At 70.4% G+C, this 57,472-nt stretch carries 47 protein-coding genes; 36 read left to right on the top strand and 11 right to left on the bottom strand.

Translation table 11 applies throughout. The features are described from left to right. The first annotated feature begins 278 nt into the window (after positions 1–278). The 4 genes from VGC13_RS10005 to VGC13_RS09990 all read left to right on the top strand — a co-directional run bounded on the left by VGC13_RS10005 (position 279) and on the right by VGC13_RS09990 (position 3,913). Positions 279–884, top strand: a complete 606-nt coding sequence (locus tag VGC13_RS10005; protein WP_331125105.1) for a DUF4159 domain-containing protein — start codon at positions 279–281, stop codon at positions 882–884. Continuing rightward, entirely contained in the window at positions 881–2,524 is a 1,644-nt protein-coding gene (locus tag VGC13_RS10000) for a hypothetical protein (protein ID WP_331125104.1), read from the top strand. Before VGC13_RS10005 ends, VGC13_RS10000 begins: the two co-directional genes overlap by 4 nt. Positions 2,525–2,885: 361 nt before the next feature. Further along, entirely contained in the window at positions 2,886–3,569 is a 684-nt protein-coding gene (locus VGC13_RS09995) for a hypothetical protein (protein ID WP_331125103.1), read from the top strand. Positions 3,570–3,625: 56 nt separating this feature from the next. Continuing rightward, positions 3,626–3,913, top strand: a complete 288-nt coding sequence (locus tag VGC13_RS09990; protein WP_331125102.1) for a hypothetical protein — start codon at positions 3,626–3,628, stop codon at positions 3,911–3,913. Between the two features lie 306 nt (positions 3,914–4,219). Here the strand turns inward: VGC13_RS09990 and VGC13_RS09985 are convergent, their stop codons facing one another. Next, positions 4,220–4,717 carry a hypothetical protein gene (locus VGC13_RS09985; RefSeq protein ID WP_331125101.1) on the bottom strand — a complete coding sequence of 166 codons (498 nt, stop codon included), beginning with the start codon at positions 4,715–4,717 and terminating at the stop codon, positions 4,220–4,222. A gap of 183 nt (positions 4,718–4,900) precedes the next feature. On the opposite strand from VGC13_RS09985, the gene VGC13_RS09980 reads away from it, so the two are divergent. From VGC13_RS09980 to VGC13_RS09895, 18 genes are all read left to right on the top strand, one after another. Further along, a complete protein-coding gene (locus tag VGC13_RS09980) occupies positions 4,901–5,860 on the top strand; it encodes a hypothetical protein (protein WP_331125100.1) in 960 nt (319 codons plus the stop codon). Between the two features lie 598 nt (positions 5,861–6,458). After that, complete coding sequence (locus VGC13_RS09975) at positions 6,459–7,310, top strand: class I SAM-dependent methyltransferase (RefSeq protein WP_331125099.1); 852 nt, start codon at positions 6,459–6,461, stop codon at positions 7,308–7,310. A gap of 28 nt (positions 7,311–7,338) precedes the next feature. After that, positions 7,339–8,559, top strand: a complete 1,221-nt coding sequence (locus tag VGC13_RS09970) for a Xaa-Pro peptidase family protein (RefSeq protein ID WP_331125098.1) — start codon at positions 7,339–7,341, stop codon at positions 8,557–8,559. Next, on the top strand, positions 8,559–9,206 hold the full coding sequence (locus tag VGC13_RS09965) for a GvpL/GvpF family gas vesicle protein (protein WP_331125097.1): 648 nt from the start codon (positions 8,559–8,561) through the stop codon (positions 9,204–9,206). The genes VGC13_RS09970 and VGC13_RS09965 overlap by 1 nt, the downstream gene beginning before the upstream one ends. Before the next feature lie 510 nt (positions 9,207–9,716). Next, positions 9,717–10,769, top strand: a complete 1,053-nt coding sequence (locus VGC13_RS09960; RefSeq protein WP_331125096.1) for a dipeptide epimerase — start codon at positions 9,717–9,719, stop codon at positions 10,767–10,769. Positions 10,770–11,381: 612 nt separating this feature from the next. Further along, positions 11,382–12,176, top strand: coding sequence for a hypothetical protein (locus tag VGC13_RS09955; RefSeq protein ID WP_331125095.1), 795 nt, complete (start codon positions 11,382–11,384; stop codon positions 12,174–12,176). Beyond that, positions 12,143–13,822: a GH3 auxin-responsive promoter family protein gene (locus VGC13_RS09950; protein WP_331125094.1), complete on the top strand. Its 1,680-nt coding sequence runs from the start codon at positions 12,143–12,145 to the stop codon at positions 13,820–13,822. The genes VGC13_RS09955 and VGC13_RS09950 overlap by 34 nt, the downstream gene beginning before the upstream one ends. Next, complete coding sequence (locus tag VGC13_RS09945) at positions 13,819–14,466, top strand: hypothetical protein (RefSeq protein ID WP_331125093.1); 648 nt, start codon at positions 13,819–13,821, stop codon at positions 14,464–14,466. The genes VGC13_RS09950 and VGC13_RS09945 overlap by 4 nt, the downstream gene beginning before the upstream one ends. Before the next feature lie 397 nt (positions 14,467–14,863). After that, positions 14,864–16,015, top strand: a complete 1,152-nt coding sequence (locus VGC13_RS09940; protein ID WP_331125092.1) for an aromatic ring-hydroxylating dioxygenase subunit alpha — start codon at positions 14,864–14,866, stop codon at positions 16,013–16,015. Beyond that, positions 16,012–17,148, top strand: coding sequence for a GNAT family N-acetyltransferase (locus tag VGC13_RS09935; RefSeq protein WP_331125091.1), 1,137 nt, complete (start codon positions 16,012–16,014; stop codon positions 17,146–17,148). Before VGC13_RS09940 ends, VGC13_RS09935 begins: the two co-directional genes overlap by 4 nt. A 157-nt stretch (positions 17,149–17,305) precedes the next feature. Beyond that, positions 17,306–20,137 (top strand): CRTAC1 family protein, encoded by a 2,832-nt coding sequence (locus VGC13_RS09930; protein ID WP_331125090.1) that lies wholly within the window; start codon positions 17,306–17,308, stop codon positions 20,135–20,137. Positions 20,138–20,199: 62 nt separating this feature from the next. Then, positions 20,200–20,601, top strand: coding sequence for a DUF4259 domain-containing protein (locus VGC13_RS09925; RefSeq protein WP_331125089.1), 402 nt, complete (start codon positions 20,200–20,202; stop codon positions 20,599–20,601). After that, positions 20,492–20,857, top strand: a complete 366-nt coding sequence (locus VGC13_RS09920; RefSeq protein ID WP_331125088.1) for an ASPIC/UnbV domain-containing protein — start codon at positions 20,492–20,494, stop codon at positions 20,855–20,857. Before VGC13_RS09925 ends, VGC13_RS09920 begins: the two co-directional genes overlap by 110 nt. 93 nt (positions 20,858–20,950) lie before the next feature. Continuing rightward, positions 20,951–22,261, top strand: coding sequence for an anti-phage deoxyguanosine triphosphatase (locus VGC13_RS09915; protein WP_331125087.1), 1,311 nt, complete (start codon positions 20,951–20,953; stop codon positions 22,259–22,261). A 161-nt stretch (positions 22,262–22,422) separates the two neighbouring features. Beyond that, positions 22,423–23,277 (top strand): hypothetical protein, encoded by an 855-nt coding sequence (locus tag VGC13_RS09910; protein ID WP_331125086.1) that lies wholly within the window; start codon positions 22,423–22,425, stop codon positions 23,275–23,277. A 98-nt stretch (positions 23,278–23,375) separates the two neighbouring features. Further along, on the top strand, positions 23,376–23,717 hold the full coding sequence (maoP, locus tag VGC13_RS09905; RefSeq protein ID WP_331125085.1) for a DUF413 domain-containing protein: 342 nt from the start codon (positions 23,376–23,378) through the stop codon (positions 23,715–23,717). 64 nt (positions 23,718–23,781) lie between these two features. Then, a complete protein-coding gene (locus VGC13_RS09900) occupies positions 23,782–24,246 on the top strand; it encodes a hypothetical protein (RefSeq protein ID WP_331125084.1) in 465 nt (154 codons plus the stop codon). A 422-nt stretch (positions 24,247–24,668) separates the two neighbouring features. Then, positions 24,669–25,706 carry a Rieske 2Fe-2S domain-containing protein gene (locus tag VGC13_RS09895; protein WP_331125083.1) on the top strand — a complete coding sequence of 346 codons (1,038 nt, stop codon included), beginning with the start codon at positions 24,669–24,671 and terminating at the stop codon, positions 25,704–25,706. A 504-nt stretch (positions 25,707–26,210) separates the two neighbouring features. Here the strand turns inward: VGC13_RS09895 and VGC13_RS09890 are convergent. Continuing rightward, a complete protein-coding gene (locus tag VGC13_RS09890; RefSeq protein ID WP_331125082.1) occupies positions 26,211–28,487 on the bottom strand; it encodes a galactose oxidase-like domain-containing protein in 2,277 nt (758 codons plus the stop codon). A 461-nt stretch (positions 28,488–28,948) separates the two neighbouring features. Between VGC13_RS09890 and priA the strand changes: the two genes are divergently transcribed. Beyond that, entirely contained in the window at positions 28,949–31,708 is a 2,760-nt protein-coding gene (priA, locus tag VGC13_RS09885; protein WP_331125081.1) for a primosomal protein N', read from the top strand. A gap of 138 nt (positions 31,709–31,846) precedes the next feature. Here the strand turns inward: priA and VGC13_RS09880 are convergent, their stop codons facing one another. After that, complete coding sequence (locus tag VGC13_RS09880; protein ID WP_331125080.1) at positions 31,847–32,116, bottom strand: hypothetical protein; 270 nt, start codon at positions 32,114–32,116, stop codon at positions 31,847–31,849. Positions 32,117–32,441: 325 nt separating this feature from the next. Between VGC13_RS09880 and VGC13_RS09875 the strand changes: the two genes are divergently transcribed. The 7 genes from VGC13_RS09875 (at position 32,442) to VGC13_RS09845 (ending at position 39,370) form a co-directional block, all read left to right on the top strand. Further along, positions 32,442–32,786 (top strand): hypothetical protein, encoded by a 345-nt coding sequence (locus VGC13_RS09875; RefSeq protein WP_331125079.1) that lies wholly within the window; start codon positions 32,442–32,444, stop codon positions 32,784–32,786. A 299-nt stretch (positions 32,787–33,085) separates the two neighbouring features. Continuing rightward, a complete protein-coding gene (locus VGC13_RS09870) occupies positions 33,086–34,273 on the top strand; it encodes a glycosyltransferase (protein ID WP_331125078.1) in 1,188 nt (395 codons plus the stop codon). A gap of 1,050 nt (positions 34,274–35,323) precedes the next feature. Next, positions 35,324–35,944 carry an HNH endonuclease gene (locus VGC13_RS09865; protein ID WP_331125077.1) on the top strand — a complete coding sequence of 207 codons (621 nt, stop codon included), beginning with the start codon at positions 35,324–35,326 and terminating at the stop codon, positions 35,942–35,944. Positions 35,945–36,546: 602 nt separating this feature from the next. After that, positions 36,547–37,800 (top strand): M20/M25/M40 family metallo-hydrolase, encoded by a 1,254-nt coding sequence (locus VGC13_RS09860; protein WP_331125076.1) that lies wholly within the window; start codon positions 36,547–36,549, stop codon positions 37,798–37,800. Then, positions 37,797–38,078 (top strand): hypothetical protein, encoded by a 282-nt coding sequence (locus VGC13_RS09855; protein ID WP_331125075.1) that lies wholly within the window; start codon positions 37,797–37,799, stop codon positions 38,076–38,078. Before VGC13_RS09860 ends, VGC13_RS09855 begins: the two co-directional genes overlap by 4 nt. Before the next feature lie 87 nt (positions 38,079–38,165). Beyond that, positions 38,166–38,477, top strand: a complete 312-nt coding sequence (locus VGC13_RS09850) for a non-heme iron oxygenase ferredoxin subunit (protein ID WP_331125074.1) — start codon at positions 38,166–38,168, stop codon at positions 38,475–38,477. Positions 38,478–38,737: 260 nt separating this feature from the next. Then, positions 38,738–39,370 (top strand): SGNH/GDSL hydrolase family protein, encoded by a 633-nt coding sequence (locus VGC13_RS09845; protein ID WP_349264197.1) that lies wholly within the window; start codon positions 38,738–38,740, stop codon positions 39,368–39,370. 207 nt (positions 39,371–39,577) lie between these two features. Here the strand turns inward: VGC13_RS09845 and VGC13_RS09840 are convergent, their stop codons facing one another. Further along, a complete protein-coding gene (locus tag VGC13_RS09840; protein WP_331125072.1) occupies positions 39,578–40,570 on the bottom strand; it encodes a DMT family transporter in 993 nt (330 codons plus the stop codon). 250 nt (positions 40,571–40,820) lie between these two features. Between VGC13_RS09840 and udk the strand changes: the two genes are divergently transcribed. Next, positions 40,821–41,462: a uridine kinase gene (gene udk / locus VGC13_RS09835; protein ID WP_331125071.1), complete on the top strand. Its 642-nt coding sequence runs from the start codon at positions 40,821–40,823 to the stop codon at positions 41,460–41,462. Positions 41,463–41,482: 20 nt separating this feature from the next. Continuing rightward, positions 41,483–41,752: a hypothetical protein gene (locus VGC13_RS09830; protein ID WP_331125070.1), complete on the top strand. Its 270-nt coding sequence runs from the start codon at positions 41,483–41,485 to the stop codon at positions 41,750–41,752. A gap of 551 nt (positions 41,753–42,303) precedes the next feature. Here VGC13_RS09830 and VGC13_RS09825 read toward each other — a convergent pair. The 3 genes from VGC13_RS09825 to kaiC are packed head-to-tail and all read right to left on the bottom strand — an operon-like array spanning position 42,304 to position 48,816. Next, the gene (locus VGC13_RS09825; protein ID WP_331125069.1) at positions 42,304–46,800 is read right to left on the bottom strand and encodes a PAS domain-containing protein; all 4,497 of its coding nucleotides are present in this window, start codon (positions 46,798–46,800) and stop codon (positions 42,304–42,306) included. Next, on the bottom strand, positions 46,797–47,102 hold the full coding sequence (locus tag VGC13_RS09820; RefSeq protein ID WP_331125068.1) for a circadian clock KaiB family protein: 306 nt from the start codon (positions 47,100–47,102) through the stop codon (positions 46,797–46,799). The genes VGC13_RS09825 and VGC13_RS09820 overlap by 4 nt, the downstream gene beginning before the upstream one ends. Before the next feature lie 7 nt (positions 47,103–47,109). Then, on the bottom strand, positions 47,110–48,816 hold the full coding sequence (gene kaiC, locus VGC13_RS09815) for a circadian clock protein KaiC (RefSeq protein WP_331125067.1): 1,707 nt from the start codon (positions 48,814–48,816) through the stop codon (positions 47,110–47,112). 723 nt (positions 48,817–49,539) lie between these two features. On the opposite strand from kaiC, the gene VGC13_RS09810 reads away from it, so the two are divergent. Continuing rightward, positions 49,540–50,007, top strand: a complete 468-nt coding sequence (locus tag VGC13_RS09810; RefSeq protein ID WP_331125066.1) for a GNAT family N-acetyltransferase — start codon at positions 49,540–49,542, stop codon at positions 50,005–50,007. 302 nt (positions 50,008–50,309) lie between these two features. Then, the gene (locus tag VGC13_RS09805) at positions 50,310–51,161 is read left to right on the top strand and encodes a PhzF family phenazine biosynthesis protein (RefSeq protein WP_331125065.1); all 852 of its coding nucleotides are present in this window, start codon (positions 50,310–50,312) and stop codon (positions 51,159–51,161) included. Between the two features lie 230 nt (positions 51,162–51,391). Here VGC13_RS09805 and VGC13_RS09800 read toward each other — a convergent pair whose 3' ends face one another. The 4 genes from VGC13_RS09800 to VGC13_RS09785 all read right to left on the bottom strand — a co-directional run bounded on the left by VGC13_RS09800 (position 51,392) and on the right by VGC13_RS09785 (position 54,560). Next, on the bottom strand, positions 51,392–52,027 hold the full coding sequence (locus tag VGC13_RS09800; RefSeq protein WP_331125064.1) for a hypothetical protein: 636 nt from the start codon (positions 52,025–52,027) through the stop codon (positions 51,392–51,394). 67 nt (positions 52,028–52,094) lie between these two features. After that, entirely contained in the window at positions 52,095–52,736 is a 642-nt protein-coding gene (locus VGC13_RS09795) for a hypothetical protein (RefSeq protein WP_331125063.1), read from the bottom strand. Between the two features lie 373 nt (positions 52,737–53,109). After that, positions 53,110–54,321, bottom strand: coding sequence for a SufS family cysteine desulfurase (locus tag VGC13_RS09790; RefSeq protein WP_331125062.1), 1,212 nt, complete (start codon positions 54,319–54,321; stop codon positions 53,110–53,112). 68 nt (positions 54,322–54,389) lie between these two features. After that, on the bottom strand, positions 54,390–54,560 hold the full coding sequence (locus VGC13_RS09785; protein WP_331125061.1) for a hypothetical protein: 171 nt from the start codon (positions 54,558–54,560) through the stop codon (positions 54,390–54,392). 162 nt (positions 54,561–54,722) lie between these two features. Between VGC13_RS09785 and VGC13_RS09780 the strand changes: the two genes are divergently transcribed. Beyond that, positions 54,723–55,226, top strand: a complete 504-nt coding sequence (locus VGC13_RS09780) for a GNAT family N-acetyltransferase (protein WP_331125060.1) — start codon at positions 54,723–54,725, stop codon at positions 55,224–55,226. 465 nt (positions 55,227–55,691) lie between these two features. After that, a complete protein-coding gene (locus VGC13_RS09775) occupies positions 55,692–56,900 on the top strand; it encodes a hypothetical protein (protein WP_331125059.1) in 1,209 nt (402 codons plus the stop codon). The last annotated feature ends 572 nt before the right edge of the window (positions 56,901–57,472 follow it).

Here is a 57,472-nt window from a genome sequence, read left to right as displayed (position 1 = left end):
GCGAAGGCGGCCGACCCCTCCCCCAACCCCGGGGGAGGGGTGATGAAGACGCGCCCGCGCAAGCGGAAGCGCGATCGAAGTTCAACCTCCCCCAGGGGTTTTGGGGGAGGTGCGAGCCTAAGCGAGCGGAGGGGGCGCGGCGGACGCGCTGGATACCGTCCGTAGCTGTCGCATCCGTCGCGCTCCTTTCCTCCGCCGCGATCCTCTCCTCCTCCCGCGCGCCGCGGCAGGAGCCGGCGGCGCAGGCGGAGGCCGCGCCCGCGGCGGCGGACGCGTTCGTGTTCGCCACGGCGCGGTACGAGAGCGGCGACTGGAACAGCGCGCCGCTGGTGCCCACGAACATCCTGCACTCGCTGGCGCAGTACACGGGCCTGCCCGTCGCCTCCGCCGGCGCGGTGGTGGACCTGGCCAGCCCGGAGCTGTTCCGCTTTCCGTTCGTCTTTCTGACCGGCCACCTGCCGCTCCGCTTCAGCCAGCAGGAGAGCGCCAACCTCAAGGCATACGTGGAGCGCGGCGGCTTCATCTTCATCGACGACCACAACCACGACGTGGACGGGGGATTCCACAAGACGGCGACCGCGGAGATCCGCCGCATCTTCGGCGCGTCGTCGCTCAAGCAGATCCCCAACAACCACGAGCTGTACCGCTCGTTCTTCGTGTTCCCCGAAGGACCGCCCACCACCAGCCACGAGCTGAACGGCTGGGGCGACAACCTGATCCACGAGAACCTGTTCGGTGTGGAGGTCAACGGCCGCATCGGCGTGCTGTACAGCAACAAGGACTACGCGTCGGAGTGGAACTACCACGCGCGCAACAAGCGCTTCAACTCCGTCGACAACACGCGGTTCGGGGTGAACGTGGCCGTGTACGCGCTGACGCGATGAGCGCGTCCGTCCTCCTTCGCGGGCTGGTCCTGCTGCTGCTGGGCGCGGCGCTGGCGCTTCCCGGCCTCTGGCGCGGAAAGGGCGGCCCCGCCGCGCCAGCGTGGATCGAGAACGCCCGTGCGCTGGAGCGGCAGACGGACTCGCTGCTGGTGGGCCGCGCCCCGCCCGCCATCGCCCGCGCCTCCGCCGAGCCGCCGACCGCGGCGGAGCTGGAGGTGCTGGCCGCCGCGTCCCGCCGCGCGCCGCTGTATGCCGTGCTCCCGGCGCGGACGGCGTCGGTGGAGGCGCAGGCGCCCGCGCGTGCCCTCTCCGGCCGCGCCGCGGCGGTCGGCTTTCGCGTGCGCGCCGCGCCCGGGGACAGCGTGTGGGTGCGCCTTTTGGACGAGACGGGCGTGCTGGACAGCCTGCGCGTGCGGGCGGACGACAACGGCGGCTACGCGGGCGCCTTTCGCGTGCGCCCGCCGCGCCCGGGGTGGCGCGAGTGGACTGTGCAGGCGGGGGATGCCAGCGCGCGGACGGGCGCGTGGGTGGATTCCGCCGGGGCGCCGCGGGTGCTGGTGCGCGCCGGATTTCCGCACTGGGAGTCGAAGTTCCTGGTGCGCGCGCTGGAGGAGTCCGGCGCGGCGGTGGAGACGGCGTTCGACCTGGGGCGCGGCCAGTCCGTGGTGCAGGGCGGCTCCGGGCTGTCGCCCGAGCGGCTGGCGCGCGCGGACGCCGTCATCCTGCTGAATGGCGCCCCCGCCGGCGACGGCGACCGGCGGATGCTGCAGGACTGGGCCGCCGCGCGGGGCGGGGGCGTGCTCCTGGTGGGCGGGCAGGCGCGCTCTGGCGCGTTCGGGCTGGTGGAGGGGGTGGGTGCGCGGTCGGTGGACGGACCGTCGCTCACCTGGGCGCTGCCGCCGGAGCTGGCGCCACTCCCGGCGGACCGGGTGCGCTCCGGCGCGGTCGTCTTCGGTGGCGCGCGGCCGGGTGCGTCGATGGCGGCGATGAGCGGCGACGCGGGGCTGCTGGCCATGCGCCCGCTGGGGCGGGGGCGGGCGGCGTCGCTGGGGCTGACGGAGACGTGGCGGTGGCGGATGGAAGCCGGCCGCGTGCGGGAGCACCGCGAGTTCTGGCGCGCGCTGGTGGACTGGCTGGCCTCCGCCCCGCGCGGCCCGTTGACGGTGCGCGTGCCGGAGCCGGTCGGCCCGGCCGGCGCGCGCCGCGAGGTCGTGGTCTACGCCGCGGACGGCGCCGCCGCCTCCGCGCCGCCGCTGCTGGTGACGCGCCCCAACCGCCGCGCCGACACCGTGTCCCTCGTGGCCGATGCGGCGCGTCCCGGCGTGCTGCGCGGCGCCTTTCTGCCGGCGGACAGCGGGCTGTACACCTTTGCGTTCGCCGGTGCCGCGCCCTCCGCCGCCTACCTGGCCACCGCCGCCGCCGGCCCCGCGGACGACGCGTGGGCGCGCCTGTCCATGCTCGCCAGCCAGTCCGGCGGCCGCATGCTCCCCGCGGATTCGCTGCGCCCCCTCATCCGCCGCCTGGCGCCGGAGGGCGCGGACGATGGCGCACGGCTCCCGCTTGGCTGGATGCTGTTCTGGGCCCTGCTCCTTGCCGCCGCCGCCGAATGGGCGATCCGGCGGATGCGGGGGCAGGTGTAGCGATAGACCGGCTGGCCTGAGCCCCGGGCGGGTGAACCCGCGGCTGGAAAAGCGGGAAGCCCCGCAAACCGCGCGGGGCTGTGCGAACGGCGCAGGGCGGGGTGACTCCGCCAGCGGGAGCGAGTAAACTCGCCGCAACCACTGCGGAAAGCCTCGCAAACTGCGCGAGGCTTCACCCGCGGGAACATGCCGAGGAAAGTGGCGACCTTTATACTCTCTCGCACTCGTGGGAGTGGGTGCGAGCCTGAGCGAGAGGGTGAATGTCCCTCTGCTACCGTTGCAGACGCCTTGCGCGGCAACACGTCTTCGTTGAGATTCCCCTGATCACCACACTCTACCCGATCCACACATCAACTCCCGAATGACGAAGCACCTGCTGCGTTTCGCCGCGATGGGCGCGGCCGTGATCGCGCTGCATGCACCTGCTCGCGCGCAGGTGGCAGCACCGGCACCTGTACTCGCGAGTGATTCGCTGCCGGCGCTGCTGCCCTGGGGAATCGACGCCGCGGCGGTGTCGGCGGCGCTGGAGGCCAGGGAGCTGCGCGTGATGCTGACGCGCACCGGCCGCGAGGTGCACGCGGCCTCGCCCAACCGGCACCTGCAGGCCGTCGCCATCCTCAAGAGCGACAGCCTGGTGGGCCTTGTCTACTTTCATCCCGAGAACGCGGCGCTGAACGCGCACGACCTGTTCACGCAGGCCTCGGCGCGGGCGGAGGCGGTGCACGGCCCGCCGTTCTGCCGCCGGTCAGGGCTCGCCGTGTGGACGCTGGAGAACGCGCGGCTGGAGGTGCGCCTGCGCCGCTCGGTCGGCGACGGCGCGCCGGGCGCGGAGGTGCGCTACATCGGCCCCGGCTACGCGGAAGAGATGGCGCGCCGCACCACCGCGCGCCGCAGCACGCCGCGCCCGCCGGTAGCCGCATCGTCCCCATCGGTCCCCCGCCTGCTCGGCTCGCCCGTTCCTCCGCCCCCTGCGCCGGAGTCCGCACCTGCTCCCACGCCGGTCGCGGAGCCTCCCGCGCCGGATGCGTGCGCCGCGACCGCGTAGGAGTCGTCCATCAATGCGATGACGGCGACCTTCACGTTCACCAGGATTACAGACGAATGTCAACTGCTGACGAGCATAGCCTCCACTCTTCTTATCGTGAAGCGTTGCTGGAGCATCTGCTTGCCGGTGAGATCATGCGGAGTTTGTGGCTCAGCGGCGTTCATCGGATGGAGGTTCTCAAGCCGCAAGTAGACGATGGTGGGTACGATCTCTTGATGGAGGCAAATGGGATTGTTCGCCACATTCAGCTAAAAGCATCACACCGTTTCTCCAGCACTGCCCAGGTCAGCGTCAATCTCAGGTTGCTTGAGAAACCTAGTCTAGTGGATGTGTGGTTTGGGTGATCTTCGATCCGTCAACACTGGAGCTTGGTCCTTTTCTCTGGTTCGGCGGGTTGCCTGGCGAACGGCTGCCAGACGTGCGTGACTTGAAAGTCGCCCGCCACACGAAAGGGAACGCGCAGGGGGTCAAGCAGGAGCGTCCAAACATGCGGGTCCTCCCCAAAGGACGGTTCGAGAAGTTGGGGACGATGCCTGACCTGCTTCTTAGACTGTTTGGTCCGCTTCATCCAGAATAGGTCCGATCACAGCGAATTGAATCGGGGCTGCACATGCTGGGCAGCCCCGCCGTCGTTTCTCCGGGGACTGGGATCAGTCGCGACGGATGCGGCCCGGCGGGTCACCGGTGCTGGTGGGGCCGCCGCCGGAGCCCAGGTCCAGCCCGCTGGTGCCGCCGCCGCCGATGTCGTTGCTGGCGATCCCCGCGTCCCCGTCCGGCCCGTCGTCGCCGCGGACGGAGCCGCTGCCGCCGACGGCGGAGGTGCCGCCGCTGCGCTCGGTGTTGGGGCCCGGCGCACCCATGTCGCTGGGACGGTCGTCGTCGGGGGGTGCATCCATCCTCCCGGACCCGCCGGAGCCGCCGCCTTCACCGCGCTCGCCCGCCATCTGGTCGTCGCCGGCGCGGTCGGAGCCGTCGTCCGCGGGCGGGCCGCCCAGGTCGCGGCCGCCGGCGCCGCCGCCGTATCCGCCCAGGTCGCCTCCGCCGGCCCCGGCCGTGCCCCCGCCCAGGTCGCCGCCGCCGTGGCGTGCCGCGCCGCTCCCCATCCCCGTGCCCGGCTCGCCGCCGATCGGATTTCCGTCCTGACCCATGGTGCTCCTCCGCTCGCTGTGTGATCGTGAGGCGGCCGGAGGTATGCAAGTCGTTCGCCGGAGCGGAGGCAGCAGGATAGGTTAGAGGGGACAGGTTACAGGGGACAGCGTGCCAAGGCCTTACTTTCGCACTTTCGCACTTTCGCACTCACGCACTCACGCACTCACGCACTCACGCACTTCATGCCGGTCACCGCGTTCGTCAGCCACGAAGACTCCTCGCGCCACGACACGGGCTGGAGCCACCTGGACCACCAGGGGCGGCTGCCGGCGATCGTGCGCGCCGTGCAGCGCGACATGGTGGCCCTCTGGGAGCCGCTCCACCAGCTGGAGGGCGTCCCCGCCACGGAAGACGACCTGCTGCGCATCCACACGCCGGACTACATGGAGCGGGTGCGGGATCTGGCGATGGACGCGGCGCGCGCGGAGCAGACGCTGATGCTGGACGGCGTCCCCGTCTCGGGCGCGTCGTGGGACGCGGCGCTGGCCGGCGCGGGCGCGGCGCTGACGGCGGTGGATGCGGTGCTGGCGGGCGAGGTGCGCAACGGCTTCGCGCTGGCGCGGCCGCCGGGGCGCGGTGCGTCGGCGGATGCGGCGGGCGAGTGCTCGCTGTTCAACAACGTCGCCATCGCCGCGCGGCACCTGCGCGAGCGGCGCGGGATCGAGCGCGTGCTGGTGGTGGCGTGGGGGGCGCTTCAGCCGCTGGCGCTGGCCCAGGTGCTGGCGGGGGATGATGGGATCCGGTTGATCTCCATCCACCAGCATCCCCAGTCCTTTCCCGATCCGCAGCCGGAAAGCGACGACGACGATCCGCCGATCCCCGGCGCCGCGCTTGCCCCAGGCAGTGGCGGCGACGATTTTGCCGCGGCGCTGCGCGAGGCGCTGGACGCCATCCCCGCGGCCGAATCCCCCGGCTTCGTGCTGCTCTCCGCCGGTTTCTGCATCCTGGCCGCCGACTCGCACGGCTCCCTGGCCGTGGAGCCGGACGAGGTGTACGACATTACCCTCCTGCTGCGCGAGTGGGTGGATGCGCACGCTGGCGGGCGGCTGGTCTCCGTGCTCGAGGGCGGCTACGCGGCCGCCGAGACCGCCCGCGCCGTCATCCAGCACCTGCACGCGCTCGCCGGCCTGCCGCCGGCGTGACGGCGGGCTGGGGCGCCGCTTCGGACGATCCCGTGCGGGTGGCGGGCGCCCCCTCCGGGCTCGCATTACTCGCCCACCTCCCCCAAGACTGCTGGGGGAGGTTGGGGTGGAGGGCGGGGGGCGGAGTGCTTCGGGCAGTGTAGTGCGAGTTGGTGGGCGGCCCCCCTCTCCCGGCCTCTCCCCCGCAAACTGCGCGGGGGAGAGGTGACGCGCACGACCGGCCGTCGAAGCGCGATCGAATTCTCCCCTCTCCGTGAGGAACGAACGGGGAGGGGCCGGGGGAGGGGCCCCCGTCCGGCGCAGTTCGCCCTTCGTCCGTCGAGCCCCGATCCTTCCGCTCCCCAACCTCCCCCAGCAGTTTTGGGGGAGGTGGGCGAGTAATGCGAGCCCGGTGGGGGCGCCCGCGGACGCAGATCGATCCCAGCCGAAGCGGGATCGAATTCTCCCCTCTCCGTGAGGAACGAGCGGGGAGGGGCCGGGGGAGGGGCACCCCGCCGACGCAGCTCCCGATCCCCTTCGCCGATCCCCGATCTCCGATCCCTCGGCCGAACTCCCCCCGGCTGGCGGCCCCACCAGCCCGCCTCTATACTTTCTCCCCATGCCATCGCGCCCCGACGCCCCGCCCGTCCCACCGCCGCCCCGGGAAGGCGGGCCGTCGATGCTGGACCTGGTGCGCCTGAGCGCGGAAACGGTGTTTCCCCCCGGCGGCGAGGACCTGTACCGGCGCATCGCCCAGCTGACGGAGCTGGCGCCGCAGAACGAGGTGCTGGACGCCGCCTGCGGGCGCGGGGTGAGCACGCTGTACCTGGCGCGCACCTTTGGCGTCTCGGGCGTGGGGGTCGATTCGGACCGCGTGCTGGTGCAGGAGGCGTATTCGCGCGCCCGCGACGCCGAGATGGACGGGCGCATCACCTTCGAGACCGCCGCGCTCGACGACCTGCCGTTCAAGGACGGCACCTTCGACGTGGCCATCGGCGAGATCGGCCTGGCCGCCAGCGCCGACCCTGCCCGCGCCGTGGCCGAGCTGGCGCGGGTGACGCGGCCGCACGGGTGCGTGGTGCTCATCCAGCTCATCTGGACGGGGCACGTGGACCCCACCCGCCGCGAGATCCTGGTGCGCCACCTGGGCGCGCGCCCCATGATCCTCGTGGAGTGGAAGCAGCTGCTGCGCGACGCGGGCGTGGTGGACCTTACCGTGGAGGACTGGTCCGACGCGCCGTCGCCGTTTCGCCCCACGGCGGGCGGCGGCGCGCCGTTCCCGGACTTCAGCGAGATCTTTACCCTCCGCGAGCGCATCGCCATCCTGTTTCGCGCGTGGCGCCGCTGGGGGTGGGGCGGGGTGAAGGGCGCCGTGCTGCGCGAGCGGGAAATCCACCGCCTGCTCACCCGCGAGCGGGTGCTGGGGCTTTCGATGATCAAGGGAACCAAGTGGCCCGTCACCCCGCCGTGACGCGGCCCGAACCCAGGGACCGGACCGGATGGCCGTCACCGAGCAGACCGTATCGCTGACCCCCGACACCGTCGCGCGCATCCAGGACGAGCTGCGCGCGCAGGGCGTGGACGGGTGGCTGATCTTCAACTTCCAGGGCACCAACGCGGTCGCCAACAACCTGCTGGGGCTTCCCGCCCTTACCCGGCGCTACTTCGTGTGGATTCCGGTGCAGGGCACGCCCGTCGCCGTCACGCACCGCATCGAGCAGCAGCCGTGGACGGGGTGGATCGGCGACAACTGGCCCTACTCGTCGTGGCGCGAGCTGGAGTCGCGGCTGTCGCAGCTGCTTCCCGGCAACCCGCGCGTGGCGATGGAGTACGCCCCCGGGAACGCAGTGCCGTACGTGGACCGCGTCCCCGCCGGGGTCATCGAGATGATCCGCGCCACCGGCGCCGAGCCGGTGACCAGCGGCGACCTGGTGAGCGCCTTCTACGCACGCTGGTCGGAGGAGGGGCTGGCCGGCCACCGCCGCGCCGCGCGGCACGTGTACGAGGTGGCGCACGAGGCCTTTGGCCGCATCGCCGCCGCGATCCGCGAGGGGCGCCTGCTGGGCGAATGGGACGTGCGCCAGTGGATCGCCGGCGAGTTCGCGCGCCGCGGCATCCGCGTGGGGGCCGACGCCATCGTGGCCGTCAACGAGAACGCGGCCAATCCCCACTACGCGCCGTCCGCGGACCAGCACAGCCTCATCGCCGAGGGCGACCTGGTGCTCATCGACCTGTGGGGCAAGGAGGACGAGGGCGCCATCTACGCCGACCAGACGTGGATGGGCTACGTGGGCGAGCAGGTGCCCCAGCGGCTGGAAGAGATCTTTGCCGCGGTGCGGGATGCGCGGCTGGCCGCCATCGACCTCATCCGCCGCCGGTCCGCGGCGGGGGAGGAGATCGCGGGATGGGAGGCGGACGACGCATCCCGGGCCGTGATCGTGGAGCGCGGGTGGGGCGAGCAGTTCATCCACCGCACCGGGCATTCCATCGACCGCGAGCTGCACGGCTCCGGGCCCAACATCGACAACCTGGAATCGAAGGATACGCGGCGGCTGATCCCCGGCGTGGGCTTTTCCATCGAGCCCGGCATCTACCTGGCCGGCGACGTGGGATTCCGCAGCGAGGTGGACGTGTACATGGGCCCCGACGGCCCGGAGGTGACCACGCCGGAGCCGCAGACGGCGGTGTACGCGCTGCTCTCCGACCCGCGCTTCGCCTGATGTCGGCCGAGCCGATCCCGCTGCCGCGCGCCGGGCCCGCCCACGGCTGGGCGCTGCTGGGCGTGGTGCGCGCGCCCGCGGACGGCGCGGGGGAGTGGGACGCGGCGGACCCCGCGCTGGGCGTGGAGCTGGTGCGCGCCGGCGACCTGGCGGCGCTGGTGGCCCCCGCGCCGCCGCAGGGGAGCGACGGGCACGCGGACCACGTGGCGGCCCGGCACTGGGAGGTGCACCGCGCGCTGCTGCGCGAGGACGTGGTCCCCGCGCCCGTGGGCGTGGTGTTCGCGGACCAGGAGCAGGTGCGGGCGTTTCTCACGGAGTCGCACGCGGGGCTGACGGGCGCGCTGGAGCGGGTGGCGGGGCGGTGGGAGTTCCGGCTGCACGTGGACGTGGTGGACAGCGCCTTCAGCCGCGACCTGGCGCTGGACCTGTCGACGCACATCTACGCCGAGCTGCGCCGCATCAGCGCCGCGGCGGTGACGCTCCCCAACCTGCGCGGCCGCGTTCTGAGCGCCGCCTTCCTGGTGGACCGCACCGCGTCGTCCGCGTTCCAGGACAAGCTGGCGGTCCTTGCCCGGCTGAACAGCGCGCTGGGGCTGGATTTGACGGGCCCGTGGCCGCCGTACGACTTCGTGACGATGGCGGGGTGAGGGTGAAGGGGTGAAGGGGTGAAGGGGTGAAGGGGTGAAGGGGTGAAGGGGTGAAGGGGTGAAGGGGTGAAGGGCGGGCGCCGCACGTGCGATGCGCGTTTACGGCCGCCCGGACCTCGCCTCACCACCCGGGTTGAAACCCGGGGCTGGAACGGCCACAAGCCCCGCCCTGGGCTCGCGGAGCTCGCCCGGCGGGGCTTCAACACCATGGACGCTCCGCGCAAACGGCGGGACGGCGCCACGAGGATGCCGTAGATCCCGTTGCGTGGCAAAAGAGTGTCATTCCGAGGGAGCGCCGCGCGGAACCCGCCGTGCCGCGGAGCCCGGGCGCGACCGAGGAATCTACTGTCTGCTGCTGGTGGATCGTCGGAATGACGGATACCCGCGGCCGCAATCCGCGAAGGCGGATTTTGCGATTTTCCCGCGGCGAATTCATTCGCTCCTGGAGGCGGGGCCGGCACGCGATCCAGAATCGACACACGCCATGCGTGACCCACACAATCGTCTGACATGAAGCTGACCTTCGAGACGTTCGAGCTGAACACCAGGCACGCGTTCAACATCGCGCGCGAGGCGGGGCCGCCGGCGCGCAGGCTGGTGTGGGTGCGCGTGCGCGACGAGGACGGCGTGGAAGGCTGGGGCGAAGCGTCGCCGCAGCCGTTCTACGGCGAGACGGCGGACACCGTCATGGCCGTGATGCCGCGCCTGGCGCGCGCGCTCGAGGCCGCGGCGGAGGGCGATCCGTTCGCGCTGGAGCGCATCGACGGGGTGCTGCACCACGCGCTGGCGCACAACGGCTCCGCGCGCGTGGCCATCTCCGCCGCGCTGCACGACCTCGTCGGCAAAAAGCTCGGGCTGCCGGTGTGGAAGCTGTGGGGGCTGGATCCCGTCGCGGCGCCGTCGTCGTTCACCATCGGCATCGACAGCATCGACGTGATGCGGCAGAAGGTGCGCGAGGCAGCGGCGTACTCCATCCTCAAGATCAAGGTGGGCACGCCCGACGACTTCGAGATCCTCACCATGATCCGCGAGGAGGCGCCGGACAAGACGATCCGCGTGGACGCCAACACCGGCTGGACCGCCAAGCAGGCCATCTCCGCCATGCCCATCCTGGCCGACTTCGGCGTGGAGTTCGTGGAGCAGCCGCTCCCCGCGCACGACCTGGCCGGCCTCAAGCTGGTGCGCGACAACTCGCCGCTCCCCATCATCGCCGACGAATCGTGCGCGACGGCGGAGGACGTGGCGAAGCTGGCGGGGGTGGTGGATGGCGTGAACATCAAGCTCAGCAAGTGCGGCAGCCTGCGCGAAGCCGTCCGCATTGCCCACGCCGCGCGCGCCCACGGGATGAGCGTGATGCTGGGCTGCATGATCGAATCGACGCTGGGCATCGCCGCCGCCGTGCAGGTGGCGCCGCTGGTGGATTACGTTGATCTGGACGGCGCCGCGCTGTTGGCTCGCGACCCCTTCCGCGGCCCCGGCATCGAGGCGGACGGTACCCTGCGCTTCAACACCGCGCCGGGGCTGGGGGTTACGGAGGCGGGGACGGCAGGGAATAGGGAATAGGTAATAGGGAATAGCGGGAGGGGAATCTCCCCGGCCACCCAGAATTCCGACGGTAGATTCCTCGGTCGCGCGCCGGGTGTGGTGTGCGGGAAGGTTCGACGCGGCGCGCCCTCGGAATGACAGTTTGGGGATTGATCCGACTCTGGTCGCAGCGGGATCGAATTCTCCCCTTTCTCCCGCGCAGCGGGGGAGAGGGGCCGGGGGAGAGGGGGCCCCGTCGGGCGCCGGTTCGATTCCAGCCGTCGAGCTTCGGACCCAGGGTCACCCCGAGGTCGGCAAGGGCGAATGAATTCGCTGCAACAACCACACGAAGGCCGCCTTCGCGGACTGGCGGCTGTGGCGCAGGGGCAAGTGCCTGCCGCGTAGCGGGTCGTTGGAAAGCGGCCAACGTGCGGCCTGCCGGAGCGCGCTCGAATTCTCCCCTCTCCGTGAGGAACGAACGGGGAGGGGCCGGGGGAGGGGCACCCCGCGGACGCAGTTCGCTGCCTGCTTCATGCCTTGTCCGACTGGCCCCGCCGCCGATCCGGACCCATATTACCGGAACGGACGGCGCCCGCCGACTGTACGATCATCCCGCCCGCAATTTCCGCAGGCCTCCCACCCCGCAGTCGCATGCCGCTCGCCCCTCCCGCCGCGGAGCGCTCCACCGCCATCCCGCATACGGCACCGCCGCCACGGCTCCGCGCGTACGTCGTCGAACCGCGCATGCTGGATGCGGGCACGCGCGACGCCGCGTTCGCGCTGTTCCGCGCGCACTACGAGGGTGCGGACCGGGAGCGGTTCGAGCGGGACCTGGATGAGAAGCAGCGTGTGATCCTGCTTCGCGACCGGAGCAATGGAGCGCTCCGGGGTTTCTCCACGGTGCTGCACCGCGAGGTGCGTGTCGGGAATCGGACGGCGACGATGGTGTTCAGCGGCGACACGGTGATCGACCGGTCGTGCTGGGGGCAAAAGTGCCTGCAGAGCGCCTTCGCCACCCTCCTGTTCCGCCTCAGGATCCGGCACCCGGGCCGTCCGCTGTACTGGTTCCTGCTCTCCAAGGGGTGGCGCACGTACCTGCTGATGGCCAACCACTTTCCGCTGGCCGTCCCCCGCTGCGACCGCGCCGAGCCGCCGGAGCTGCGCGCCGCGCTGGACGCGCTTGCCACGGAGCGCTTCGGCGCGGAGTACGACGCGGCGGCGGGGATCATCCGCTACGCCACTCCGCACGAGCGCGTGCGTGACGGCGTGGCGCCGGTGGAGGCGGCGCTGCTGGCCAACCCGCACGTTCGCTTTTTCGTGGATCGCAACCCCGGCCACGCGCGCGGCGAGGAGCTGGCCTGCCTGGCGCAAATCCGGCTGCGCGACCTCGCCCGCACGGCGGCGGGGATCGCGTGGAAGCGGCTCGCGGCCACGGGCGCGCGGTGAGCGCGGCCGCCCGCATCGCCAGCACGCTGTACCGCGCCGCCGCGGCGCCCGCGAGTGCCCGCTTTACGCGCGCGCTGCGCGACCCCGCGGCGGCGCAGGCGGCCATCCTGCGCCGCATCCTCCACGAGAACCGCGACACGGAGTTCGGCCGGGCACACGGGTTCGGCGACGTGCGCACGGCGGCGGACTTTCGCGCCCGCGTGCCGGTGCGCGACTTCGCGGAGCTGCAGGGGTGGATCGGCCGTGCCTGCGATGGCGAGCCGAACGCGCTGACCGCCGCGCCGGTGCGCTTCGTGGAGCCCAGCGGCGGCACGTCGGGGCTGTCGAAAGAGGTGCCGTACACGCAGCGGCTGCTGGACGAGTTCTCCGCCGCGACCATGCCGTGGATCGCGGACATGCTGCGCAGCCGGCCGGCGCTGCGCGGGGGGCAGGCGTACTGGGCCGTGTCGCCCCCGTCGCGGCGGCGCGAGCGGACGGCGGGGGGCGTGCCGGTGGGGATGGAGCACGACAGCGACTACTTTCCGCCGCTGGTGCGCGCGCTGCTGGACCGCTCGCTGGGCGTCCCGCGCGCCGTCTCGCGCATCCCCGACCTGGCCGCCTGCCGCCGCGTGACGCTGCGCGCGCTGCTCGCCATGCCGGACCTGGCGATGATCTCCGTGTGGAGCCCGTCGTTCCTCACCCTCCTTGCCGGCGCGCTGGACGAGGAGTGGGACGCGCTGCTGAGTGAGATGGAAAGCGGCCGCCTTTCCGCCGCGCTCGCTCCCGAGTTGCGGACGGAGCTGGAGCGGGCGCTCCCCGCGCGTCCCGAAGCGGCCGCCCGCCTGCGCCGCCGTTTCGGACGGCGCCCGCCGGAGGACCTGGGCGCGCTGTGGCCGCGGCTGGCGCTGATCTCCTGCTGGGCGGACGGCCACGCGGCGCGGGCGCTGGACGGGATGCGGCGCCGCTTTCCGCGGGTGGAGGTGCAGGGCAAGGGGTTGCTGGCGACGGAAGGCGTGGTATCCATCCCCCTTTTCCGCGCGGAAGCCCCGGTGGCGGCGGTCACGTCGCACTACCTGGAGTTCCTGCCGGATGGGGATGCGGATGCCGCGTTCGGCGTCCACGAGCTGGAGCCCGGCGCCACGTACGAGGTGGTGCTGACCACGGGCGGCGGGCTCTACCGCTATCGGCTCAAGGACCGCGTGCGGGTGGAGGGACGGCTGGAGCGCACGCCCACGCTGCGCTTCGTGGGCCGGGCGGACCGGGCCAGCGACCTGGCGGGGGAAAAGCTGACGCCGGAGCTGGTGGAGCACGTCCTGGCGCGCGCCGCCGCGGAGACCGGCATCCATCCCCCCTTCGCCCTGTTGGCCCCGGAATGGGGAGAGCCGCCGCGCTACCGCCTGTACGCCGAAGCGTCGCCGGACGACGCGCGCGCGCTGGCCGCGGCGGCGGAGCGGATTCTATTGGATGCGCATCATTACGGTCTCTGCCGTGCGCTGGGGCAGTTGAACTCGATCGAGGGAGTGGCGGTGACGGACGGCGAGCGCGTGTACGAGCGCGTCTGCACGGCGCGCGGGCAGCGGGCGGGATCCATCAAACCGCCCGCGCTGGATGCGGGTACGGAGTGGGCGCGGGTGTTCGACGTGCCCCAGGCTACGGAGGTCGGATGAAGGTGCCGCGAAAGGTCCCGGTGTGGCTGCTGGCGGCCGCGGGCGTGTCGGCGTTCGTATACCGGTTCGCGCGCAAGCAGAACCGCGGCGAGCGCGTGGGCGGCGCCATCTCGCTGCCGAAGTCGATGTGGCTGAACTACACGCTGCTGTCCTGGTTCGTGATCCCCGCCGAGCTGCTGCGCCGGGAAGGGCTGTCGCCGGAGAACCGCGCGGTGCTGCGCGCGCACCTGCTCAGCTTTACGGCGCGCGGGGCGGCGGAGATGTGGATGCTGTACCGCACGCATTCCTGGCGGTGCGCGTATGGCGTGGGCCACGACGCCATCGACCTTGCGATGCTCTCCTTGATGATGCGCTCCGGCCGCGACGGGAGCAGGGAGGGTGTGGACGGCATTGCACGGCGGCACCTGGACTCCATCCGCGCCACGCTGGTGGCGGAGATGGTCTTCGCCACGCTGTTCAACCGTACGGTCGCGGGCAAAACGCAGGGCCAGGACGGCATCTACTTCGCCAACGACGAGCCGCACTTTCGCCGGATCAACAACCTGACCGCCGCCGTGGACGTGGTCTCCTACGCCCGGCTGGCGATGGTGATGCGGGACCTGGTGCGGCTGGATTCCGCAGACGCGGCGACCGCCACCACCTAGAAGCCCTGGTGGAATCGGCAGCCGCGGAGCGACCCGCGGCGCCCCCTCCGGGCCGGCACCACCGGCCCACCTCCCCCAAAAACCCTGGGGGAGGTTGGTGTGAGGCAGGGACCGGGGTGCCTCGGCCAAGTCGGTGCGGGATGGTGAGCCGCCCTCCACCCCGGCCCTCCCCCGCAAACTGAGCGGGAGAGGGGGGCGCTGGCGGACGCGCTCGAAAATCTGTCGAAACCGGGACCGCCGCTCGCGCCGCATCTGTCCGCAGCGCAATCGAATTCTCCCCTCTCCGTGAGGAACGAACGGGGAGGGGCCGGGGGAGGGGCACCCCGCCGACGCAGTCTGATCCCTGCCGAACCGCACCACCCCCGCCCACGCACGAACTTACATCGAAGGCACCCCCATGCAGGCTCCGACTTCGCCCCAGACCCCCACCTCCATCGCCGTCCCCGCCATCGCGGGCTGCCCGGGCGGGCGCCCGACGGACGCGCCCGAGGCGCGGCCCATCATGCGCTTTCGCTGCGGGACGCTGAACGAGAACTGGTACGTCGCCGCACTGTCGAAGCAGGTGACGGCGAAGAAGCCGTACGCCGTCACCATCATGGAAGAGCCCCTGGTGCTCTTTCGCGGCGCGGACGGGCGGGCGACGGCGCTCATCGACCGGTGCCTGCACCGCAACGCCGCGCTCAGCAAGGGCGATCTGTTCGACGGCTGCATCGGCTGCCCCTACCACGGGTGGACGTACAACGCGGAGGGCGAGCTGGTCATCGTCCCCTCGGAAAGCCCGGAAAAACGAGCCAGGGAAGGACGCCGGCTGGAGCGCTTTCCCGTGCGCGAGCAGGACGGCTTCGTGTGGGTGTACCTGGGCACGCCGGAGCTCGCGGAGGAAAAGGAGCCGTTCCGCTTTCCGCACGCGGGCGAGGAGGGATGGCGCTCGTACGTGATGCTGACGCCGTTCGACGGGGACGTGACGGACCTGGTGGAGAACTTCATGGACGTGCCGCACACGGCGTTCGTGCACAGTGGCTGGTTTCGCAAGGCGGCCAACGTAAAGCGCGCCGAGGCCACCATCGAGCGCACGGCGGACGCGGTGCACGTGGAGTACTTTCAGCCGGACGACTCCATCGGCTTCAGCAAGTGGCTGCTGAACCCCGACGGCAAGGTGATGACGCACACCGACCGCTTCTTCATGCCCAACATCACCCGCGTCGACTACATGTGGGGCGAGCGGCGCGGCTTCGTCATCACCTCGCAGATCACGCCCATCACCCCCGAGCGGGCGATGGTGTACACCGCCATCACCTTTCGCTTCGGCGTGTTCAACCCGCTCGCGCGGTGGCTGCTGCCGCCGTACACGCGCACCGTGATCCAGCAGGACGTGCGGATCATGGAGGTGCAGACGGGCAACCTGCGGCGCTTTGGGGCGCGGCGCTTCAGCGGCACGGCGGCGGACGAGATCCACCGCGCCATTGAGGCCCTGCGCGACCACGCCGCCGCCGGCGAAACCGGCCCGCCGCCGGAGCCGCGCGCGGACCGGATCGAGTTCTGGATGTGACCGCCTCCGTCGACGCCGGCCTGCTTCAGCTCCGCCGCGCCACGCCCGCCGATGGCGCGGCGATGTGCGAGCTGTTCGCGCGGGTGCCGATGGAGACGGAGCTGGCGCTTTCCATCCGCCGCGATCCGGACTTCGCCGCGCTCCTCCGCCTGCAGTCCGGCGACTGGGAGTGCTGGGTGGCGGAGGACGCGGGACGGGTGGAGGCGATGGCGTCGCTGGTTTTTCGCGACGGATACCTGGGCGGGGAGCGGCGGCGCGTGGGCTACCTGGGCGACCTGCGCCTGTCGCCGGCCGTGCAGGGCCGCCACCTGCTGAACCGCGTCTACGGCCCCACGCTGGCGGAATCGGCCGCGGCGCGCGGGTGCGTGGCGAGCCTGAGCGCGGTGATCGCGTCGAACGAACGGGCCCTCCGCGCGCTGACGGTACAGAACCGGCGGCAGCGCGGGATGCCGCGCTACACGCCGCTCACGGACTTCCGCATCCGCAACGTGCACCTTGCGCTGCCGCGACTCCCCCGGCGCAGCGCGTTCCGTGTGCGGCGCGCGGCGGAGGCGGACCTGCCGGCGCTGGCCTCGTTCCTGGATGCCGACGCACGCCGCCGCCCCTTCGGCACGCCCATGCCGCTGGCGGAGCTGCGGCGCCGGCTGGCGGAGTGGCCGGGGCTCCGGATCGATTCGTTCTACCTGGCGGAGGATCGTGACGGCGCGCTGGCGGGATGCCTGGCGATGTGGGACGCCGCGCCAGTCAAGCGGACGGTCGTGGCGGCGTATCGAGGAAAGATGCGGCGGATCAAAGCGGGGTACGACGTCGCGGCGCGGCTGCTGCGCTTTCCCCGGCTCCCCGATCCGGGTGAGGAGCTGCGCTACCTGTACGCCACGCACCAGGCCGTGCCCTCGGACGATCCGGCGGTGCTGCGCGCGCTGCTGGAGCGCGTCTACGCCGACCATCGCAAGAGCGGCTACGTGCTCCTTTCCTTCTTCGTCCCCGAAGGCGACCCGATGGAATCCGCCTTTCGAGGCTTTCAGTTCACGGACCTTCCGGCGCGCCTGTTCGTGGTGACGCCGCCGGGTACCGAGCCGCCGCCGGAGTGCCTGGCGCCGGGCCGCCCCGGCTTCGAGATGGCGCTGGTATGATGATGCGAAATCCGCAAGTCCATCGTATCTCTCATTCCAGGTGGGGCGCCGCGAAGTCTCGGCCCGCAAACAACCTCCCCCAGCAGTTTTGGGGGAGGTGGGCGAGTTTTACGAGCCCGGAGGGGGCGCCCCTCGGGGCCAGACGGAGCGTCGACGCATGACGCCGCCCCCCTCCGCCGTGGCCGCGCCGCCGGCCCCGCCCGCCGCGCATCTCGCACCGCCGCCGCAGGCGAAGCCGCGGAGCTGGCGCGACAGCATCCCCCCGCGCCGGGATCCGCGCTGGCCCTTCGCCGCCATCCTGTCGCTCTACGCGGTGATGGGGGTGGCGTGGCTGGGCTTCAACCGCTCACCCACGCAGATCCTGCTGATCGTGGGCGCCGCGGGCGCGCTGGACATGCTGCTGCACCGCCTGCTGCGCAAACGCGAGTGGATCTTTCCGCTCAGCGCGTGCATCAGCGGGCTTTCGCTGGCGCTGCTGCTCAACTACTCGCACGACTACTTTCTGCTGCTGCTGCCGGTGTTCATCGCCATCGGCGGCAAGTACCTGCTGACGTTCAGGGGCCAGCACACCATCAACCCCTCGCTGGCGGCGGTGGCGATCTCGCTGCTGTTCTTCGGCTCGCTGATCACCACGGCGCCGGCGTACCAGTGGGGCGGCCACGTGGCGATGTCGGCGTTCATGGTGACGGCGGCGCTCTCGCTCTTCGTCTTTCGCGTGGGGCGGGGGTGGCTGATCGTCTCGTTTCTCCTGTTCTACGCCCTGCAGACGGCGTTGCGCGCGTACATCATGCGCGCGCACCTGCCGCCGGAGATGCTGTTCCTGGGGACGCTGACCACGCCTCCCTTCTTTCTCTTCACCTTCTTCATGCTGACCGACCCGAAGACGTCACCCGCGTCGCCGCGCGCGCAGGTGGCGCTCGCCTTCGGGATCACCGTGGTCGACCTGTACCTGCACACGAAGGAGAGCGTCTTTACCTTCTTCTACGCCGCGTTCGCCATCGCCACGGGGCGCTTCATCTTTCTGCACCTGCGGGAGATGTGGCGGATGGGGCCGGTCCCGCGCCTGCGCGAGGCGCTGGGGGATGGGCGGACGCTGCGGACCGCGGGCGTGCTGGGGGTGATGGCGCTGTTGGGCGGCACGGCGTACGCCACCGTCATCCACCCGCGCGTGGCGCTGGACGACGCCGGCTTCGTGCTGCGCGAGGTGCCCGCGGCGCAGAGCGGGCTGGGCGTGACGATGGATCCGGGGACGTACGACATGCTCGATCCGCGGCTGCGCCACATCGCCAAGTGGCTGCTTTCCGTGGGCGCCTCGGTGGCCGCGGGGGACGTGGATGCGGACGGGCGCCCGGACCTGTTCTTCACCAATCCGCTGGCCCGCGCGGAGGACCGCGCCGGGCTGTACCTGAACCGCGGCGGCTTTCGCTTCGAACGCGTCGCCCTCCCCGCGCTGGACTCGCTGCGGATCGCGCCGCAGCGTCACGGCTTCGCATCGTCCGGATTGTTCTTCGATTACGATGAGGACGGCGCGCTGGACCTGCTGGTGCCCGTTTCGTTTGGGCGCACGCGGCTGCTGCGCTCGCGGTTCGGACAGACGGGGCGCGTGGAGTTCGACGACGTGTCGGTGGCGGCGGGGATGCCGGAATACACCATCTCCGTCGCCGCCAACGTGCTGGACTACGATCGCGACGGACGGCCGGACCTGCTGATCGGCAACGTGCTGAACCCGTGGCTGGCCGGATACGAGCGGCCCACGCGGCTCAACATCTTTCAGCTTCCCCAGCCGGCGTTCGATGGGGACCGGCGGATGTTCCGCTTCATGCACGATGGCTGGCACGACGCCAGCAACGGCGGGCGCAACGTGCTGCTGCGCAACGTGGGCGGGCGGTTCGTTGCGCAGGACATGGACGCCATGGGGATGCCCGAAACGCACTGGACCATCTCCATCGGCACCGGCGACCTGAACGGCGACGGGTGGACGGACCTGTACCTGGCCAGCGACTTTGGCCGCGACGACCTGTATCTAAACCAACAGGGCAGGGGATTCCGCCGCGTCCATGGACGGCTGTTCGGGCACGTGGGGATGGACACGTACAAGGGGATGAACTCGTCCATCACCGACTTCGACCGCAACGGCTGGCCGGACGTGTACGTGAGCAACGTGCACCAGGAACTGCAGGCGGAGGGCAGCATCCTGTGGATGAACCGCGGCCCCGACGCCCGCGGCACCCCCCGCCTGCGCGACGAGGCCACCGGCCGCGGCGCGCTGAACGAGGACCGCTTTGCGTGGGGCGCGGGCGTGGGCGACCTGAACAACGACGGCTGGCCCGACATGGTGCAGGCCAACGGCATGGTGGACGACCGGCTGGACAACCGATACGAGGGCTGCCCGGACTACTGGTACGTGAACCACAAGCTGATGCAGTCCGGCCGCGAGGTGCACACCTACGCCGACATGTGGGGCGACATCCGCGGCCGCTGCATCTATCCCAATGAAAAGCGCCGCGTCCTGCTGAACCGCGGCGCCGACGCCCGCCCGCAGTTCGTCGACGTGGCGCCGCTGGTGGGGCTGACGGCGGGCGACAACTCGCGCGGCGTGGCCACGGCGGACCTGGACGGCGACGGCCGCCTGGACGTGGTGATCGCCAACCAGCACGCCGGCCCCACGCTGCTGCGCAACGCCCCCTCCGCCGCGGCCGGCGCCGGGCACTGGATCGGCCTGCGCCTGGAGGGCGATGGCCGCGCCTGCGGCCGCGAGGCGTTCGGCTCCGTCGCCACGGTGCTTCTGCCCGGCGAGCGCCCGCAGCAGCGCGAGGTGCAGGCCGCGAACGGCTTCTCGTCGCAGCACGACACCCGCCTGCACTTCGGCCTCGGCCCCGCCGCGCCGGAGTTGGTGACGGTCCGCATCCGCTGGTGCGGCGGCGCCACGACGGAGCATCGGCTGCCGCGGGACGGGTACCACGTCGTGCGGCAGGCGGCTTCACGATAGCCTCTGTTCGTAGTTCGATCAGACGAAGAGACAAACCGTATCAGTTGTTCAGGAGCAGATAGATGGGTGCGTGGGGTGTGGGACCGTTCGAGAACGATGAGGCATTGGACTGGGTCGCTGAACTGGAGGACCAGGGGCTGATCGCGGCTGGTTTCGCGTTTCAGGACATCCGCGAGTTTGCGGATGAGTATCTTGAGGCACCGGCGTGTTCTGCCGCGATTGCGGCGGCGGAGGTCGTTGCCGCGTTGCGGGGGAATCCGGCCGCGGAACTGCCGGAGAACGTAGCGACGTGGATCGCGGCTCATCCCGGCGATCCCGGCGCAGAACTGGTGTTGGCCGCCCGCCTTGCCATCGATGCCGTCTTGTCTGATTCCGAGCTTGCTGAACTCTGGAGTGGTTCGGAAGAGGGCGAGGCGTGGCGATCCAGGGTGCTGGACCTTCAGCGTCGCTTGCAATTGCGCTGAGACTGCACGCGTGCGGTCGAGCGGCGTTGGGCCACCGCGATGCTTCCCGCGCGAGCGCCCGCAGCAGCGCGAGGTGCAGGCCGCCAACGGCTTCTCGTCGCAGCACGACACTCGCCTGCACTTCGGCCTCGGCGCCACCGCGCCGGAACTGATCCCCGTCCGCATCCGCTGGTGCGGCGGCGCGACGACGGAGCATCGGCTGCCGCGCGACGGGTACCACGTCGTGCGGCAGGGTGGAGACGGGAGAATTTGGTAGAAACTCCCGTTTTCTTGTCCACTACTTACAATCTTTCTCTAGTGTTGGATTGAGAGTCGGCGACCTAACCTCAACAGAAGTGACTACCGCGCTATGGACGCTCATCTATGGATGGAACGCAGGGAGCGATCAGAACGACGTCCCCGCGATGTACGAAACGATTACGAGCGGGATCGCTCGCGCGTCATCCATTCAGCTTCGTTTCGCCGCCTGCAGGCAAAGACGCAGGTAATTGGAGTCAGAGAGGGCGATTTCCATCGAACGCGGCTTACGCATTCGATGGAGGCAGCTCAAATAGGGCGTGGCCTCGTTCTACATCTACAATCCCGTGTGCGAAGCCACTCTGCACGGGAGGCCATACCCGCTACTGAACTAATAGAAACAATATGTCTCTCCCATGACCTGGGGCACCCTCCATTCGGGCACGGCGGGGAGCGTGCTTTGAATTATTGTATGAGGAAGTCAGGCGGCTTCGAAGGCAATGGTCAGACACTCAGGATATTAGCGCGCTTGGAGAAACATACGCCTGAACACGGCATTAATCTCTCTCGTCGCGCCCTGCTTGGTGTACTCAAGTACCCTTTACCGTATTCACAAGTCGTGCGGCTGGTGCCAACGACTCTTCAAGATCTGAGGTTGCTTGGCGTAAAGGATGCTAAACCTCCAAAGTGCTATTTGGACACTGAAGCCGATTTGGTGGAGTGGATACTTGCGCCCTTCACAGAAAACGACCGAGCCATTTTTCTCGAGGCGGAGGAGGCCAAAGGTGGACATGCGAAGCCACGATACAAAGCGCTTGATACCTCAATCATGGAGATTGCCGATGATATCGCATATGGAATCCACGATTTGGAAGATATGGTTTCTCTCGGTCTGGTCACACGCAGGGATTGGGAGCAGAAAGTAGAGACAGACGACCGGGCATCACTAATTGGTAAGGACCTACGGAGACTCGCACACGGCCTATTCTCCGCAACAAGCCATGAGAGAAAGCGGGTTATTGGCGGATTGGTGAATCGTTTGATTACATCCGCGAATGTTCAAGAAACAAAACTCTTTTCAGATTCCTCTTTTCGGTATAATGCCGTTCTCGACGCGAATAGCCGTGCTTTTCTGGATGTTCTGAACAAATTGATCTTTGAAACCGTTATTGACTCTTCTGAGGTGCAAACGCTTGAGTACCGGGGTCAACAAGTCGTACTCGGTCTTTTCCAAGCCTTTAGTTCCGCTCCGAGTCGGATGCTCCCCGGGGATTCCCGTGCACGGTATGAGGATGCGCTCAACCCCGTAGAGGCGGAGCGCATCCTCTGCGACTACATTGCTGGAATGACTGATGATTTTGCCGAGCGTATTTACGAGCGGTTATTCCTCCCGAATAGTGGGAGCGTGTTTGAGCGTATGTAGTTGTCATTTATCCACTTCCTCTTTTGGGGGGTCTCGTTGTTTCTCCTGACCGGTGACGATCAATGAACCCGGAGAGCTATCCTGGGTCCGAGGCGCATCTCACTGACCAAGCGCGGAGCAGCTATCCGCAGTACGATTACGCCGCCCTCACGCCCGCGGTGTTGCGAAACCTGACGCGTGAATACGGGGTGGACTTCGCGACGGCGCTGTGGTACGACCGCGTGCGAAGCGCGGAGCCGCACCGGGCGTTCATCGAAGCGGTGGAGGCGCTGGATGCGGACGCGGCGCTCCCGCCGACCTCGGCGCGGCTGCTGCTGGCGCCGGCGGCGTTCTGGCGCGAGTACCCGCAGTTCGGGGCGGATGGCGCGGCGGTGCTGGCGGTGGCGCGGGACCTGGGGCTTGACGTGGAGATGATCCGCACGCCGAGCACGGGGAGCGTCAGCGAGAACGCGCGCGTCATCCGCGAGGCGCTGGAGAGGGAGGCGGACGGGTCCGTGGTGCTGGCCTCGCTCAGCAAGGGAGGGGCGGACGTGCGGATGGCGCTGGAGCAGGATCCGGCGCTCGCGCGGAAGGTGCGGGCGTGGATCAACGTCTGCGGGATTATCCACGGGTCGCCGCTGGTGGACCAGATGCTGGACGGGGCGTGGTGGCGGCGGCTGGCGGTGCGCGCGTTCCTGGCGCGCTGGCGGGCAGACTTCGGGCTGATCCGCGAGCTGCGGCACGCGCCGTCCCCCCGCGCCACGGCACCCGCGGGGGTGTACGTGGTGAACGTGGTGGCGTGCCCGCTCTCCATCCACACCGCGGGGGCGATCACGAAGCGCCACCGCCAGCTCGCGGCGCTGGGGCCCAACGACGGGAGCACGCTGCTGACGGACGCTATCGCGGACGGCGGTGTGGTCTATCCGGTGTGGGGGGCGGACCACTACTTTCGCACGCCGGACGCGCCCGTGCTCATCCGGCGCATCCTGCTGCACCTGGGCGCCAGCGGTCACCTCGCGCCTCGTGACGCAGCATGAACGTGCGCGCCGGTTGAAGCCGTCAACTGTTGTACGTCAACGAGAGATGTACGTGAACGAGAGATCATGATCGATCGTTCGCCTGCGCGGAGGATCGCATGAAGGCACCGGAGGACCACAAAGTGCACCTTGCGAAGCGCTTCTACCCGCTGGGGGTGGCTAACGTAGCCATCTTCTCGCAGGACGAAGCTGAGCTATTGTCTCGCTATGGCTTCTGGTTGGAGGCTCTTGCCAACGGCCACATCCAACCGGTTACTTCGGCTCAGGAGCAGTTCGTTCAAGTGCACCACGGGGTGGCCAAGGCGGATTCGGTTTTCGAAAGAGCATGGTTGAAGCTGACCCTGAGGCGGGAGATCGAGCCAGACCTGACCCCGGTGTATTCACTTTATGACCCGGGTGAAGAGTGGTTCGACCGTCACGCACATTGGCGCTACCACTGACCGTGATGGCGCCCGGACGCGTCAACGACGATTCACGACATCACATCCGCAATCCACCCCCCTGATGCCGAAGCTGCTTTCGCGCGGCGTGCCGTGCCTCGCCCTTCTGCTCGCCTGTGCGGGGTGCGAACTGCTGGGGCTGGACAATGGGAACTGTCCCGGGACGTACGGCAGCCGATACGGCTGCGTGCGCGTGGTGGTGGTCATCGACGCGCCGCCGCGGCCGTGGCCCCAGCGCTACATCTTCAGCCTGGGGGCGGTGCCGGCGCGCGAGGGCACCGGGCTCAAGGGGAACTACGGCGCCAGTCCGAACACGGGACAGAACCGGCTGCACCTGGCGCGGCACAACCCGCCCCACCCGGACGTCGACACGGCGTCAGTGTGGATCTCCGCCACCATCTTCGACAATCGGACGGACTGGCCGGTGGGCGTGCGGCTGCCCGTGTTCGCCGCGGACAGCGCGCTGTACCTTGCCGACTTCAATCGCTCCCGCGTGGACACCGTGCGGCTGACGCTGCGGCGTCCCTGAGAGGGTGTTCAATCTTCCGAGTTCCTGACGCAAGCGCGTGACTTCCTGAGAGGGTGTTGCCAAACCTCCCAGCGCGATTGACTTCCTGAGGGAGGCACCGCCCCCTAACTCGCTTGTACACTGCACCTTGGCACCGACCGAAGGACCTCGCCAGCAGAACGACGGGCTGGTCTCGTGCCCTGATCGGGCCCCTGCGCCACCGAGACGAGGTCCTTCGGTCGCGCGCAGGCGGTTGTGTGGAATCGGGTTACACGTGGTGCGCTCCCTCAGGAAGTCATCGCTTCTTGTGAGTTTGGGGGTGCAACACCCTCCCGGGAAGTCACCGCTTCGTTATGGGATTCGAGGTTTAGCACCACCCTCTGAGGCCGATCCGCATCCCGCGCCACGATTATTCTCCCGCCAGATCCCGATTCCGCGTGTCCATGATCCCGCCCGCCGAGGCGCCCTTCGTCTTCGATCCGCCATCGCGGCCCGCCGCCTGGTACCTGCTGGCCCCATCATCCGCCCTGCCGCCCGGCCGGGTGCTGACGCGCAGCGTGGGAAGCGAGGAGGTGGTTCTCTTCCGCACCGAGGCGGGCGCCGTGGGCGCGCTGGCGCCGCACTGCTGGCACATGGGCGCGCACCTGGGCGGCGGCTGCGTGGTGGGCGAGCGGCTGCAGTGCCCGCTGCACCACTGGGAGTGGGACCGCGAGGGCGCCTGCGCGGGGATGCCGGGGGGCGGGCGCGCGCCGTCGTCCGCGCGGCAGCCGGGGTACGCCGTGGCGGAGCGGCTGGACGGGATCTGGGTGTGGATGGGCGCCGGCCCGCCCACCCCGGTGCCGGGGTTCGAGACCTTTGCCGACGACGAGCTGCGATTTGCGCACGGGCGCGCGGTGCGGCTGCGCTGCCAGTGGCACGCGCCCGCCGCCAACGGCTTCGACGAGCAGCACCTGAACACGGTGCACGGGCGCGCCCTGCGCGAGCGGCCGCAGGTCGAGGTGCCCGAGCCGCACCGCCTGCGGATGCGCTACCTGTCGCGGGTCACGGGGCGCGGCCTGGCCGACCGCATCATGCAGCGCATCTCCAGGGACCACATCCGCGTCACCATGAACTGCTGGGGCGGCACCACGGTCACGGTGGAGAGCGACCTGGGGCGCACCCGCAGCGCGCTGCTGCTGGCCTTTGTCCCCGTCGGTGACGAGGTGGAGGTGACGCCGGTGTTCACCACGCGCCGCGCGGGCGTGCCGGGAGTGGACCGGCTGCGGCTGGGGGTGGCGCGCTTCCTTTTCACCCGCTTCATCGAAAAGGACGTGGAGGTGATGCAGGGAATGCGCTTTCGCCCGCGCCTTCCGCTTCCCGGCAACGAGACGCTGGAGACCTTCCTGCGCTGGGTCTCGGGCCTCCCGGGGGAGCGGGTGGCGCGGCGGGATGCGAGCGGTCAAGGGCGGGTGGATGCGAGGTCCACCGCCGGGAGCGAATGATGCTCGTCGCGATTCTAATCCGGTAACATGCCGTCCGCCCGCTGGAGCGAATGAATTCGCCGCTGGAAAATCGCAAAGTCCGCCTTCGCGGACTCGGCGGCCCGGCTATATGCGGCGTCCAAAGCGCCTGCGCGTCCGCTACCGGGTAGACGGTAGGTTCTCATACAGGATCCGGCTAAACAATCGGTGTCGTTTCGTTCCTCTGCGCCCTCTGTGTGAGACAAGGCTTTTTCCGGATTTTAGTATCAGCCGGCGCCACAGGATCCGGTGAAGGACGGTTCCTCGCGGCGCCTCCTTCGAAATGACAGGTGGTGGCGCGGTGGATACTTCGGGGCATCGGGCGTGGGTTCTCCCCTCTCCCGCGCCGTTTGCGGGAGAGGGGCCGGGGGTGAGGGTCCGCGCGCAGCGCGATGCCGTTGCCGTTCCTCCCGGCGACGCCCCCACCAAACAAAGCGCGCCGGCCCTCCCGGACCGGCGCGCTGCGTTTTCATCCAGCCCGTACGCTCAGGGCTCCGTGGCCTGGTCGTCGAAGCGCACCATGCGCGCGACGGCCGGCTTGCCGCGGCAGTCCACGTAAAACAGCATGTAGTACGCGGGCGGCAGGTTGGCCTGGCGCGCGTCCGGCGTGCGGAACACGATCTCGTTGTCGCCCGAAGCCCTGAACTGCAGCTCGTGGAACTGCTGCCCGTTCTGCCAGCCGTGCGTGGCCGACGACAGCTTGATCAGCGACAGCGACGCCCGGCCACCGGCCGAGCAGGTCTCGGGAAGGCCGGCCAGCCGCACCCGGTACTCCTCGCCGCTGTGCAGCAGGTTGAACGTCTTGCCGCCGATCACGGCCTCGGGCCGGTAGCGGGGAGCGCCGACGGGTGCGATGGACCGGATCTCCGCGCGCCGGGCCGGGTCGATGAACAGGTACGGCGGGCTGTAGATTTCGGCCACCCAGTCTTCGGTGGGCGTGGTGAGCTGCCCCGTCTGGCCGCGGGCCATGGGCCCGTCGCCAAAGAAGTACATGTCCACGTCCACGTTGTCCAGGTTTGGCTTGGGCTGACCGGTGCTGGTGTGCGCATGGCCCGGATCGGCGTCGCTGCGAACGGTGGCGCGCGCCGAGTTGCCGCCGGAAACCAGGATGCGCCCGTCGGGAAGAAGAAGCGCGTTGTTGTGGTACAGCCGCGGCTCCACCCCCTCGACCATCCGCTGCCGGTGGTACCCGATGAACCGGCCGCCTTCGTAGCGCGGCGTCAGCAGCAGCGGATAGAACACCGGCCCGTAGAAATCGTAGTTCCCGCCGTTGATCACCAGCACCTGCCGCGTGGGCAGGGTGATGGCGTAGTGCATGGTGCGGTCGTCCTGCGGCTCGCTGCCCAGGAAGTTCTCTTCCAGCGTCCAGCGGCCGCCGCCCCGCTCGCGGGGGTCCACGATGAACTCCTGGCGCTTGCGGCTGCCGCGCCCGCCCGCAAAGTGCGTGGGCGGGGTGATGTTGTCGTCCACCGTCACGTTCATCGGCAGCAGCGTGCCGGGCGAGGTGGGCTGCCCGCCCAGGAGCGTGATGTTCCCCGTGTTGGGGTCCAGGTAGGTGGTGCCGTACGACGTAATGGTGTCGGGGCGCTCCGGCCCGCGCTCGAACGACACGGTGGGGCTGTTGGCGGTGCCGCCCAGGGTGGCCCAGTAGGTGTGCGTGGTGCGCCGCATGAACGCCGTGCTTTCCGTGCGCAGGCTTACCCAGTCGCCTTCGCGCGTAAGGTAGATGCGGCCGTCGGGCATCAGGTAGTTCTCGGGATACAGCTTGAACGCGTCCCGCTGGTTGGCCTCGCGGCACCTCGCGTCGCACCTGACGCTGTCGTCGGGGACGAAGCGGGGATTGATGACCGTGGCAAACGGGCTGTTGGGCGTGTCGCGCACGTCGACGCTGCGCCACGATGCGCCCGGATTCTCCCGGTCGAACCCGGTGGGGTTGAAGAAGTCGACCGTGTGGTTGATCTCGAACTCGTACATCGGCGGGTAGCCGTGGTCGAAGCCCACGAACCCGCTGAACACCGCCATCCGCCCATCCAGCAGCGGGACGATGCTGGCGTACCAGCGTCCGCGCGGCATGAAGCCCGAAAAGATCCACGGATCGTCCACGGGCTCGGGCATCCGGCGCCAGTCGAAGCGCTGCCAGTCGATCCCGAGCTCCTTTTTCCAGTCGAAGATGTACGTGGACCGGTTGCCGGTTCGGTAGGGATAGTAGTACTGGGTGCCGCCGGTAAAGAGGACGTTGCCGTCGGGAAGGTGCAGGTGCCCGGTGCAGAACAGGTCGCTGGGCGCAAACTGGCCCGCGCTGTCCGGGTCCGCGACGGGGATCGGGTGCGGGATGCGGTAGAAGGTGTTCCGGTCGGGATCGTAGACCGCGACGTTGTTCACGAGCTGGTAGTACTTCTCCAGGCTGTCCAGCGCGAACGGGTTGCCCTCCCGGTTGAAGACGCCTTTGCCCGGGGCCGGATTCCTGACGTTGGGGTAGTGCTCGATGGGCGCGTGGTTTCGCCAGCTGCTGCCGCTGGCCCACAGCACCTTGCCCGAGGGCAGCAGCACGGCGTGCACCGTCTGCATCCCCAGGATCCGTTCGATGGCGGCACCGCCTTTTTCCGGGATCACCGTCTGCCACCGTCCGTAGACGGCGGGATCAGGCGTAAGCAGGTGCGCATCCGGGGGCGGCGGCCCTTCCGCGTGGGCGTTCTGCGCGAGAAGCGAAGTGGGAAACAGGATGGGTATGCTCGCCAGGATCGAGAAGAATGCGCCAAGCATGGCGCGTCTCGGGCGAACGTGCGGGGCCGACGTACACATGGATCTTCTCCGGCGTGGGAAAAGGCGGGGCATCAACGGGCAGGCGTCCGACATTCTAGGCGGATTCTGTTTCGAAGAGCAAGAGAAAAGATTGGCCGGACCTTGTACGGAGCCCGCCGCCCTTCGCGGGTTTTTCCGTGTTCCGGCCGTTCGCGCTCCGTCGCGGCGATTGAAATCGCGGCTGGGACAACGTGATGTCCGCCTGCGCGGAGCGAATGAATTCGCCGCGGGAAAATCGCGAAGTCCGCCTGCGCGGACTCGGCGGCCCGGCGGTGTGCGGCATCCCACGCACCGGTGCGTCCGCTCCCCGGTAGCCGCGGGTGCGGGGAGCGGAGACACGCCACCCGCGGCAGACGGTAGATTCCTCAGTCGGCGCCATGGGGATTGGGTAGGGGACGGCTCCGTGCGGCGCCTCCTTCGGAATGACAGATGGAAGCGTCCGGAGTGGGGGGCGCATGATCCTCCGTGAGCGGCTGGGCTCAGAGCCCGTTGCGGTTGAAGCCCCGTTCGGCGAGCGCAAGCGAGCCGGGACGGGGCTTGTCGCTTTCCCAGCAGCGGGTTTACCCGCTCATCGCCGGGGCATCCCCCGCGCATCCGCGCCCCATCCCCTCGCGCCGGGAACCCCGGGTGTACAGATTGGAGCCCGACGCGCGCGAGATTGCATCGCCCGCTATTCCCTATTCCCTGTTCCCTATTCCCTGCAGTTGTTCGTCCAGGTCGCCCTTCCGCTGCCGATGCCGCGTACGTTCACGTACGCCGTTCCGCCCGAGCTGCGCGCCGCCGCGCGGCCGGGCGCGCGCGTGCTGGTTCCGTTCGCCAACAAGGAAAAGATCGGCTGGATCGACCGCGAGGCGCCGGCGCCGGACAAGCCGGGCCGCGTCAAGCCCGTCTCCGCCGTGCTGGACGCGCACCCCAGCGTCACGCCCACCATCCTCAAGCTCAGCCGCTGGATCGCGGACTACTACCTGGCGCCGCTGGGGCTGGTGCTGCGGACGGCGCTTCCCGCGGGGCTCACCGACTCGTCCACCGACTACGTCTCCCTGCTCCGCGAGCCGGTGGAGCAGGAGCTGTCGCCGCTGGAGATGAAGCTGATGGCGTGGCTGGCGGACACCCAGGGACCCCAGGCCGTCCTGCGCCTGCGCCGCGAGCTGGGCGACCACGGCTGGTGGCCCGTCATCCGGCGGATGGAGGAGCGCGGCTTCGTGCGGGTGGAGACGGAGGGGCCGCGCATCGAGCACGCCGTCAAGACGCGCCGCGTCCTCCGCATCGTCCAGGAGCTGCCCACGCTGCTGGCGCGCGAAGAGGCGTTCGGGCGGGCGAAGCGGCAGCGCGAGGCGTACGAGACGCTGGAGTCGCTGGGCGGGCGCGCGGAGGCCGCGCACATGACCGCCGCGCTGGGCTTTGGACCCGACATCATCCGCCAGCTGGTCAAGAAGGGCTTCGTCGCGGCCGAGGACGAGGTGGTGTCGCGCGATCCGTACGCCGAGATGCCGGTGGCCGAGGCGCCGCGGCTGAATCCGACTGCCGCGCAGGCCGGCGTGATCCGCGAGCTGGTGAAGGCCAGCCGCACGAAGGAGCCGGGCACCTTCCTCCTCCGCGGCGTCACGGGATCGGGAAAGACGCTGGTCTACATCGAGCTGCTGCGCGAGGTGGTGGAGCGGCAGGGAAAGACGGCCATCGTCCTGGTCCCCGAGATCGCGCTGACGCCGCAGACGGTGGGGCGCTTCAAGGCGGTGTTCGGCGACCGGGTGGCCGTGCTGCACTCCGCGCTCAGCGAGGGCGAGCGGTACGACGAGTGGCGCTCGCTACGCGCGGGGGAGAAGCAGATCGTCGTCGGCGCGCGCTCGGCCATCTTTGCGCCGTTGGCCAACCTGGGCGCGGTGATCGTGGACGAGGAGCACGAGGGCTCGTACAAGCAGGCCGAGGCGCCGCGCTACCACGCCCGCGAGGTGGCCGTCGTCCGCTCCACCATCGAGGGCGCCGTCTGCGTGCTGGGAAGCGCCACGCCGTCGCTGGAAAGCTGGAGCAACGCGCGGGCGGGAAAGTACGCGCTGCTGGAGCTGCCGGACCGCGTGGGCGGCCAGCCCATGCCGCCCATCAAGGTGGTGGACCTGCGCGCGGAGCGTAAGCGGGTCAAGAAGACGACGGGGCCGCTGCAGGAGCCCGCGCCCGTCATCCTGAGCGACGTGCTGGTCGAGGCGGTGCGCGACCGCATCAAGCGCGAGGAGCAGACCATCCTGCTGCTGAACCGCCGCGGCTACGCCACCTTCGTGCAGTGCCGCGAGTGCGGGCAGGTGTGGCACTGCCCGCAGTGCAACGTGTCGCTCACCTTCCATCGCCGGCGGGCGCGGCTCACCTGCCACTACTGCCTGCACGAGGAGGCCTCGCCCAAAATCTGCTCGGCGTGCGGATCGGACGACCTGAGCTTCAAGGGGGTGGGGACGGAGCAGGTGGAGCGCGCGGTCGAGGAGGCCTTTCCATCCGCCCGCATCGCGCGGATGGACGTGGACACCACGGCCGGCAAGTGGGCGCACCACACCATCCTGGGGCGGGTGGAGCGGGGGGAGGTCGACATCCTCCTGGGCACGCAGATGATCGCCAAGGGGCTGGACTTCGCCAACGTGACGCTGGTGGGGGTGATCAACGCCGACACGGGGATCAACCTCCCCGACTTTCGCGCCACGGAGCGCACGTTCCAGCTGCTGACGCAGGTGGCGGGGCGGGCGGGGCGCGGGCCCAAGGGAGGCGAGGTGTTCATCCAGACGGCGCTTCCGCACCACTACGCGGTGGAGCGCGCCACCGAGCACGACTTCGTGGGGTTCGCCGACCGCGAGCTGGAGACGCGCCGCGAGCCGTCGTATCCCCCGTTCTCGCGGCTGGTGAACGTGGTGATCAGCGGCGTGGAGGAAAAGGCGACGCAGGAGGCCGCCGTGGCCGCGGCGGACTGGGTGAGCGGGCTGCTGGCGGCGCGCGCGGTGCGCGACGTGGCGCTGGTGGGGCCGGCGCCGTGCCCCATCGACCGCATTCGCAACCGCTGGCGCTGGCACTTCATCCTGCGCTCGCCCAGCGCAAAGACGCTGGGCAAGGTGGCGCGCTACTTCTTCGAGAAGTACCACGCGGGCGGCAGCAAGCAGGCCGAGCTGCGCATCGCCATCGACCGCGATCCCGTGGCGCTGCTGTAGCCGCCGGGCTCCCGGCGTCTCCTCCGCGTTCCCGCGGACGAAAAGGGAGGGCGGCGGACCCGTCCGCGCCACGAGCAAAAGCCCCGCCCCCGTGTCCGGGGGCGGGGCTTGCTCGTTGCGCCGCGCGCGGTCCTGGTCCTAGTACGGGCAGCTGTTCGGATTGGGGCAGGTGTACTGGCCACAGTTGGTGTTGGCGGTGCCTCCCGTACCGGTGCCCCAGCAGGCCGCCCAGTCGCAGGTGCGCTGCCCGCAGTCGGTGTGGTAGCACGAGGGGAACTCGTACGTGGCGTACGCCGGGCAGGTCTCGGTCTCATGGCCATGCACGGTGCCGCGGAGCGGGGCCGGGGTCTGGACGGTGGGAAAGGAGTTCACCGTCAGGTCCGACACGTCCAGCTTCATCTTCTTCATGTGCAGCTCCAGGCGAGGGGTGGGTCGCGGGTGAATCGGAGGAACAGATAGTATTGTCTATTCGTGAGCCCGTGACAAGGATGCTCGATGATGGCGGGACTGCAGCCGCCGATCGATGTGGAATCAAGGCGGTGCTGCATCGGCCGAACACGGCTCCCGTTTCCCTGCTGCTCGTCAGGACCCTTTCCGTGGCGGGGAAACAGACGGCGTGCGTGACAGATTCCGCATCCCTCCAGATATTGGAAAGGTCCAGGCGGAACGCCGTCCGGACGCGGCCGCGGGCGTGCGGCCGCTTTCACCACCACGCATGGAATGGAAACCGGCCATGAAAAAGCTCACGCTCGACCTGAACACGCTGCAGGTGCAGTCGTTCGCCACGGACGAGGATGGCGTGCTTCCCTTCGGCACGGTGCACGGGCGGCAGAAGCAGGGGAACACGGGGATCGACGACACGGACTGCTCGGCGGTGGACGCGTGCGCTTCGGCGCGCGGCTGCAGCGTGGTCGCCGAGTGCCGGCCCACGCAGGGAAACAACTGCCCCTCGGCCGCGCTGGAGTGTCCCACGTCGCGCGGGTGCACGCGCCCGCCCGAGTGCCGGGACGCGTCGGCGGTGGATGCGTGTCCCTCGGCGCGGGGGTGCACGGAGATCGATTGCGTCGGGACGCCGTGACGCGGGGTTGGGTGAAGGGGTGAACGGGTGAAGGGGTGAAGGGGTGAGGAGGTGAACCCCATCGTCGTTCGGCAGGCGGGTTGGATGAGCGGTGAACCCGCTGCTGGGAAAGCGAGAAGCCCCGTCTCGGCGACGCTCACGCGTCACCGAACGGGGCTTCACCTTCATGTGATTCGCGAGGGCCTGCGCGGCGGTTGCGCTTCATCGAAACGAAGTGCTTCGGAGAACGGCGGTCGCCGCCTACATTGGGTGGATCGGTTTCCGCATCCTCGCCCAGCCTTGCCGAACACGCGCATCTGATGAAGCTGGTGATCCACAACGGCGCCCGGGTGTGGGGCGGCAACGAGAAGTGGATGTTGACGGTGGCGCAGGGGCTGGTGCGCCGTGGGCACACGGTCGTCGTCTGCTGCCGGCGGGGCGGGGACGTGGCGCGGCGGATGGCGGCGGCGGGGATCGGGGTGGCGGACGCGCGGCCGGGGGCGGGGCTGGACCTGCCGCGCGCCCTGGGCTTTGCGCGCTGGCTGCGGCGCGAGCGGCCGGACGCGGTGCTGCTCACGTCGTGGAAGGGCGGGGCGTGGGGCGCGTGGGCGGCGCGGCGGGCCGGGGTGCCGCGCGTGGTGGTGCGGCTGGGGATCGTCCGCGTGCCCCGGCGGTGGGATGCGGTGCGCTGGTTTCGGCACCGGGTGGATGCGCTGATCGTCAACGCGCCCGAGATCGTGGAGGCGTGGCGCCGCGAAGCCGCCTGGTTTCCGGCGGACCGCATTCACCTGGTGCTCAACGGCATTCAGCCGGCCTCCGTCGACCGCGACCGAGCCGCCGCCCGGCTGCGGGAGGAGGTGGGGGCGGATGCGGGGACGCTGCTGATCGGGGCAGCGGGGCACGTGACGCACCGCAAGGGCTTCGACGTGCTGCTGGATGCCTTCGCGCGCGCCGGTTTCGCCGACGCGGGCGTGGTCGTCGCGGGCGACGGGCCGGAGCTGGCGAGCCTGCGGCGGCGCGCGCGCGAGCTGGGGATCGCGGAGCGCGTGCACTGGCTGGGGCACCGCGACGACGTGGCGGAGGTGCTGGCGGGGTGCGGCGTGTTCGTGCTCAGCAGCCGCAACGAGGGGATGGCCAACGTGATGCTTGAGGCCATGGCCGCGGGCACACCGGTGATTGCCTCGGAGATCGCCGGCGTGCGCACGGCGCTGGGGGATGATGCGGACGGCGTCCCCGCCGGCTGGATGGTGCCTCCGGAGGATGCGGATGCCCTCGCCGCCGCGCTGCGCCAGGTCGCTGCGCTGCTGCGAGACGATCCGGCGTCCGTCGATGCGCGGACGGGCGAGGCGCTGCGGCGCGTGCGCGACCGCTTCGGCGTGGATCGCATGGTGGCGGAGGCGGAGGCCGTGCTCCTGGGCCGCGCGGTCGATGAGCACGTCGTGGCGCCCGCCACGCCGCCCGTGTCCGCGCTGGCGAGCGCGGGCGCCGATGCCGCGGGTCGCGACTGATGAGTGTCCGTAACTCCTCGAGGCGTGCTTCCAACCCTGAAACCACACGAGAACGTGACTTCCTGAGGGAGCGCACCACGTGCAACCAGAAGCTACACGACAGATTGCGCGCGACCGAAGGACCTGCTCTCGGCCACTGTGGGGCTGGTTTCGGGTGACGTAGCCAGCCCCTCGGTTCTGCCGGGGAGGTCCTTCGGTCGGCGCCAGGACTCATCCACAAGAGGGTACGAGCACTCACTGGCCCCAACCATTCTGTCATTCCGAGGGAGCGCACACCCGGCACTTGCCCGACCACAGAACCCGGCGCGCGACTGAGGAATCTGCCCGCCTCCTCGTGGCCTGCCGCGATACCCCACACTGGCCCCGTCTGGCTGTTGCGGCGCCGCGGGGACTGCGCGGGCTGCCGCGTCCGATTTCGAGCAGGCCGACAGTAGATTCCTCGGCCCTGCAACCTGTGGACGCGAGCGTCGGAGGGCAGCGTGGCCGGGCCTCGGAATGACAGTCTCGTTTTCATCTGGCACGGTGCGAGCGCCGCTGGAGGTGTCCGCATGCGCGGACAGCATCGGCCTGGAGCACGGGTGTAGATCAGCCCCGCCACACGTGCGATCGAGTGCAGGCGGGGCGTTTTCGCAGGCACGACGCCGGATTTTGTCCGATGGCGCGTACTGCCGGTGCGGTGGCACAAATCAAGCAGCCACAAACGTTTGCGCGCGATGGCGCACGGGTGCGGTGGAACCGTCCCCAGGCGCCGGAGAAGAGGCGGGCCACAAGATGTGGTGCAGCAGGTTGACGAAACGCCCAACCTGTGGCATCCTTCAGCTTAGCCGTCAGTCCGTACGTGCGGCGGCGCTCCCCTCCCGCGGCATCGTTTCCGGATCGTATCGCACACGTGCCGGGCTCGTTACCGCAACGAGGTCCCCGCGCGGGGAGACGGGCGCCAGGTTTCGCACGGATTCTTGCAATCAACCCACAACAGCCAGGCCGGCGCATAGAAGCATAGAAGACAGGTAAACGCCCTCGGGGAAACAGAGAAAGGAGGGAGCAAGGCAAATGGGGTGTCTGGCGCTGAACGCATCGTACGAACCGCTGACCATTCTGCCGGTGGAAAGAGCCCTGCGGCTGGTGTTCGACCGCAAGGCCGAAGTGCTGGAGGAGGATGAGGCGCGCATCTACCGCTCCGCGAAGGAGCGGGTGGCGGCGCCGCTGGTAATCCGCCTGAAGCGCTTCGTCCACGTGCCGCGCAGGTTCCGGCGGCAGGTTACCAACACCTTTCTGTTCGCGCGCGACGGGTACCGCTGCCAGTACTGCGGCCGGCACAAGGGCCAGCTGCGGGGACGCGAGTTCCTGACCCGCGACCACGTTCTTCCCCTCTCCCGCGGCGGCCTGAACACCTGGGACAACGTCGCCACGGCGTGCAGCGGCTGCAACAACCGCAAGGCCAGCCACCTGCCCGAGGAGATCGGGATGCACCTGCTGCACCGGCCCAAGGAGCCCAACTATGTGGAGCTGGTGTGGGCCGTGCGCCGCGTGACGCACGTGCAGGCCAAGTACATTGCGATGTTCTACGGCGAGGAAGTGCTGGCCGCGCTGCTGAAGCATTCCGACGAAGACCACGCGCACAGTCAACCGCACGGGCACGAGCCCGCGCGTCACCTGGCGCTGGTGGACTGAAGGCGGGCCCGTCACCATGACCGGCCCGCCTTCTCTTTGCGAAGGCCCTCCGCCCGGCGTCTGACGGGCGGAGGGCTTTTGGCGTCTGGGGCGATGGGGTGCTTCGACCAAGGATGCGCTGCGTCCGCCGGGCGCCCCCTCCGCTCGCTTAGGCTCGCACCTCCCCCAATGCTGGGGGAGGTTGGGGAGGCCGAGGGATCGGGGGTGCGGCGAAGGGGATTGGGCTGCGTCCGCTGGGTGCCCCTCCCCCGGCCCCTCCCCGTTCGTTCCTCACGAAGAGGGGAGAATTCGATCCCGCTCCGGACAGTCTGTCGGGCGCGTCACCTCTCCCCCGCGCAGTTTGCGGGGGAGAGGCCGGGAGAGGGGGGCCGCCCACCACCCCGCACGTGATCATCCGGAGCGGAACGCCGCCAGCCCTGCACCAACCTCCCCCAGCAGTTTTGGGGGAGGTGGGCGAGTAATGCGAGCCCGGAGGGGGCGCCCGGCCGACGCAGCCCAATGCCTGTCGTCGCACCTGCCGTGGCCCCGCCGTGGCGCCGTGCCGCGCGCCGGCCTACATTCGCGGCGGAACCGTCGCATCCCCGCACCGACCGAGAACACCCATGCAGCACCCCGTCCGCATTGCCGCGGCGGCGCTTCCGGCGCTGCTGATCGCATCCGCCGCGCAGGCGCAGCAGCTTCGCGTGCCCGACCGCGACCCGCGCGTGCGCCAGGCGCTGGAGGCCGCGCGCGCCGGCGAGGCGCAGACCATCGAAGACCAGATCGCCATCTGCCAGATCGAGGCGCCGCCCTTCAAGGAGCAGCGCCGCGCCGAGGACTACCGCCGCCGACTGGAGGCGCTGGGGCTGCGCAACGTGCGCATCGACTCGGTGGGCAACGTAATCGCCGAGCGGCCGGGCGAGCCGGGGGAGCCCGTCGTGGTCATCTCCGGGCACCTGGACACGGTGTTTCCCGAGGGGACGGACGTTACGGTGCGCCGCGAGGGGACCACGCTGCGCGCCCCGGGCATCGGCGACGACTGCCGGGGGCTGGCGATCCTGCTGGGGATCGCGCGGGCGCTGGACCAGGCACAGGTGCGCACGCGCGGCACCATCGTCTTCGTGGGGACGGTGGGCGAGGAGGGGGCGGGGAACCTGCGCGGCGTGCGACACCTGTTCGCCCGCGAGCTGCGGGACCGGGTGGACTACTTCATCTCCGTGGACGGTACGGGGCTGGGGCTGACCAAGGACGCGGTGGGGAGCCACCGCTACACCGTCACCTACCGCGGCCCCGGCGGCCACAGCTACGGCGACTTCGGCGCGCCCAACCCGGTGCACGCGCTGGGCCGCGCCATCGCGAAGATCTCGGACTTTTCGGTGCCCACGGACCCGCGCGTCACCTTCAGCGTGGGGGTGATCGAGGGCGGCACCTCGGTGAACTCCATCGCCATGAGCGCGGCCATGCAGGTGGACATGCGCTCGGTGGATGCGGGCGCGCTCGACGCGCTGGACGCGCGCCTGCAGACGGCCCTGCGCCAGGCGCTGGACGAGGAGAACGCGCGCTGGAGCCAGGGCGACCGGCTGACGATGGAGATCGACACCATCGGCATTCGCCCCGCCGGCACCCAGCCCGCGGATGCGCGGATCGTCCGCGCGGCGACGGACGCGGGGCGGGCGCTGGGCTTCGACGTGCCCGCCATCGCCAGCAGCACCGACGCCAACATCCCCATCGGCCTGGGCATTCCCGCGGTCACCATCGACGGCGGCGGGCGCGGGGGCGGCGCGCACTCGCTGGGCGAGTGGTTCGACACGGCCGACAGCCACCTGGGCACGCAGTGGGCGCTGCTCTTCGTCCTGACGCTGGCGGGGGTGCGGTGACGCGGATGCGCGCGGTGCGCCTGCTGCTCCTCGTGGCGCTGGTGCCGCTGGCCCTGCTGTCGCTGCGCCGGACGCAGACGGTGGAGGCGTGCACGGGGCGCGGCGGCACGTGGGACGCGCGCACGGGCAAGTGCGACACGCGCAGCTTTCAGTCGGAGCCGCCGTTCCACGTCGGCCGGCGGGACGTGGTGCTGGGCGCGGTCCTGGTGGCCCTGGGCGGCGCGGCGACGGCCGTGCTGCTGCGCCGCCTGGCCGTCCGCGGCCGCCGCGAGCGCTGACGGCGCGGTCCGCTTGCCGCGGGGCGGCGGCGGCGCGCATCTTGGGGCCGGTTCAGCCCATCCAAACGAAGAGACGAGAGAGCATCGATGCCGGAATACGAGGCCGGGCCGCTGTCCGGGGTCCCGGAGGGGGAGGCGCGCGAGTTCGTGCTGGGCGGGCGCGAGATCGTGCTGTGCAACGTGGAGGGCGAGATCTACGCGCTGCAGGGGATGTGCAGCCACGAGGACCTGCCGCTGGACGGCGGCGAGGTGGACGGCACCACGCTGGTGTGCAACTGGCACGGCGCCACGTACGACGTGTGCACCGGCCGCGCGACGGGCCTTCCCGCCACCGAGCCCCTGCAGACCTTCGAGACCCGCGTGGACGACGGCCGGGTGTTTGTGACCATCCCGGGTTGATCCGCCTCCCCGGGCTAAAGCCCGGGGCTGGAACCGCCAGAAGCCCCGCCCAAGGCTCGCAAAGCTCGCCAGGCGGGGCTTCGACGTCGGTACGCAGAGCCCCGGCCGGATCCTCCCGCGCCGGGGCTCTCCGTCTGGCGCTCAACCGGATCAACGCGCATCATGGGCAAATGATGCGGATGATGGGATTCGTCCTGATCGTGATCCTGGCGGCGTGCGCGCGGCCGGGCGACCTGCGGAACGGCGGAGGGGCGGGGGAGATGCGATTTCTGGCGCTGGGCGATTCGTACACCATCGGCGAGGGCGTCGATGAATCGGAGCGGTGGCCGGTGCGGCTGGCGGCGCTGCTGCGGGAGCGCGGCGCCGCGATCGGCGATCCGCGGATCATCGCGCGCACCGGCTGGACGACGGACGAGCTTTCCGCCGCCATCGACGAGGCCGATCCGCGGGGGCCGTACGCGCTGGTGACGCTGCTGATCGGCGTGAACAACCAGTACCGCGGGCGGAGCACGGAGGAGTACCGCGCGGAGTTCGCGGAGCTGCTGCGGCGGGCGATCGGCTTCGCGGGCGGGGAGGCGTCGCGCGTGGTGGTGCTGTCGATCCCCGACTGGGGCGTGACGCCCTTCGCCGACGGCCGCGACCGCGCGCAGATCGCGGCGGAGATCGACGCCTACAACGCCATCAACCGCGACGAGGCGCGGCGGGCCGGCGCGCGGTGGGTAGACGTGACGGGGCAGAGCCGGGACGCGGGTGCGGACGTGGCCTTCCTGGTGTCGGACGGGCTGCATCCCTCCGGCCGCGCGTACGCGGAATGGGCACGACTGACCCTGCCGGAGGCGGTGGAGGCGCTTGGGCCCGCATCCGCGGGTGCGGCGCCCCGGCCCCCGGGTTGAAACCCGGGGGCTGGAACTGCCATAAGCCCCGCCCTGGGCTCGCGGAGTTCGCCCGGCGGGGCTTCACCTGCGCGCGTGGGCGGCGCCCGTGCACGTCCACGAAGTTGAAGCCCCGTTCGGCGACGCGTCAGCGGCGCCGAGACGGGGCTTTTGGCCGTTTTAGCCTCGGGCTTCAGCCCGTGGCGGCTGGTTCGCGGATGGTTACGCTCACCCCGCCGGTTTCGCCTTTGCGCGCCGCGCCAGGGCCAGGGTGCTCGCGATGATGAGCGCGGCGCCGGCCAGGGTGCCCCAGTCGGGAAGCTCGGCAAAGAAGATGATTCCCCAGAGCGCGGCGAACACGATCTGCAGGTAGCCGGTGGCGGTGGCGCGGCCGGCGCGCTCCAGACGCAGGCCGTGCGTGATGGACACCTGCCCCAGCTGCGTGCTGACGCCGATCCCCAGCATCACCAGCCACTCCCGCGGCGTGGGCCACACCGCCCCCGGCAGTGCCGTGGGAACCGAGGCGATCACCGAGACGAGCGCGAAGTAGAAGACGATGACGGACGCGTGCTCCGTTTCGCCCAGCTTGCGCACGGTGACGTACGCGCAGGCGCTGCACAGGGCGCCCGCCAGCCCGATCCCCACCGTCAGCGGGTCCAGCGCCGCGCCCTCGCCAAACAGGAACGACGGACGCATCACCAGCGCCACGCCCGCCATGCTCACCAGCACCGAGACCACCTCGCGCCGCCGCAGCCGCTCGCCCAGGAACGGCACCGCGATCAGCCCGGCGAACACGGGGTTGGTGTACTGGATGACGGTGGCGTCGGCCAGCGGCAGGTGGACGATGGAGTGGTAGAAGGCGGAAAGCGCCAGGAACCCGAACACGCCGCGCTGGACCAGCAGCCTGCGCCGGCCGGGCGTGCCCCACCACCCCACGCCGGCCGCGCGCACCGCCCAGGCGCTCAGGATGAAGGTGATGATGGCGCGCACCATCACCACCTCCTGGCTGGGAAGCCGCTGGCCGGCCATCTTCACCAGCAGGCTCATCACGCTGAAGAAGAACGCGCCCGCCGCCATGTACCGCATTCCCAGCGGAAAGCGCGCGGGCGTGGCCGGACCGGCGTCCTCGGTCTCGATCCCCGCCACCTCACCGGTAAGCTCCGGCGTGGCGGCGGCCGCTTCCCGGGCGGCGCGTTCCCGTCTGTCGTCCTGTTCCGGCACGTCCCTTGTCCGTCCGAGTGTCCGTCGTCGGCGCGGAAGATAGCCCCGGGCGCAAGGCCGCGGGTGAACGGGTGAGCGGGTGAGCGGGTGAAGCCCCGCCGGGCGAGCTTTGCGAGCCCTGGGCGGGGCTTGTGGCGGTTCCAGCCGCGGGCTTCAGCCCGCGCTCTCTTGCCGAACGGCGCCCGGACGTGTATCCCAAGTCAGCCGGGCGGCGCGGGGACGGCCGGGATCAACGTGCAGACGGGGGCAGATGAAGCCGTTCCTGATCGGGATCGCGGGGGGCACGGGGTCGGGAAAGACGACGGTGGCGCGGCGCATCTACGACTCGCTGCACCTGGATTCCGCCGTCTTCCTGGACTACGACGCGTACTACAAGGAGCTGGGGCACCTGTCGCTTGAGGAGCGCGCGGGGATCAACTTCGACCACCCCGACTCGCTGGACAACGACCTGATCGTGCACCACCTGCACGAGCTGATCGCCGGGCGGCCCATCGCCAAGCCCGTCTACGACTTCTCGGCCCACACCCGCGCGGAGCAGAGCATTCCCGTGCAGCCGCGCGACGTGATCCTGGTGGACGGCATCCTGCTCTTTGCCGAGCCGCGGCTGCGCGAGCTGTTCGACCTGAAGATCTTCGTGGACACGGACGCGGACGTGCGCTTCATCCGCCGGCTGCGGCGCGACATCGAGGAGCGCGGGCGAACGATGGATTCCGTGATCGAGCAGTACCTGACCACCGTGCGGCCCATGCACTTCGAGTTCGTGGAGCCCACCAAGCGCTACGCCGACGTCATCATCCCCCGCGGCGGCCAGAACCGCGCGGGGATCGACGTGGTGGCCGCCCGCATCCGCGAGCGCCTGGCCGAAAAGGCCCGCGAAGAGACGGCCGCCTGACCCGCCGCGCGGGAGGAGCGATGGACGAGGACCTGGAGGGGATGTCGCGCGAGGAATTGATCGCCCACGCGCGGGCGCTGCGGCAGGGGATCCGCGCGCACCGCGACGGCACCGGGCAGGAGCTCTGCTGGCACCATCCCGCGCTCTGGGGGCTGCTCCCGGAGCGGCAGGACCCGCTTCCCACCGTTCCCGCGTGGCCGCAGTTCATGCGCGGCTGCGTCCGCTACCGCCAGTCGCTGGACGAACAGCTCCCCCACGCCCCCCGCTCCACGGAGGAGCACCGGGAGTGAGCCGATTCCAATCCGGCGGATCGACGTCTGAGAGTGTGTCTACGTTCCGAGTTCCAGACACAAGCGCCTGACTTCCTGAGAGGGTGTTGCTAAACCTCAAATCCATAACGAAGCGGTGACTTCCTGAGGGAGCGCACCACGGGTACCCAGAAGCCACACAACCGCCCGCGCGCGACCGAAGGACCTCGTCTCGGTGGCGCAGGGGCCAGATCAGGGCACGGGACCCGCCCCATCGTTCTGCTGGCGAGGTCCTTCGGTCGGCGCCACAGGGCTGTGGTGCGTTCCCGATGGCTCATACCAGATCCTGAAAAAGAATAGTCGTACAGAGGAACAGAGTCAGACAGAGGAAACGAGATCGTGCTTCCACTCGCTTTCTCTGTTTGACTCTGTTCCTCTGTACCCCAAAGGTGTTGTTTTTCCGGATCTGGCATCGCGAGGGGCGCCTTCCTCCGAATGACAGGTGTGCGGAAACAAAAAAGAGGGACGCGGATGAAGGCTTCATCCGCGTCCCTCTCTCTTTTCCTCCGCGTGATGCTTTTTCCAGGGGCTGATCACCCGCCCAGCGCGCCGGCCTCGATGGCCTGCCGCACCCGCTGCAGCAGGTCGGCGGGGGTGAAGGGCTTTTGCAGGAAGGGCGCGTCGGGGGGCAGGCCGCCGCGGCGCAGCACGTCCTCGCCCGCGTAGCCGGAGATGAACAGCACCGGCGTGCCGGGAAGGATGGACGCCAGCTCGCGGGCCGCCGCGTAGCCACCCATGGCCGGCATCACCACGTCCGTCACCACCAGGGCGATGCGGCCCGCGTGGCTGCGCGCGGCCTCGATCGCCTGCTCGCCGTCCTCCGCCTCGACCACGGTGTACCCGGCCCGCACCAGCACCCGCCGGGCAAAGCGCCGCACCGCGTCCTCGTCCTCCACCAGCAGCACCGTCTCCATCCCCCCCGGCGCCTCGCCCTGCGGCGGGGGCGGCGGGACGGGGTCGGCGTGGTCCATCCGGGGCAGGTACGCCCGGAACACCGTTCCCACCCCCACCTCGGAGTGCACCCGCAGGTGCCCGCCGCTCTGCTTGATGATGCCGTACACCGTCGAGAGCCCCAGCCCCGTGCCCTCGCCCGGCTCCTTGGTGGTGAAGAAGGGCTCGAAGGCGCGGCTCATCACCTCGGGCGTCATCCCCTCGCCCGTGTCGCTGACGGCCAGCATGACGTACGCCCCCTCGGGGACCGGGGCGCCGTCCCAGGCCGCCTGCGGCTCGTCGAACACCACCTCCGCCGTCTCCACGCTGATGCGCCCCCCGGCCGGGACCGCGTCGCGCGCGTTGACGGTCAGGTTCAGCAGCACCTGCTCCAGCTGCCCCGGGTCCGCCGAGACGTACAGGGGCCGCGGGTCGGCCCGCAGCTCCAGCCGCACGTCCTCGCCCAGCAGGCGGCCCAGCATGGGAAGCAGCCCGGCCACCAGGGCGTTCAGCTCCAGCCGGCGCGGCTGCAGCACCTGCCGCCGGCTGAACGCCAGCAGCTGCCGGGTGAGCCCCGTGGCCCGCTCGGCCGCGGCGCCGATCTGCGCCACGTCGTCGCGCACCTGGCCGCCGTCCTCGGGAAGCTGGTTCAGCAGCAGGTCGGCGTGCCCGCGGATGACGGTGAGCAGGTTGTTGAAGTCGTGCGCCACGCCCCCGGCCAGCTTGCCCACCGCCTCCATCTTCTGCGACTGCCGCAGCTGCTCTTCGAGGCCGCGGCGCTCGGTGATGTCGGTGGTCACCCCCACGATCCCCGTGGTCTCGCCGGCGGCGTCGCGGATGGGCGAGTGGGTGGCGTGCACCAGGATGCGGCCGCCGTCCGCGCGCGTCACCTCCACCTCGCCCGACCAGCTTTCGCCCCGCACGGCGGCGCCCAGGCTTTCCACCATCACCCGCTCCATCCCGCCGTCGGGGAACACCTCGGACCAGTGGCGCCCCAGCACCTCGGCCGCCGGCCGGCCGTACAGCTGCTCGGCGAAGCGGTTCCAGGCGATCAGCTCGCCCTCCACGTCCCAGGCGATCACGGCCTGCTCCACGGCGTCCAGCAGCAGCGCCTGGAAGCGGATGGCCTCCTCGGCCCGCGTGCGCTCGGTAAGGTCCAGCATGGAGCCGATCATCCGCACGGCGCGCCCCGCCTCGTCGCGCAGCAGGTAGGCGCGGTCGAAGATGCGCAGCCAGCCGCCGTCCGCGGGCCGGAAGCGGTACTCGTCGGACCACGAGAGCTCCGTGCCCTGCAGCACCGCCTCCAGCCGCTCGGCCACCCCGGGAAGGTCGTCTGGGTGGATCTGCTCGTACCACCACTCCAGGCTTCCGCGCGTCTCCTCCTGCGTGTAGCCCAGCACGGAGGTCACGGCTTCGTTCCAGAGCAGCTGCCCGCTGGCGATGTCCCAGTCCCAGATGACGTCGCTGGTGGCGCGCGAGACCAGCCGGAAGCGCTCTTCGCTTGCGTGCAGGGCGCGGCGCGCGGCGGTCTCTTCGGTGACGTCGGCGATGATCACCACCCCGGCCACCACCTGGCCCCGCGCGTCGCGGACGGGGGTGGCGCTCAGCCGGGCCGTGCCCATCACCCCGTCGCTGCGCACGATGCAGTACTCCTCGTCCCACACGTTCTCGCCGCTGCGAAGGGCGCGGGCCAGCGGCCACTCGTGCGCCTGCACCCGCCGCCCGTCGAGGTGGAACCCCTCCCAGTCGCCGTACTGGGCCACGGACGCGGATGACAGGTAGCCGTGGCGCCAGATGCGGTCCACCCGTGCGTTCCCCAGGAGCAGCCGCCCCGACGGCGCCTCGGCGATGACGACGCCCACGGGGAGCTGGCGCAGCACGGCCTCCAGCAGCCCGCGCTCTGCGCCCAGCCGCTCCAGCAGCGCGGTCGCGTGGCGCTCGCGCTCCTTCTGCTCCGAGATGTTGCGAAAGTAGACGGAGATCCCGTCGTCGGCCGGGTAGGCGCGTACTTCGAACCAGGCCTTCAGGGGGGGATAGTACGACTCGAACACGCGGGTCACGCGTTCGTGGGCCACGCGCCGGTACTCGCGCTCGAAGACGGAGCCCACCGTGTCGGGGAACTCGTCCCAGATCACCCGCCCCAGCAGGCTGTCGCGGGTGCGCCAGAGCAGCGGCTCGGCCTGCGGGTTCAGGTAGGTGAAGCGCCAGTCGCGGTCCAGCGCGACGAACGCGTCGGTGACGCTCTCCAGGATGCGGGTCACCCGGACCCGCGCGGCCTCGGCGGCCAGCTGCGCGGTGCGCGCGCGGACGGTGAGCTCCTCGCGCTCGGCGTCGGCCATCACCCGGGCGGTCACGTCGCGCACGGTGACCACGGCGCCGATGCGCCGGCCGTCCTCGTACACGGGGTTGGCGGCGCCCTCCACCACCCGCCGGTCGCCGCCGGGGTGCGCCACCTGCAGCAGGAACGCGGGCACCTCGCGGCCGGTGCGCACCGCCTGCACCAGGGGCACCAGCGCGGGCGCCAGCGGCTCGCCGTCCATGGTGAACAGCCGGGCGGCGCGCGCGGGGTCGTCGGCCTGCATCCCCGCCTGCGCAAAGCCCAGCAGCCGCTCCGCCTCGGCGTTGCAGAAGGTGATGCGCCCGTCCAGGTCGGCCACCATCACCCCTTCGCCGATCTGCCGCAGAACGGCGGCGCGCTCGGCGGCCAGGCGATCCACCTCGCGGCGGGCCAGCACCTGCCCCGTCACGTCGACCCCGTGCACGAAGGTGCCGCCCACCGTGCCGTCCGCCTGGCGCAGCGCCTGGTACGACACGGTCAGGAAGCGCCGCTCCGGGGGCGCGTCCGCCCGGCGCCGCAGCAGAAAGGGCGCCTCGGTGACCGTCTGGGGCTCGCCGGTGCGGAACACCTGGTCCAGCCGCCCCACGTGCCCCTGGCTGGCCAGCTCGGGAAGCGCCTCGGCCAGCGGCAGCCCCGCCAGCGCCCGGTGCCCCACCAGCTCGCGGAACGCCGGGTTGGCCGTCTCGACCACGTGGTGCGGGCCGCGGTGCGTGCACAGGAACGAGGGCGCGCGCAAAAAGATCTCGTGCAGCAGCGCGCGCTCGGCCTCGAGGTCGCGGATGAGGCCGTCGCGCTCTTCCTGGGCGGCGCGGCGGGCGGTGGTGTCCTCGTGCGCCACCACGGCGTGGGCCCCGCCGCGCGCGCGCAGGGGCGTCACGCGCATGGTGAACCAGCGCTTCTGGTGCGGCGCGTCGCAGGGGTACTCCATCTCGAACGAGGGCGCGTCCCCCGCCAGCACGGCGCGGATCCCCTCCGCCGCCGCCGCCGCCTCGGGGAGCGCCGGGCCGGCGGCGTTGCACACCTGCAGGTAGTTGCCGGTGTCGGCGGGGCCGGGGTGCCCGTTCTCGGCCGCGAAGCGGCGCCACGCCTGGTTCACCGCCACGATCTCGCCGTTGCGGTCCACCACCACCAGGTGCGCCGAAAGCGCGTCCAGCGCCGACTGCAGAAAGGCGTGCGACTCGCGCACCTCGACCTCGGCGCGGTGGCGCTCGGTGGTGTCGCGCGCCACCACCAGCACCGACTCCACCTGCCCGTCGGCCCCCAGCCGGGGGTGGATGCGCGAGCTGAGGGCCACGGGGCCCCCCGCGCCCTGGAACAGGAACTCGCCCTCGCGCGGCCGTCCGGTGCGGACGGCGTCGCCGATGGCGGCCTGCCAGGCGGCGGTCCCGCCGCGCGCGCCCGTGATCTCCATCAGGGTGCGCCCGCGCGCCTCTTCTTCCGTGGCCGCGCCCAGCAGGCGGCGGGTGGCGGGGTTGGCGTAGAGGACGCGCAGCGTGGGATCGAAGCGCGCCACCAGGTCGGGCGAGTGCTCCACCAGCGCGCGAAACTCCTGCTCCTGCTGCAGCAGCACCGCCTGTGCGCCGCCAAGGAGCAGGGTGAGCGACGAGGACGGGTCCACCACCGCGTCCACCTGCCCGCCGGTGATCTCCTCGATCTCGGCCTGCACGGCGGACAGCTGCCGGACCAGCTCGTTCAGCCGGTCCGGGGACGGGGGCGCGGGCGGGGTGGCGCCGCTGCCGCTGCCGGGGGCGGGGCGGATCACAGCTTGAGCGCGTTCCGGACGGCCGCCGCGTCCGAAAGGTTGCCCAGCACCCGCACCCCGGGCGCCTCGGCCCGCAGCAGGGTGGGGGTCACCACCACGCCGTCGCGCAGCGCGGGCGCGGGGTCCACGGCCACGTCCACCACCTCCACGCACACCCGTACGGGCCCCGCCTCCAGCTCCTCCTGCAAAGTGCGCAGGCTGCGGAGCGCGGCCAGCGAGTTGGGCGCGTTTCCCGCGACGAACAGGCGCAGGTGCACCTCGGGGCGCGCGTCGGGCGGCGAAGCGGGGGCGTGGGGGTGCATGGCGGGGTCAGCCGGCGGCGTCGGCGCGGCGCAGCACGGCGATGCGCCCCACCTCGTGCTCGCGCTCCGACGCGGCGGCGGTGTGGTCGGACTCCAGCAGCTCGCGCTCGGCGGCAAAGGTGTCCAGCTCGTTCTGCAGGGCGGCCAGGCGGGCGCGCAGGTCGGCCTCGGCGCGCCCCACCTCCAGGATGCGGCGGGCGGCGGCGCGCGCGGCGGCGCGGGCCTCGCGGCGCACCTCCTCCTCCTTCTCCCACCGTGCCGTCCCCATCAGCACCTCGCCCCCGGCGTCGTACACGTCCGCCAGCGTCACCCCATCCGACGAAAGCACCATCTCGCGCACCTGGTTGCTGTGGGCCATTCCCCGCGACTTTACGATGGTGAGCGCCCGGTTGCGCTCGCCGCCGCGGATGTGGTACGACAGGTGGAACCAGGTGTCGGCGATGGTGGACACCTGCAGCGCCGACTGCTCGGCCAGCGGGTCGGCGCTCTCCTGCAGGCTGGTGCACAGCACGGTGATCCCGCGCGACTTCACGAAGTCCAGCAGGCGCAGGCTTCCCTCCACCGCCGCCACCTCGCCCCCCGACTTGGCCAGGGCCGAGAGGGGGTCGACGATGAGGACGGTGGGATGGAAGGCGGCCACGCGGCGCTTGATCTCGATGAGGTGCTCCTCCACGCCGCGCGCCTCGGAGCGCAGCGACCAGATGTCCAGCGCGCCCGCCTCGATCCACGCCCCCAGGGTGAGCCCCACCGAGGCCAGGTTGCGGACGATCTGCGCGGCGGGCTCGTCGAACGACAGGAAGAGCACCCGCTCGCCGCGGACGCAGCTTTCCTGCGCCAGGCTGCCGGCCAGCGTGGTCTTGGCCACGCCGGGGGCGCCGGTCACCAGGATGCTGCTGCCGCGGTAGTAGCCGCCGCCCAGCATGGTGTCGAGCCGCGGGATGCCGGTGGCCAGGCGCTCGTTCGACACCGGGTGGTCCAGGTCGGCCCGGCCGTAGGTGGCCACCTCGAGCCCCGAGGAGGTGATGGTGAGGGGGAACTCGTTCTCGGCGAAGCCGGAGCCGCGGTACTTGAGCACCCGCACCCCGCGCACGCTCACCCGCTCGCGCAGGGTGTGCTGCAGCAGCACCACGCAGTCGGCCATGAAGGGAAGAAAGCCGTACTGCGGGCCGGCCAGCGGGTCCAGCCCCTCGACCTTGCCGGTGAGCAGCGCGGTCAGGTCGTGCTCCGACAGCCACTCGAACAGCCGGTGCAGCTCGCGCCGCGCCGCCGCGGGGCCGTCCAGCAGCGCCAGCAGCACGTCCAGCCCGTCGAAGACGATGCGCCGCGCGCCGATCTCCCGCGCCTTGGCGGCCACCTGCGCCAGCACGCCCCCCAGGTCGAAGTCGCCCGACAGCGCGTGGGTGGGCGAGACGTAGGCGTCCAGGAAGAACAGGTGCTGCCGCTCCAGCCCGGGCAGGTCCCAGCCGAACGACCGGGCGTTCTCGCGGATGCGGCGGGTGTCTTCCTCGAAGGCCACGAAGATGCCCGGCTCGTGCCCCTCCAGGGCGCCGCGCACCAGCGTCTGCAGCGAGAATACGGTCTTTCCCGTCCCCGGCCCGCCCAGCAGCACGGTGATGCGGCCGCGCGGAATGCCGCCGCCGGTAAGCTCGTCGAACCCGTCGATCCCCGTGGGCGCCTTGGGCCCGGGAACCGCGAGCGTTGAATCTTCCGTCATGGTGTGGTGGAGTGGTGTTGCGAGCGACTACGGATACGGGCCGGTGCGTGAAGGCGCGCGGCGGCGGGAGCCCCCGGAGGGAGGGGGCGGGTAGCCGGGTCGGGGGCCCCGGCCGCGGTCCGGGCGTACCCGGGCGCGTAACGGGTACAATCTGTACCTTTCTCTGCCGTTTCGCAATGACTGTAACAATAGGGGCGCTCCGGCCGCCGCCGCGCGCTGCGCCGATCGCGTTCACACCGGGCTTGGACAAAGGGAACACCTCACTCTTTCTGCCACCGCACCGAACACGTCCATTTTGACGGAGTGTCGCTAATGGTGATGGATGGATGCGGAAACATAACTTGCAACCGGGGTGTTCCGGGGGCGTGGCGATGTGCGGGCCGGGCGGGGTCCCTCTGGAATCCGGCGGTCCGCGCAGGAGAATCGACCGGTGGTGCGAGCTCTGGCAAAAGACTCGTTCTCACGCAGAGGGAGCAGAGAACGCGGAGTGGTTTTCTCTGCTCCTTCTGGCTCCTTTGCGGGAGAACAGTCCTTTTGCATATTCGGCATGATCGTGTCGCGCGCGCTCAACCGCACCGGGGGCCGGTGCCGCATCCAGCACGTGCTTCCCACAGCCGCTCCCCTCGAGCCGCTGGAACTTGCCTTCGGCCCCGGCTGCCTGCACTTCTTCGATCGGGAGATGGAGCGGTCCCACGCCCCCAGCCTCGAACGCGAGTCCGCTGGATGACCATTCGCACCGCCACGGAAGCGGACGTGGAGACGCTGTTCCGCATCCGCACCGACGTACGCGAGAACAACATGACCCTCGACGCGCTGGCCGCCGCCGGCGTGACGCCGGAGAGCATCGTGCAGATGCTGCGCACCGATTCGCGCGCGTGGCTGGCGGAGTGGGAGGGGCAGCCCGCCGCCTTTGCCATGGCGGATGCGGCGCGCGGCACCGTCTTCGCCCTGTTCGTGCGGCGCGGATACGAAGAGCGCGGAATGGGGCGCGCGCTGCTGGCGGAAGCGGCGGCGTGGCTGTTCGCGCGGGGCTGGCAAGAGATCTGGCTTACCACCGGCGCCGATGCGCCCGGCGCCAACGCCTTTTACCGCCGCGTCGGCTGGCGTGAGGACGGGATCGCGGAGAACGGCGAAATCCGCTACACGCTCCGGCGGGATCCGGGAACCGCGACGGCGACGGGGGACACGTGACGGGGAGCACGGGCTGAAGCCCGCGGCTGGAAGGGCCAGAAGCCCCGCCCAGGGCTCGCGGAGCTCGCCAGGCGGGGCTTCAACTGCGGGGTGCCTCGACAAGCACCAGCCGAAGCGCTATCGAATTCTCCCCCTCTCCGCGAGGAACGAGCGGGGAGGGGGCCGGGGGGGAGGGGCCCCCGCCAGCGCAGTGCGACGCCTTCGACGGCACGAATCCAGCCGGCACGATGACCGGCGGTGGCTGATTGCGCCTGTCTTCCACCGCGACGTTCCATCCGTCACCTGACCCAGGGCTCACGCATATGCGCCGGCGTTTTCAGCAGGTCGACGTCTTTTCGCCCCTCCCCTTCCGCGGCAACCCGCTGGCGGTGGTGGTGGACGCCGACGGACTTTCCACGGAGGAGATGCGGCAGTTCTCCCGCTGGACCAACCTGTCCGAGACCACCTTCATCCTCCCGCCCGCCTCGGCGGAAGCCGACTACCGGGTGCGGATCTTCAGCCTGGCGCAGGAGCTTCCCTTTGCCGGGCACCCCACGCTGGGCTCCTGCCACGCGTGGCTGGCGGCGGGCGGCGTTCCGCGCGACGCGGGGCGGATCGTGCAGGAGTGCGGGGCGGGGCTGGTGCCCATCCGCCGCGGCGGGCACGGCCTGGCCTTCGCCGCGCCGCCGCTGCTGCGCGCGGGGCCGGTGGACGAGGCGTTCGTCGATCAGCTCGCGGTGGTGCTGGGGATCGCGCGCGGCGAGATCGTGGACGCGCAGTGGGCCGACAACGGGCCCGGGTGGGTGGCGGTGCTGCTGCGGGACGCCGACGCCGTGCTGGCGCTGGAGCCGGACTTCAGCCGCTATTCCGGCGGCGAGGCCCTCAACATCGGCATCGTGGGCGCGTACCCGCCGGGCGCGGAGTGCGCGTGGGAGGTGCGGGCGGTGTTCAGCGACGAGCAGGGCGCCATGCGCGAAGATCCCGTGACCGGCAGCCTGAACGCGTCGCTGGCGCAGTGGCTGCTGGCCACCGGCCGCGCCACGGCGCCGTACGTGGCCAGCCAGGGAACGCGCCTGGGCCGCGCCGGCCGCCCGCGCATCGAGCAGGACGCGGACGGCACGGTGTGGGTGGGCGGTCCCGCCATCACCCGCATCCAGGGCGAGGTCGACCTGTAGGATGCGCCGCCGCGGCCCTCCCGGATCTAGATCCTGAAAAAGAATAGTCGTACAGAGGAACAGAGTCAGACAGAGAAAGCGAGCTGAAATCTCATCTTGGTCCTCTGTCTGACTCTGTTCCTCTGTACCCATAAAGGTGTTGTTTTCCCGGATTCGGTATTACGCGGGACGCGGAGGCAAATCTGTTCAGGACCGCGGATCAGCGGCCGGTCCACCGGGCCGCGGCGCGGTCACGGATACGCGCAGACGGTGTCGATCCACAGCTCCTGGCCACCGATGGTGACGCTGCTCACGGGGCCGGTGATGCTCACACGGCCTTCCTTGTTGACCCCCGCCCACCACCACGCGATCGCCGCCCCGCCTCCGCCCAGCGTTTCCAGCTGCCCGATGCGCAGCGGCACGCCGTTGAAGGTAAGGTTCTCGTGCCCGCCCTTGTCGTGGTAGTCGATGTCGACCCGCGACGGGACGAAGGTGAGCCCCCCGAAGCCGAACTGGAGCGAGATGTTGTTGAGGCGCGCGCTGGGGTCGGGCCCCAGCCACCCCTGCCCGGGCTCGATGCGCGTCCAGTTGTAGTAGGGGGTGAGCGCCGCGTCGTAGAAGCGCCGGGTGGTCACCGAGATCGCGCTCTCCACGAAGACCAGCGTCCCCGGCGGCGTTCCCACCGGCGCGCCGTACACCGTCCCCAGCGCCGGGACGTTGAACTCCAGGCACACGGTCCCGGCGGGCGGCGGGGGCGGGAGCGCCGCCGCGGCCTGCACGGCGGTGTCCTCCCACGGCGTGGTGGGCGTCAGGTCGCCGGACGAGCAGGCGGCGGCCGCCAGGGCCAGCGACAGCGCCAGGGAGAGCGGGCGGATGAATCGCATCATGCAACTCCTCGCGGAACGGAAGGGAAGGACGGCGCGGCGGAGGGGGTTCCGCCGCGCCGGGCCGGCTTCACGGATTGGCGCAGACGTGGTCGACCCACAGGTCCTGGCCGCCCACCGTCAGGCGGCCCACGCCGCCTCCCAGCTTGAGGGTGGCGCGGTCGCCGCTGGGCGGCACGGCAAACGGCCCCGCCGCGAACCCGATCGGCACGCCGCCCAGCGCCGGGGGAGGCGCGTTGAGCTCGCCGATGAACACGGGGCTGGCGTTCACCCGCAGGTTCTCGTACGCACCGGGCCCGGGTACGTCCAGGTAGTCGAAGGTGTAGCTGCTGGGCGTAAAGCTGAGCCCGGTAAAGTCGAAGATCAGGTTGATGTGCAGCGTCCGCGCGGCCTGTCCGGCCGAGAAGGCCACCGGCGGCACCCCGATGCGCGCGTCACGGTACGCCGTGCCGCCGCCCGTCAGGAAGAACTTCTCGGTGTAGACGCGAATGCCGTTCTCCACGTGCACCAGGGTGAGCGGCGGCTGCCCCACCGAAAAGCCCCAGGTGGTCCCCGCCGGCAGCGGCAGCTCGAAGTCCACGCAGGCAGGCACGGCGGCCGCGGCCACCTTCGCGGGCTCCGCGAAGGGCGAGGTGGGCGTCAGGCCCTCCGAGCAGGCCGCCGTGGCCATGGTGAGGGGAAGAAGGAGCGCGAGGGAGCGATGGGGTTTCATGGGGTGCCTCCTGCATGGGTAAAATGTGTCTGATCCAGATGCCCTGGAATCAGGGAGGGGCAGGAGAATCCGGCCGCAAGGCGCATGCCTTTCTCTTAGGGACAAATTATGGAAATTGCATATCTAATTTATCAGTAAGCGGATACGATCTTCGTACAGAACGGGACGGCGTGTGATGCGGATCCAGGAAGAGGTCGATCATCGATGCGGACCAGGAAAATCTTTCCGATCGTCAGGTCCCTTCAGTTGCGGATGATGGCCGGCGCAAGCCGCCGGACGACAAAGCCTCACGCGGAGACGCAGAGGCGCGGAGAGAACCGTTCTTCCTCTCTCCGCGCCTCTGCGTGAGGCAAAGTCTTTTACGAACCCGGGATCAGCGCGCGATCTTCTCCAGCGCGCGGGCCAGCACGTCGGCCTCGTCGCGCGTGTTGTAGAACACGAACGACGCGCGCACGGCCTCGTCCACGCCCAGCGCCTTGAGCATGGGTTCGGCGGCCAGCTTGCCGGCGCGCGTGGCGATCCCCTGCTTGTCCAGCGCCGTTTCCACCTGCGACGCCTCCTTGCCTTCCACCACGAACGACACCACGGAGATGCGGTCCGCCGGGCGCCCCAGCACGCGCACGCCGTCGATGGCCTCCAGCCGCTCCACCGCGTACGCCGCCAGGTCCCGCTCGTACGCGGCGATGCGCTTCAGCCCCAGCTTCGTCCAGTAGTCGATGGCGGGGCTCCACGCCTCCACCTCGCCGAACGCGGGCTCGCCGGCCTCGTACTTGTGCGGCAGCGACGAGGTCTCGAAGTCGTCGAAGCTCACGCTTTCCACCATCATCGACCCGCCGTCACCCGGCGGCAGCGCCTCCAGCCGCTCGGCCTTGCCCCACAGAAAGCCCACGCTGGACGGGCCGCCCATCTTGTGCCCCGAGCCGGTGTAGAAGTCGCAGCCGATGTCGCGCACGTCCACCGGCAGGTGAGGCACCGCCTGGGCACCGTCCACCAGCACGGGAATGCCGCGGGCGCGCGCCATCTCCGCGACCTGTTTGACCGGCTGCACGCCCCCCGTCACGTTGCTCACGTGGGAGATGCCGACCAGCTTGACCCTGTCGTTCAGCATCTTCTCCAGCTGCTCCAGGTCCACGTCGCCGTCCGCGTTCAGCGGCGCGGCACGGACGCGGGCGCCCACGCGGCGGCAGGCCATCAGCCAGGGGACGATGTTGCTGTGGTGCTCCAGCTCCGTCAGCAGCACCTCGTCGCCCTTGTGCAGCACGCCGTCGCCAAAGGCGTTGGCCACCAGGTTCAGCCCCTCGGTGGCGCCGCGGCAAAAGATGACCTCGCGCGCCTCGGCGCCGTTGATCAGCTTTGCCACCTTCTTGCGCGCGCCCTCGAACGCCTTGGTGGCTTCCCTGCTGAGCTGGTGCCCCTCTTCGGCGCGGGCGTACTCGTGCGTGTAGATCTCGGCGAGCCGGTCGATCATCACTTGCGGCTTCTGGCTGGTCGCCGCATTGTCCAGGTACACTAGGGGCTTTCCGTGCACCTGCCGCTGCAGCACGGGAAAGTCCTGGCGAATCTTCTCTGCGTCGAGCCCTCCCATCCCCCCCCTCCATTCACCGCTCAGATGTTACCGCCGCGCGTCCACCGCGCGGGCGGGCCGCTGCGTCTTCAGTCCGCGGACTCGCCCCGCGCGTGGTCGGGCCCGCGTCCGTGCTGGGCCGCACGCGGCCGGCGCGGCTGCGGCGCGCAATCGATGCGGCGCGCGAAGGTGCGAAGGGCGCGGGCGTACGGCTCCCCGGGCGTTGCGGGCGGGCGGTGGTCCTGATTCTGCGCTTCCATGGATGGCGATCCGCGACGAAGGGCGATGCGAACTGCTTTTCGTGCCCACCCAATGGCGCACCGCCCATACCTGCGCATGTAACAGCGCCGCCTGCAACGCCCGCGGACCCGCGCTTGCACCCGCCGGTGCCGTATTCGCCGCATCATCCACGGGAAGGATCAATGGAAATCCGCTATGCAACCGAGGGCGACGCGCCCTTCCTGGCCGACATCAACCGGCAGCTGATCGAGGACGAGTGGGGCGGGGGAGGGATGTCGCTGGAGCGCCTGGAAGCCCGCATGCGCCGGTGGATCGCGGACGACGAGTACCGCGCGGTGCTGTTCCTGGAAGACGGTGCCACCGTCGCCTACTCGCTCGTAAGCCTGGACGAGGACTCGGCGTTCATCCGCCACTTCTTCGTGATCAAGGAGCACCGCGGCCGCGGCGTGGGCCGGCGCGCCATCGACACGCTCTTTTCGCAGGTGATCCCGCCCGGGTTCCGGACCACGCTGGACGTGCTGGCCAGCAACCAGGGCGGGCACCAGTTCTGGCGCTCGGTGGGCTTCGGCGACTACGCCATCCGCATGGAGCGCCTTCCGCGGGACGGCGGTGCGGATCCGGAGGGCGGCGGGGGCCCGGAAGCGGGCGCGGCGGACTCCGGCGCCGGGGGCGACATCGGCGACTGACGGCCGCATGAGATCCTTGCGCCCCGGGCCGCCACCGCTGACCGTTGGGACCTGGATCCAGTCAGCATCCCGCCCCGGCCGAGGAGGCTCCGTTGGCTACCTCTCCCCCCTCGTCCCTGCCAGGGAGGAGGCCGGCGCCGTTCCGATGGCATTCCCGGACCGGCTCGTCCCTACAGCGCTTGTCTACAGGAAAGCAGCTCTTCTTCGGCGGGACGTCGCTGCGCGAGCGCACGTCGGAGTCCCGATCGATTCGCCGGCGGAGCTCACCCCGGGGCTCCAGGAGAGCAGGCCCCGGCTTTTGCGGTAACGCTGATCCGCCTGCGCGTCGGCAGCCTGCCCGGTGCTCCGATCACCCCTGCGTCCCTACCGTGACATACTGTGCGGCAGGCACCTCCCTCTGCAGGCATAATTGGGTTATCCTTTTGAAGCGTATGTCTCCTTGATGACCACCTGGCGGAGTGCATGATGTCTGGAACGGACAGCAGTGGACATGATCCATTCGGGTCGGACGCCATTCTCCGCGTTCTGCACCTCTCCCCGGAGCAGGTGCCCGTCGCCGACTACGCCGACGCGTACCGGCAGATCTCGGACGGCTGGCCTGAGCCGCTCGAAACGATCCACCGCGACGACAGCGTCCTGACCCGGCACCAGGCCGTGCTCTTCATCCCCGGTCGCGCCGCCCCCAACCTGTACGAATCCGGGTTCGCACCCAGCTTTCGGCTCTACCTGAACCAGACGCTGGTGGACGAGAGTGCCGGTGAGATGCTGCCTCGCTGGCTGCGGTGGGTGCACGGTGCCGTGCATTCATCCAACCTTCCTGACGAGACCCTGCGGACCCGCGCGCACCGGGAACGCCATCTTCGCCTGATCCGCCGCTCGCTGACGTCGCAGGTGATCGACTCCCTGGGGCGGATGCAGAAACGGGATCGCGCACGGTACGAGCTCCTCTGGCGCCAGGTGGGGCAGGCGGTGAAGGAGGGGGTCCTGGAGGGAGACGACACGAATCGCGAGGCTCGCCTTGGCCTGCTGCTGTTCAGCTCGTCGCGGGGGGCGGATTCATTGACCACCCTCGGGGAGTACGTGGAACGGATGCGGGAGGATCAACGCGAGATATGGTACCTTGCCGGGGGGAGTCGCCCGGAGATCGAGGAATCTCCTGCGCTGAAGGGATTTCGCGACCAGGGGCTGGAAGTGCTGTACTTTACCGATCCGCTGGATGAGCGGATGGTGGAGGCCCTCGTGGAGTTCGAGGGGAAGCCCCTGCGTTCTGCCGAGAGGGTGGCGCTTTCGCTGGGGCGCCTGGGTGTGGATCAGGGGAACGCGCCCGAAGGCGATGCGGTGTTCCTGGCCCGCCTGAAGGGGCTGCTTGGACGCGCGGTAAGCCAGGTGCAGCTTTCGATGGACGACGGTGGCGGCCCGGCGGTGCTGGTGGGCGGAAGAAAGGACCCCCACTGGCCCAACCGCGGGGGTGTTCTGCGGCTGAACGCCGGCCACCCGCTGGTCCAGCGGCTGCGCCGGCGCTTCGATGCCGATCCCGCTGATCCGCTGGTGGGTGAATACGCCCACGTCCTGCTGGGGCTGTCACTGATGAAAAGGGGATTCGACGTGCCGAATCGCGCGAGCTTCATCGCGCTGGTCACCCAGATGATGGAGGACAGACTGGAGGCGGCGTAGAGGATCGAGAGATGGGGTCGTGGCAGCCCGGGGCCGCCGCGCCCCCCTTGCCTCGCGCTCCGCCGTGCAGCGCACCTTGCGGGCTCCCGCGCCGCAGAGGATGTTGCCAACCTCCAAACTCACGAAGAAGCGATGACTTCCTGAGGGAGCGCACCACGTGTAACCCGATTCCACACAACCGCCTGTGCGCGACCGAAGGACCTGCTCTCCGGCGAGGCGGGGCCGGCTCCATGCCGCGCGACCAGCCCCTCGGTTTGTGCCGGCGAGGTCCTTCGGTCGGCGTCATGGTGCAGTGTACAAGCGAGCTGCGGGGCGGCGCCTCCCTCAGGAAGTCAATCGCAGGGCGAGGTTTAGCAACACCCTCTCAGGGGTGTTGCCAACCCCCCAAACTCACGAAAAAGCGATGACTTCCTGAGGGAGCGCACCACGTGTAACCCGATTCCACACAATCGCCTGCGCGCGACCGAAGGACCTGCTCTCCGGCGAGGCGGCGCCGGCTCCATGCCGCGGGACCAGCCCCTCGTCGATCTTCCCGAGCGGGACAGACGCCGCAGAGGCGCCCGGCTTCACGC

The sequence above is a fragment of the Longimicrobium sp. genome (assembly GCF_036399255.1).
GTDB lineage: Bacteria > Gemmatimonadota > Gemmatimonadetes > Longimicrobiales > Longimicrobiaceae > Longimicrobium.
Note: the sequence above shows the minus strand (reverse complement) of the source record. Positions and strands in the feature narration are given on the sequence as shown.

Excerpts from the sequence above, each read along its gene's own strand:
- VGC13_RS09850 (WP_331125074.1), top strand. The coding sequence starts at position 38,166 with ATGCCGGAATACGAGGCCGGGCCGCTGTCCGGGGTCCCGGAGGGGGAG.
- VGC13_RS09925 (WP_331125089.1), top strand. The coding sequence starts at position 20,200 with ATGGGTGCGTGGGGTGTGGGACCGTTCGAGAACGATGAGGCATTGGAC.
- VGC13_RS09955 (WP_331125095.1), top strand. The coding sequence starts at position 11,382 with ATGCCGCTCGCCCCTCCCGCCGCGGAGCGCTCCACCGCCATCCCGCAT.
- VGC13_RS09780 (WP_331125060.1), top strand. The coding sequence starts at position 54,723 with ATGGAAATCCGCTATGCAACCGAGGGCGACGCGCCCTTCCTGGCCGAC.
- VGC13_RS09975 (WP_331125099.1), top strand. The coding sequence starts at position 6,459 with ATGCCATCGCGCCCCGACGCCCCGCCCGTCCCACCGCCGCCCCGGGAA.
- VGC13_RS09790 (WP_331125062.1), bottom strand. The coding sequence starts at position 54,321 with ATGGGAGGGCTCGACGCAGAGAAGATTCGCCAGGACTTTCCCGTGCTG.
- VGC13_RS09805 (WP_331125065.1), top strand. The coding sequence starts at position 50,310 with ATGCGCCGGCGTTTTCAGCAGGTCGACGTCTTTTCGCCCCTCCCCTTC.
- priA (WP_331125081.1), top strand. The coding sequence starts at position 28,949 with ATGACAGATGGAAGCGTCCGGAGTGGGGGGCGCATGATCCTCCGTGAG.
- VGC13_RS09830 (WP_331125070.1), top strand. The coding sequence starts at position 41,483 with ATGGACGAGGACCTGGAGGGGATGTCGCGCGAGGAATTGATCGCCCAC.
- VGC13_RS09930 (WP_331125090.1), top strand. The coding sequence starts at position 17,306 with ATGACGCCGCCCCCCTCCGCCGTGGCCGCGCCGCCGGCCCCGCCCGCC.
- VGC13_RS09915 (WP_331125087.1), top strand. The coding sequence starts at position 20,951 with ATGGACGCTCATCTATGGATGGAACGCAGGGAGCGATCAGAACGACGT.
- VGC13_RS09985 (WP_331125101.1), bottom strand. The coding sequence starts at position 4,717 with ATGGGTCAGGACGGAAATCCGATCGGCGGCGAGCCGGGCACGGGGATG.
- VGC13_RS09945 (WP_331125093.1), top strand. The coding sequence starts at position 13,819 with ATGAAGGTGCCGCGAAAGGTCCCGGTGTGGCTGCTGGCGGCCGCGGGC.
- udk (WP_331125071.1), top strand. The coding sequence starts at position 40,821 with ATGAAGCCGTTCCTGATCGGGATCGCGGGGGGCACGGGGTCGGGAAAG.
- VGC13_RS09845 (WP_349264197.1), top strand. The coding sequence starts at position 38,738 with ATGCGATTTCTGGCGCTGGGCGATTCGTACACCATCGGCGAGGGCGTC.
- VGC13_RS09775 (WP_331125059.1), top strand. The coding sequence starts at position 55,692 with ATGTCTGGAACGGACAGCAGTGGACATGATCCATTCGGGTCGGACGCC.
- VGC13_RS10000 (WP_331125104.1), top strand. The coding sequence starts at position 881 with ATGAGCGCGTCCGTCCTCCTTCGCGGGCTGGTCCTGCTGCTGCTGGGC.
- maoP (WP_331125085.1), top strand. The coding sequence starts at position 23,376 with ATGAAGGCACCGGAGGACCACAAAGTGCACCTTGCGAAGCGCTTCTAC.
- VGC13_RS09895 (WP_331125083.1), top strand. The coding sequence starts at position 24,669 with ATGATCCCGCCCGCCGAGGCGCCCTTCGTCTTCGATCCGCCATCGCGG.
- VGC13_RS09880 (WP_331125080.1), bottom strand. The coding sequence starts at position 32,116 with ATGAAGAAGATGAAGCTGGACGTGTCGGACCTGACGGTGAACTCCTTT.
- kaiC (WP_331125067.1), bottom strand. The coding sequence starts at position 48,816 with ATGACGGAAGATTCAACGCTCGCGGTTCCCGGGCCCAAGGCGCCCACG.
- VGC13_RS09920 (WP_331125088.1), top strand. The coding sequence starts at position 20,492 with ATGCCGTCTTGTCTGATTCCGAGCTTGCTGAACTCTGGAGTGGTTCGG.
- VGC13_RS09995 (WP_331125103.1), top strand. The coding sequence starts at position 2,886 with ATGACGAAGCACCTGCTGCGTTTCGCCGCGATGGGCGCGGCCGTGATC.
- VGC13_RS09800 (WP_331125064.1), bottom strand. The coding sequence starts at position 52,027 with ATGATGCGATTCATCCGCCCGCTCTCCCTGGCGCTGTCGCTGGCCCTG.
- VGC13_RS09970 (WP_331125098.1), top strand. The coding sequence starts at position 7,339 with ATGGCCGTCACCGAGCAGACCGTATCGCTGACCCCCGACACCGTCGCG.
- VGC13_RS09890 (WP_331125082.1), bottom strand. The coding sequence starts at position 28,487 with ATGCTTGGCGCATTCTTCTCGATCCTGGCGAGCATACCCATCCTGTTT.
- VGC13_RS09900 (WP_331125084.1), top strand. The coding sequence starts at position 23,782 with ATGCCGAAGCTGCTTTCGCGCGGCGTGCCGTGCCTCGCCCTTCTGCTC.
- VGC13_RS09870 (WP_331125078.1), top strand. The coding sequence starts at position 33,086 with ATGAAGCTGGTGATCCACAACGGCGCCCGGGTGTGGGGCGGCAACGAG.
- VGC13_RS09980 (WP_331125100.1), top strand. The coding sequence starts at position 4,901 with ATGCCGGTCACCGCGTTCGTCAGCCACGAAGACTCCTCGCGCCACGAC.
- VGC13_RS09785 (WP_331125061.1), bottom strand. The coding sequence starts at position 54,560 with ATGGAAGCGCAGAATCAGGACCACCGCCCGCCCGCAACGCCCGGGGAG.
- VGC13_RS09860 (WP_331125076.1), top strand. The coding sequence starts at position 36,547 with ATGCAGCACCCCGTCCGCATTGCCGCGGCGGCGCTTCCGGCGCTGCTG.
- VGC13_RS09795 (WP_331125063.1), bottom strand. The coding sequence starts at position 52,736 with ATGAAACCCCATCGCTCCCTCGCGCTCCTTCTTCCCCTCACCATGGCC.
- VGC13_RS09965 (WP_331125097.1), top strand. The coding sequence starts at position 8,559 with ATGTCGGCCGAGCCGATCCCGCTGCCGCGCGCCGGGCCCGCCCACGGC.
- VGC13_RS09960 (WP_331125096.1), top strand. The coding sequence starts at position 9,717 with ATGAAGCTGACCTTCGAGACGTTCGAGCTGAACACCAGGCACGCGTTC.
- VGC13_RS09990 (WP_331125102.1), top strand. The coding sequence starts at position 3,626 with ATGTCAACTGCTGACGAGCATAGCCTCCACTCTTCTTATCGTGAAGCG.
- VGC13_RS09810 (WP_331125066.1), top strand. The coding sequence starts at position 49,540 with ATGACCATTCGCACCGCCACGGAAGCGGACGTGGAGACGCTGTTCCGC.
- VGC13_RS09875 (WP_331125079.1), top strand. The coding sequence starts at position 32,442 with ATGAAAAAGCTCACGCTCGACCTGAACACGCTGCAGGTGCAGTCGTTC.
- VGC13_RS09940 (WP_331125092.1), top strand. The coding sequence starts at position 14,864 with ATGCAGGCTCCGACTTCGCCCCAGACCCCCACCTCCATCGCCGTCCCC.
- VGC13_RS09865 (WP_331125077.1), top strand. The coding sequence starts at position 35,324 with ATGGGGTGTCTGGCGCTGAACGCATCGTACGAACCGCTGACCATTCTG.
- VGC13_RS09820 (WP_331125068.1), bottom strand. The coding sequence starts at position 47,102 with ATGCACCCCCACGCCCCCGCTTCGCCGCCCGACGCGCGCCCCGAGGTG.